Origin of the sequence: Paenibacillus mesotrionivorans, from assembly GCF_046098205.1 — a bacterium.
In the GTDB taxonomy this organism is placed as follows: Bacteria; Bacillota; Bacilli; order Paenibacillales; family NBRC-103111; genus Paenibacillus_AR; species Paenibacillus_AR mesotrionivorans.
In genome coordinates this window covers 1-57,671 of record NZ_JBJURJ010000017.1, presented here as the reverse complement: position 1 = coordinate 57,671, position 57,671 = coordinate 1, and the positions used below count along the sequence as shown (strand labels likewise).

At 54.1% G+C, this 57,671-nt stretch carries 50 protein-coding genes, 1 rRNA gene and 1 pseudogene (1 of these 52 running past the window's edge); 47 read left to right on the top strand and 5 right to left on the bottom strand.

The annotated features are described in order from the left end of the window. The 4 genes from ACI1P1_RS23135 to ACI1P1_RS23120 form a co-directional block, all read left to right on the top strand. On the top strand, positions 1–700 hold the 3' portion of the coding sequence (locus ACI1P1_RS23135; protein WP_416218822.1) for an ATP-binding protein. 143 nt of this gene lie to the left of the window's left edge; only the last 700 of its 843 coding nucleotides appear in the window; its start codon lies beyond the left edge, outside the window; it ends in the stop codon at positions 698–700. A gap of 72 nt (positions 701–772) precedes the next feature. Then, the gene (gene hcp / locus ACI1P1_RS23130) at positions 773–2,425 is read left to right on the top strand and encodes a hydroxylamine reductase (RefSeq protein ID WP_416218821.1); all 1,653 of its coding nucleotides are present in this window, start codon (positions 773–775) and stop codon (positions 2,423–2,425) included. A gap of 142 nt (positions 2,426–2,567) precedes the next feature. Further along, on the top strand, positions 2,568–2,801 hold the full coding sequence (locus tag ACI1P1_RS23125; protein WP_416218820.1) for a ferredoxin: 234 nt from the start codon (positions 2,568–2,570) through the stop codon (positions 2,799–2,801). 189 nt (positions 2,802–2,990) lie between these two features. Continuing rightward, entirely contained in the window at positions 2,991–4,238 is a 1,248-nt protein-coding gene (locus tag ACI1P1_RS23120) for an MFS transporter (protein WP_416218819.1), read from the top strand. A gap of 13 nt (positions 4,239–4,251) precedes the next feature. Here the strand turns inward: ACI1P1_RS23120 and ACI1P1_RS23115 are convergent, their stop codons facing one another. Continuing rightward, on the bottom strand, positions 4,252–4,926 hold the full coding sequence (locus ACI1P1_RS23115; RefSeq protein ID WP_416218818.1) for a 3'-5' exonuclease: 675 nt from the start codon (positions 4,924–4,926) through the stop codon (positions 4,252–4,254). Positions 4,927–5,141: 215 nt separating this feature from the next. On the opposite strand from ACI1P1_RS23115, the gene murI reads away from it, so the two are divergent. The 14 genes and pseudogenes from murI (at position 5,142) to ACI1P1_RS23045 (ending at position 20,290) form a co-directional block, all read left to right on the top strand. Next, the gene (gene murI / locus ACI1P1_RS23110) at positions 5,142–5,933 is read left to right on the top strand and encodes a glutamate racemase (RefSeq protein WP_416218817.1); all 792 of its coding nucleotides are present in this window, start codon (positions 5,142–5,144) and stop codon (positions 5,931–5,933) included. Between the two features lie 30 nt (positions 5,934–5,963). Beyond that, positions 5,964–6,647: a metal-dependent hydrolase gene (locus ACI1P1_RS23105; protein WP_416218816.1), complete on the top strand. Its 684-nt coding sequence runs from the start codon at positions 5,964–5,966 to the stop codon at positions 6,645–6,647. A 324-nt stretch (positions 6,648–6,971) separates the two neighbouring features. Then, a complete protein-coding gene (locus ACI1P1_RS23100; protein WP_416218815.1) occupies positions 6,972–8,726 on the top strand; it encodes an ABC transporter ATP-binding protein in 1,755 nt (584 codons plus the stop codon). Between the two features lie 146 nt (positions 8,727–8,872). Next, the gene (locus ACI1P1_RS23095; RefSeq protein ID WP_416218814.1) at positions 8,873–10,888 is read left to right on the top strand and encodes an ABC transporter ATP-binding protein; all 2,016 of its coding nucleotides are present in this window, start codon (positions 8,873–8,875) and stop codon (positions 10,886–10,888) included. An 18-nt stretch (positions 10,889–10,906) separates the two neighbouring features. After that, positions 10,907–11,485, top strand: a pseudogene (locus ACI1P1_RS23090) (DNA-3-methyladenine glycosylase I). Positions 11,486–11,605: 120 nt separating this feature from the next. After that, positions 11,606–12,367: an NAD-dependent protein deacylase gene (locus ACI1P1_RS23085; RefSeq protein WP_416218813.1), complete on the top strand. Its 762-nt coding sequence runs from the start codon at positions 11,606–11,608 to the stop codon at positions 12,365–12,367. Continuing rightward, the gene (locus ACI1P1_RS23080; protein ID WP_416218812.1) at positions 12,364–15,195 is read left to right on the top strand and encodes an Eco57I restriction-modification methylase domain-containing protein; all 2,832 of its coding nucleotides are present in this window, start codon (positions 12,364–12,366) and stop codon (positions 15,193–15,195) included. Before ACI1P1_RS23085 ends, ACI1P1_RS23080 begins: the two co-directional genes overlap by 4 nt. A 60-nt stretch (positions 15,196–15,255) precedes the next feature. Next, on the top strand, positions 15,256–15,930 hold the full coding sequence (locus ACI1P1_RS23075; protein ID WP_416218811.1) for a uracil-DNA glycosylase: 675 nt from the start codon (positions 15,256–15,258) through the stop codon (positions 15,928–15,930). 18 nt (positions 15,931–15,948) lie between these two features. Next, positions 15,949–16,785, top strand: coding sequence for a VanW family protein (locus ACI1P1_RS23070; protein WP_416218810.1), 837 nt, complete (start codon positions 15,949–15,951; stop codon positions 16,783–16,785). 62 nt (positions 16,786–16,847) lie between these two features. Next, complete coding sequence (locus ACI1P1_RS23065; protein WP_416218809.1) at positions 16,848–17,339, top strand: GNAT family N-acetyltransferase; 492 nt, start codon at positions 16,848–16,850, stop codon at positions 17,337–17,339. 8 nt (positions 17,340–17,347) lie between these two features. Beyond that, positions 17,348–18,016, top strand: coding sequence for a SanA/YdcF family protein (locus ACI1P1_RS23060; RefSeq protein WP_416218808.1), 669 nt, complete (start codon positions 17,348–17,350; stop codon positions 18,014–18,016). 94 nt (positions 18,017–18,110) lie between these two features. After that, positions 18,111–18,839, top strand: a complete 729-nt coding sequence (locus tag ACI1P1_RS23055) for a phosphonate ABC transporter ATP-binding protein (protein WP_416218807.1) — start codon at positions 18,111–18,113, stop codon at positions 18,837–18,839. Between the two features lie 11 nt (positions 18,840–18,850). Next, positions 18,851–19,462, top strand: coding sequence for a uridine kinase (udk, locus tag ACI1P1_RS23050; protein ID WP_416218806.1), 612 nt, complete (start codon positions 18,851–18,853; stop codon positions 19,460–19,462). Positions 19,463–19,501: 39 nt separating this feature from the next. After that, complete coding sequence (locus ACI1P1_RS23045; RefSeq protein ID WP_416218805.1) at positions 19,502–20,290, top strand: TIGR00266 family protein; 789 nt, start codon at positions 19,502–19,504, stop codon at positions 20,288–20,290. Positions 20,291–20,381: 91 nt separating this feature from the next. Here the strand turns inward: ACI1P1_RS23045 and ACI1P1_RS23040 are convergent, their stop codons facing one another. After that, a complete protein-coding gene (locus ACI1P1_RS23040; RefSeq protein WP_416218804.1) occupies positions 20,382–20,651 on the bottom strand; it encodes a DUF2533 family protein in 270 nt (89 codons plus the stop codon). 196 nt (positions 20,652–20,847) lie between these two features. On the opposite strand from ACI1P1_RS23040, the gene motA reads away from it, so the two are divergent. From motA to ACI1P1_RS22975, 13 genes are all read left to right on the top strand, one after another. Next, complete coding sequence (gene motA, locus ACI1P1_RS23035) at positions 20,848–21,666, top strand: flagellar motor stator protein MotA (RefSeq protein ID WP_416218803.1); 819 nt, start codon at positions 20,848–20,850, stop codon at positions 21,664–21,666. Beyond that, positions 21,644–22,522, top strand: coding sequence for a flagellar motor protein MotB (locus ACI1P1_RS23030; protein ID WP_416218802.1), 879 nt, complete (start codon positions 21,644–21,646; stop codon positions 22,520–22,522). Before motA ends, ACI1P1_RS23030 begins: the two co-directional genes overlap by 23 nt. A gap of 154 nt (positions 22,523–22,676) precedes the next feature. Then, on the top strand, positions 22,677–24,470 hold the full coding sequence (locus ACI1P1_RS23025; RefSeq protein WP_416218801.1) for a sensor histidine kinase: 1,794 nt from the start codon (positions 22,677–22,679) through the stop codon (positions 24,468–24,470). After that, positions 24,467–26,098, top strand: coding sequence for a response regulator transcription factor (locus tag ACI1P1_RS23020; RefSeq protein WP_416218800.1), 1,632 nt, complete (start codon positions 24,467–24,469; stop codon positions 26,096–26,098). Before ACI1P1_RS23025 ends, ACI1P1_RS23020 begins: the two co-directional genes overlap by 4 nt. Before the next feature lie 424 nt (positions 26,099–26,522). Continuing rightward, the gene (locus tag ACI1P1_RS23015) at positions 26,523–27,239 is read left to right on the top strand and encodes an ABC transporter ATP-binding protein (protein ID WP_416218799.1); all 717 of its coding nucleotides are present in this window, start codon (positions 26,523–26,525) and stop codon (positions 27,237–27,239) included. Then, complete coding sequence (locus tag ACI1P1_RS23010) at positions 27,223–28,320, top strand: efflux RND transporter periplasmic adaptor subunit (protein ID WP_416218798.1); 1,098 nt, start codon at positions 27,223–27,225, stop codon at positions 28,318–28,320. Before ACI1P1_RS23015 ends, ACI1P1_RS23010 begins: the two co-directional genes overlap by 17 nt. Positions 28,321–28,349: 29 nt before the next feature. Then, complete coding sequence (locus ACI1P1_RS23005; protein ID WP_416218797.1) at positions 28,350–31,223, top strand: ABC transporter permease; 2,874 nt, start codon at positions 28,350–28,352, stop codon at positions 31,221–31,223. A gap of 5 nt (positions 31,224–31,228) precedes the next feature. After that, positions 31,229–32,110: an ATP-binding cassette domain-containing protein gene (locus ACI1P1_RS23000; RefSeq protein WP_416218796.1), complete on the top strand. Its 882-nt coding sequence runs from the start codon at positions 31,229–31,231 to the stop codon at positions 32,108–32,110. Between the two features lie 108 nt (positions 32,111–32,218). Continuing rightward, complete coding sequence (locus ACI1P1_RS22995; protein WP_416218795.1) at positions 32,219–33,100, top strand: transporter substrate-binding domain-containing protein; 882 nt, start codon at positions 32,219–32,221, stop codon at positions 33,098–33,100. Positions 33,101–33,109: 9 nt separating this feature from the next. Beyond that, positions 33,110–33,898 carry an amino acid ABC transporter permease gene (locus ACI1P1_RS22990; protein WP_463605681.1) on the top strand — a complete coding sequence of 263 codons (789 nt, stop codon included), beginning with the start codon at positions 33,110–33,112 and terminating at the stop codon, positions 33,896–33,898. After that, complete coding sequence (locus ACI1P1_RS22985; RefSeq protein WP_416218793.1) at positions 33,895–34,617, top strand: amino acid ABC transporter ATP-binding protein; 723 nt, start codon at positions 33,895–33,897, stop codon at positions 34,615–34,617. Before ACI1P1_RS22990 ends, ACI1P1_RS22985 begins: the two co-directional genes overlap by 4 nt. 138 nt (positions 34,618–34,755) lie before the next feature. Then, positions 34,756–35,259, top strand: a complete 504-nt coding sequence (locus ACI1P1_RS22980) for a metallophosphoesterase family protein (protein ID WP_416218792.1) — start codon at positions 34,756–34,758, stop codon at positions 35,257–35,259. 102 nt (positions 35,260–35,361) lie between these two features. Continuing rightward, positions 35,362–36,207 carry a DegV family protein gene (locus tag ACI1P1_RS22975; protein WP_416218791.1) on the top strand — a complete coding sequence of 282 codons (846 nt, stop codon included), beginning with the start codon at positions 35,362–35,364 and terminating at the stop codon, positions 36,205–36,207. 71 nt (positions 36,208–36,278) lie between these two features. On the opposite strand, the gene ACI1P1_RS22970 is transcribed toward ACI1P1_RS22975, so the two are convergent. Then, positions 36,279–37,277: an alpha/beta hydrolase gene (locus ACI1P1_RS22970; RefSeq protein WP_416218790.1), complete on the bottom strand. Its 999-nt coding sequence runs from the start codon at positions 37,275–37,277 to the stop codon at positions 36,279–36,281. Positions 37,278–37,542: 265 nt separating this feature from the next. Between ACI1P1_RS22970 and ACI1P1_RS22965 the strand changes: the two genes are divergently transcribed. From ACI1P1_RS22965 to ACI1P1_RS22955, 3 genes are all read left to right on the top strand, one after another. Beyond that, entirely contained in the window at positions 37,543–38,319 is a 777-nt protein-coding gene (locus ACI1P1_RS22965; protein ID WP_416218930.1) for a dihydroorotate dehydrogenase electron transfer subunit, read from the top strand. A gap of 5 nt (positions 38,320–38,324) precedes the next feature. Further along, a complete protein-coding gene (locus ACI1P1_RS22960; RefSeq protein WP_416218929.1) occupies positions 38,325–39,263 on the top strand; it encodes a dihydroorotate dehydrogenase in 939 nt (312 codons plus the stop codon). Positions 39,264–39,454: 191 nt separating this feature from the next. After that, positions 39,455–40,216 carry a YheC/YheD family protein gene (locus ACI1P1_RS22955; protein WP_416218789.1) on the top strand — a complete coding sequence of 254 codons (762 nt, stop codon included), beginning with the start codon at positions 39,455–39,457 and terminating at the stop codon, positions 40,214–40,216. On the opposite strand, the gene ACI1P1_RS22950 is transcribed toward ACI1P1_RS22955, so the two are convergent. Continuing rightward, complete coding sequence (locus ACI1P1_RS22950) at positions 40,188–41,375, bottom strand: M20 family metallopeptidase (RefSeq protein WP_416218788.1); 1,188 nt, start codon at positions 41,373–41,375, stop codon at positions 40,188–40,190. The genes ACI1P1_RS22955 and ACI1P1_RS22950 overlap by 29 nt on opposite strands. Before the next feature lie 122 nt (positions 41,376–41,497). On the opposite strand from ACI1P1_RS22950, the gene ACI1P1_RS22945 reads away from it, so the two are divergent. After that, positions 41,498–41,938 (top strand): hypothetical protein, encoded by a 441-nt coding sequence (locus ACI1P1_RS22945; protein ID WP_416218787.1) that lies wholly within the window; start codon positions 41,498–41,500, stop codon positions 41,936–41,938. Positions 41,939–41,946: 8 nt separating this feature from the next. Here the strand turns inward: ACI1P1_RS22945 and ACI1P1_RS22940 are convergent, their stop codons facing one another. Next, positions 41,947–42,750 carry a Cof-type HAD-IIB family hydrolase gene (locus tag ACI1P1_RS22940; RefSeq protein WP_416218786.1) on the bottom strand — a complete coding sequence of 268 codons (804 nt, stop codon included), beginning with the start codon at positions 42,748–42,750 and terminating at the stop codon, positions 41,947–41,949. A 165-nt stretch (positions 42,751–42,915) separates the two neighbouring features. Between ACI1P1_RS22940 and ACI1P1_RS22935 the strand changes: the two genes are divergently transcribed. The 12 genes from ACI1P1_RS22935 to ACI1P1_RS22880 all read left to right on the top strand — a co-directional run. Further along, positions 42,916–43,695: an MBL fold metallo-hydrolase gene (locus ACI1P1_RS22935; protein WP_416218785.1), complete on the top strand. Its 780-nt coding sequence runs from the start codon at positions 42,916–42,918 to the stop codon at positions 43,693–43,695. Between the two features lie 778 nt (positions 43,696–44,473). Further along, positions 44,474–45,484 carry a 2-oxoacid:acceptor oxidoreductase family protein gene (locus ACI1P1_RS22930; RefSeq protein WP_416218784.1) on the top strand — a complete coding sequence of 337 codons (1,011 nt, stop codon included), beginning with the start codon at positions 44,474–44,476 and terminating at the stop codon, positions 45,482–45,484. Positions 45,485–45,487: 3 nt separating this feature from the next. Continuing rightward, positions 45,488–47,776: a thiamine pyrophosphate-dependent enzyme gene (locus tag ACI1P1_RS22925; protein ID WP_416218783.1), complete on the top strand. Its 2,289-nt coding sequence runs from the start codon at positions 45,488–45,490 to the stop codon at positions 47,774–47,776. A 173-nt stretch (positions 47,777–47,949) separates the two neighbouring features. Continuing rightward, on the top strand, positions 47,950–48,444 hold the full coding sequence (nuoE, locus tag ACI1P1_RS22920) for an NADH-quinone oxidoreductase subunit NuoE (RefSeq protein WP_416218782.1): 495 nt from the start codon (positions 47,950–47,952) through the stop codon (positions 48,442–48,444). A gap of 12 nt (positions 48,445–48,456) precedes the next feature. Further along, positions 48,457–50,331 carry an NADH-quinone oxidoreductase subunit NuoF gene (gene nuoF, locus ACI1P1_RS22915; RefSeq protein WP_416218781.1) on the top strand — a complete coding sequence of 625 codons (1,875 nt, stop codon included), beginning with the start codon at positions 48,457–48,459 and terminating at the stop codon, positions 50,329–50,331. A gap of 18 nt (positions 50,332–50,349) precedes the next feature. Then, complete coding sequence (locus ACI1P1_RS22910) at positions 50,350–52,089, top strand: NADH-dependent [FeFe] hydrogenase, group A6 (protein WP_416218780.1); 1,740 nt, start codon at positions 50,350–50,352, stop codon at positions 52,087–52,089. A gap of 103 nt (positions 52,090–52,192) precedes the next feature. Continuing rightward, positions 52,193–52,441: a TM1266 family iron-only hydrogenase system putative regulator gene (locus tag ACI1P1_RS22905; RefSeq protein WP_416218779.1), complete on the top strand. Its 249-nt coding sequence runs from the start codon at positions 52,193–52,195 to the stop codon at positions 52,439–52,441. 128 nt (positions 52,442–52,569) lie between these two features. Then, on the top strand, positions 52,570–54,009 hold the full coding sequence (gene hydG / locus ACI1P1_RS22900) for a [FeFe] hydrogenase H-cluster radical SAM maturase HydG (RefSeq protein WP_416218778.1): 1,440 nt from the start codon (positions 52,570–52,572) through the stop codon (positions 54,007–54,009). A 150-nt stretch (positions 54,010–54,159) separates the two neighbouring features. Then, on the top strand, positions 54,160–55,362 hold the full coding sequence (hydF, locus tag ACI1P1_RS22895; protein WP_416218777.1) for a [FeFe] hydrogenase H-cluster maturation GTPase HydF: 1,203 nt from the start codon (positions 54,160–54,162) through the stop codon (positions 55,360–55,362). A gap of 208 nt (positions 55,363–55,570) precedes the next feature. Further along, entirely contained in the window at positions 55,571–56,401 is an 831-nt protein-coding gene (locus ACI1P1_RS22890) for a YdcF family protein (RefSeq protein ID WP_416218776.1), read from the top strand. After that, positions 56,398–57,240, top strand: a complete 843-nt coding sequence (locus ACI1P1_RS22885; RefSeq protein WP_416218775.1) for a DUF92 domain-containing protein — start codon at positions 56,398–56,400, stop codon at positions 57,238–57,240. The genes ACI1P1_RS22890 and ACI1P1_RS22885 overlap by 4 nt, the downstream gene beginning before the upstream one ends. A gap of 359 nt (positions 57,241–57,599) precedes the next feature. Beyond that, a 16S ribosomal RNA gene (locus tag ACI1P1_RS22880) occupies positions 57,600–57,671 on the top strand; the annotation flags it as partial.

Genomic DNA, 57,671 nt, shown 5'->3' with positions numbered 1-57,671 from the left:
TGCTTGTCTTCCCAACTGTCCGACCGGCGCCATAGAGATTCTCGAGCGGGAAGCGGAGGCCTTCGATGAGGCTGCAGTGGAGGAGCGGATGGCTCAGCTGAAACAGGAGCAGGCGGACAACCGCGGACACGTACATGGCGGCGGCCACCACGAAGATCCGGGACATCATGGTCATCACCATGGTCAACAAAACCACCAAGGACACCAGCACGGGCACCATGGAATGGGCGGCTGCCCGGGATCGATGGCCAGGAAGATCGAACGTCCTGCCATGGCTTCTACTCCGGCACAGGAAACGCCCAAGGCTGCTCCGGCAGATATTGGGGCTCCGGCATCCGAGCTGCAGCAATGGCCGGTGCAAATCACCTTGGTGAACCCGTCCGCGTCCTTCTTCCAGGATGCTCACCTGCTGGTGGCGGCGGACTGCACCGCATTTGCGTATGCCAAGTTCCATCAAGACTTTATCCGCGGCAGAATTACCGTTATCGGCTGTCCCAAGCTGGATGACAATGCCTTCTATGCCGACAAGCTGGCGGTTATTCTCAAGCAGAATAATATCCAAAGCATCACGGTGGTCCGTATGTCTGTTCCTTGCTGTGGCGGCATTGTGCAAGCAGTGAAGCAGGCTATGCTCTCCAGCCAAACGATTGTGCCTTACCGGGAAGTGACCGTGGGTATCGACGGCCAGCTCATTTCGTAAACATCCCCCTGAGGACCTAACAACGGAGCAATTCCAATTCACATATATATAGATTTTGAGAGGAGCAGGAAAATGTCCAATATGTTCTGTTATCAATGCCAGGAAGCTGCGAAGGGAACAGGCTGCACCATTCAAGGCGTGTGCGGCAAACCCAGCGATGTGGCCAATCTCCAGGATCTGCTGTTGTTTGTGCTGAAGGGGATCTCCTATTACAGCGTGAAGGCCCGCAAAGCAGGCGTGAATCTGGAAGCCACGGACAAAGCCATCATGGACGGCCTGTTCGCTACCATCACCAATGCCAACTTTGACCGTGAAGTGTTCATTAACCGCATCCGCAAGGCTCTGGAGCTGCGTGAAGAAGTGAAGCAGGCTGCCGAAGCCGCTGGCGTTATATTCCCGGTTGAACTTCCGGAAGCAGCCGTATGGTCCGCATATGAGGAAGCTGATCTGGATGCCAAGGCTGGCACTGTGGGCGTATTGGCTACCGGCAATGAAGATGTGCGTTCCCTCCGCGAGCTTCTGACCTATGGTCTGAAGGGGATGGCGGCTTATGCCGAGCATGCTTACCAACTGGGTTATACCGATAATGCTGTATTCGCCTTCACCGCGAAGGGTTTGGCGGCAACTCTGGATGACACTCTGGGCGCTGAAGAGCTGATTGCTCTGAACATGGAAGCCGGCCAAGTGGGCGTTTCCGTTATGGCCCTCCTGGACACTGCCAACACCAGCACTTACGGCCATCCCGAAATCACCAAGGTTAATATCGGCGCAGGCACAAATCCGGGCATCCTGATCTCCGGCCATGACCTCCGCGATATGGAAGACCTGCTGAAGCAAACCGAAGGCACCGGCGTGGATGTGTACACCCACAGCGAAATGCTGCCGGCCCACTACTATCCCGCCTTCAAAAAATATAAGCACTTCGTCGGCAACTACGGCAACGCCTGGTGGAAGCAAGACAAGGAATTCGACAGCTTTAACGGCCCGATTCTCATGACCACCAACTGCATCGTTCCTCCGAAGGACAGCTATAAGGACCGGATTTACACCACAGGTCAAGCAGGCTTCCCGGGCGTCAAGCATATTGCGGACCGTGAAGAAGGCGGAGCCAAGGATTTCTCCGCTCTGATCGAGCAAGCCAAAACCTGCCAGCCTCCCGTTGAGATCGAAACCGGCGAAATTGTCGGCGGCTTTGCCCACGAAACCGTGCTGAGCCTGGCTGACACTGTAGTCGGAGCTGTGAAGTCCGGCGCCATCAAGCGTTTCTTCGTAATGGCAGGCTGCGACGGCCGCATGAAGAGCCGCGATTATTACACCGAGTTTGCTTCCGCATTGCCCCAGGATACCGTTATCCTGACTGCAGGCTGCGCCAAGTACAAGTACAACAAGCTGGACCTGGGTGATATCGGAGGCATTCCGCGGGTACTCGATGCCGGCCAATGCAACGATTCTTACTCCCTGGCCGTAATTGCCCTCAAGCTGAAGGAAGTATTCGAGCTGAACGACATCAACGAGCTGCCGATTTCCTACAACATCGCCTGGTATGAGCAAAAAGCAGTGATCGTGCTGCTGGCCCTCCTGTACCTGGGAGTGAAGAACATCCACCTCGGACCGACACTGCCTGCATTCCTGTCGCCCAATGTAGCCAACGTTCTGGTGAACACCTTCGGCATCGCCGGAATCGGAAGTGTTCAAGAAGATTTGGATATGTTCCTGGCTGTTTGATAATCGATTTCAACTATCATAATATATACAGAGCTTGGACACAGTTTAGCCACACTTCCCCCTGTCAAGGGGGAAGTTTTTTTCAATTTTATGATATAAACTTAGGGAGAGGATAACTATTGGAAAAGGGAGTGTTTACAGAATGGCAAAATATACAGTTGTTGAAAAAGGCGAATGCATCGCTTGCGGTTCCTGCGGAGCAACCGCTCCCGAAATTTTTGATTTTGACGCAGAAGGCCTGGCTGAGGTAGTATTGGAAGGCGACAACAACAAGGGTGTAACCGCCATTGAAGGCGATCTGGTTGAAGCACTGGAAGAAGCTGTAGAGAGCTGTCCTACCAGCTGCATCAAGGTTGCAGAGGTTGCCTTCGCGTAAATCACCGTCCTTATCCGTTCAATAAGCCCGTTCGTTCTCCGGCTGCCGGGGAGCGGATGGGCTGTTTTTATGTTCCGGCCTAAAAGGGGAAAAGGGTGTTTTGGCGGATTTCCCTTTTTTCTATCTGACGCAGCATATAAACTGGATGGATATTTGGTTTTTTTGGGAAAGGGCAGGGTAGTCGGTGTAATGAGAGCTTATTTATCGGATATGATGCAGTTTTCCCCCGGCGTCCGCCGGTTTCTGGCAACGGAAACACTGCTGGGGATCGGGCTGGGGATAGCCACGCTGCTGCTCAATCTCCATCTTCTGGCGCTTGGTTTGGCGGAAACCCAGCTTGGCGCTATTTCATCAGTGGGCAATATCTGCATGGGTGTGGTTTCCATTCCCTGCGGCCTCCTGGCGAACCGGTTCGGCAGGAAGAAGCTGCTGGTGCTGGGGCTCAGCCTGATGGGGGCGGGGTATGGAGCGTTTGCCTTTGCAACTGAGCTGTGGTTGTTATTCGCTGCGCAAATCATGCAGTCCGTGGGTATGAGCTTGTTGGTCACCACGGAAATCCAGCTGCTGTACTCATACAGTGTATCCCGTCAGGAGGAAACCCGCGGCTTCAGCATGCTGTTTGCGGTTTTCACTCTGTTTATGGGTATCGGAACCTTGGCAGGCGGTTTTTTGCCCCGGTTTTTGGGCGGAGCCCGGACGGACTACCAATGGTCGCTGCTGGCGGCGGGGTTATGCATTTTGGCCTGCGGGCTGTTCCGTCTGGCGCTGTTCCCCCAGGAGCAGGCACCGCCTGCCGCATCGAAGGAACCGTCCACAGGTTCCGGAACCGGCGGGGTACGCGGCAAGCTGAAGCTTCCGGGTAAGGCGGTTTGGATTTTCTGCACCATGAATTTTCTTTTAGCGTCTTCCATCAACTTTGTGGAACCGTTCCAAAATGTCATCGTCAAGTTCCGGATGGATTGGCCGGATACCATGGTTTCCTTGCTGCTTACCTTAAACGGGCTGGCCCAATTTATCGGATCGTTTCTGATGCCGGTTTGCCTGGAGCGGCTCGGCATCCGTCGCACCTACCGGCTGGTATTTGCGGCTAACCTGCTGGGTACCCTGCTGCTGGCGGCAGCGGTGCCGCCGGCGGCTTTCTCCATTCTGCTGCTGGTGAGAGGAGGAGCTACGGTGGTCTCCAACAACCTGGTGCTCACCCATACCATGTCGGTCACCTCCGAAGAGGAGCGCAATGCATATGCGGGCATCAGGCAGGTAACACGGAGCATCGGCGCCTCCGCGGCGATTTATTCGGCCGGTTTTCTTCTGGCCGGCAAGCATTATACGCTGCCCTTTTTGGGCGGGGGGATTCTGCTGGTCTTGTCGTGGATCTTTTTCCGGCTGTGGGTGGAGCCTTTGATCGAAGCAGGTATGGCCGAAAAAGAAAAGGGTTAAGGAGCTGTGCTCCTTAACCCTTTTTTTCCATGGCCTTCAACAGCTCCGCCAAATTGCCCAAAGGAAGATTTGGCTCTGAATCGCCGGTTTCGTATACAGTGTGGGTGGTGTAGATGGATTCGTCGGCGGCATTATTCTCCGCCAGCTCAAAATCGCTGTAAGCTGCGATAAACACCTTGGCGGTGTTGGCGGCATCGTCCACCGCACGGTGGTGGGAGCCTTCAAAACCGATCTCCAGCATCTCCAGCGCCTTCTTCAAGCCGATCTGGCGGTAGGTGCCTTCGCCGCTCCGTTTTTTCGAAAACTGCTTTTGGATGTCGTTGTGGTTGCGGATCCAGTCCAGCGGGATTTTGTGCTCGTTGCAGCTTTTCACCAGCTGGTATTTGTCATCGGGACCCCAGGCGCACATATAATACGATCCTGTACCGATCCAGCTGCGGAAGGCTTCAATCGCTGCTCCGAGAGCAGGCGCATTCTGGATATCCTGGTAGGTGATGCCCGTAAAGGCGGTGGTGTGCTGGTTGAAGGATGCGTCCCTCAAGGGTTTGACAAAGGTCTGGAAGGAATCCGTTATTTTTAATTGCCCTTCCAATTCCTGGACGCGGACGGCGCCGATCTCGATAATCTCGGCCAGCCATTCCTGCTTGCGGATTACGGTAAACTCCAAATCATAGACAATCACATTCATACTAAAGGACACCTGACTTTCCAAAATTCAGATAAATGATACATGAATACGTGCTAATTGTAATACGAATGCGCGGCGCATACAAGGCAGCGTTCCGCCCCATTCATAGTTTTTTCGGGAAAAACCTGTTACAATGAGGAAAACTGTGGTCAAATCAACAAGCAGCCGCAACGGCAGCAGCTGTTGCGCGGATAGAAGCAAACAGGTGGGATAACATGCGCATCGGTTTTTTTGACTCGGGTGTAGGCGGCGCTACGGTTTTGGCCCGCGCCTTGGCCTCCATGCCCGAAGAGGACTATTTGTATTTTGCCGATACCCTGCATGTCCCCTACGGCGAGAAGCCCAAGGATGAGGTGCAGGGCCATATTTTTGATGCCGTGGAGCAAATGGTGGAGGAAGGCATCAAGGCGCTGGTGATTGCCTGCAACACGGCAACCAGCATCGCCGTGAAGGCGCTGCGGGAGAAATACTCCTTCCCGATTATCGGGATGGAGCCGGCAGTGAAGCCGGCCGTGATGCGGACGGCGGGAAGCGAGAAGCGGGTGCTGGTGTTTGCCACCAGGCTGACGCTGCAGGAGGCTAAATTCCAGCAGCTGGTGTCCGCGGTGGACCAGCATCACATCGTCGATCACCTGGCCCTTCCAGGGCTGGTGGAGCTGGCGGAGCAGGGAATATTCGGCGGTCCGCAGGCGGAGGAGTACCTCCGGCGGGAGCTTGCCCCTTTTGACTTGGGATGTTACGGCACAGCGGTGCTGGGCTGCACCCATTTCCCGTTGTTCCGGCCTGTATTCGCGGAACTGCTGCCCGCCGGCACCCATCTCATCGACGGGGCGGAGGGAACCGTTCGCCACTTGAAGGCAACGCTGGATAAGGCGGGGCTAACCGGAGGCGGAAGCGGCAGGTTGGAGTTTATGTCCTCCGGCCACTCCCCAAAGACTGCAGACATTTTCAATGCGGCGCTGGATGCTGCTTCCGATATGGAGAAGCGGATGCGCCGGCAGGCGTGAGTTTATCATACCAGACGGGAGGAAAAGGACATGAAAATCACCTTTTACGGACATTTCTGCTTTATGGTGGAGCATGGGGGAGTGCGGCTCATCCTTGATCCGTTTCTTTCTGGAAATCCCGCCTCCGGGCTGAAGCCGGACCAGGTTCAGGCGGACGCCGTCATTCTGACCCACGGCCATGACGATCATTTCGGCGACACGCTGGAGATTGCCTCCCGCTGCGGCTGTCCGGTCATAGCCATTCACGAGCTGGCGCATTTCTGCGCAAGCAAGGGAGCAGCCGTCCACGGCATGAATCTGGGAGGCACCTACCGCACGGAGGGTTATTCCGTCAAGCTGACTCCTGCGCGGCACAGCAGCTCCGTATCGGATAACGGCCAGCTTCTTTATGCCGGGGAGCCGGCCGGTGCGCTTATTACCATGGGAGGCAAAACCTTCTACCATTCCGGCGATACCGCACTGTTCGGAGATTTGAAGCTGATCGGCGACCTGCACCGGATCGATGCTGCGGCTCTGCCCATCGGGGACAATTACACCATGGGACCTGAGGAGGCCTTGCTGGCCGCCCAGTGGGTCCGTCCGGGTGTGGTGATTCCGGCCCATTACAACACATTTCCGGGCATCCGGCAGGACCGTTTTGCCTTCGCTTCGGCGTGTGAGGAGGCGGGCATCCGCTGTGCGCCGCTTTTGCCAGGTGAGAGCATTGAGGTGTAAGCAAGGACTATGACAGGCGGGCAGCGAACTCTCCGAAAGGTTATTTTAAAACAAGGCAATCCCGTTGGGCAAAAGCGATTGTTTGCTGGCCTGGCGGGATTTTTCTTTTATGAGAAACCGGGCACCATGCCTTCTCGGAAAAAATGGTTATAGCAAGCTGTTCCGTTGACCCTTTTGCAGCGGGCATGGTAGAGTTCAGTTTGTTCCTGTGGGAAGCACGGATAGGGGATTGCGGATTATCCGGCCTCATGGTAAGATTCTGGAAAGAGAATAAATGTTCGCATTGAACGCGCGGACATGGATGAAACGAGGTGCACATAAGCCATGTTGGCTGTATTGCGCAAACTTGGCTGGTTCTTCCGGCTGGAATGGAAACGGTATACGGTTGCCCTGGTGTTTCTGGCCTTGGCCGGCGTGGTGGAGGTTCTGCCGCCGAGACTCATTGGCCTGTTTATTGACGGCATTCAGCAGGGAAGCTTGACCGGCAACGGATTTATGACCATGACTATCGTGTGGGTTTCCGTCACCGTGATTGGGTATTTGATGAATTACATATGGCATTACAAGTTATTTGGAGGGGCGTTTGTCCTGGAGCGGACGCTGCGGAGCAGGCTGATGGGCCATTTTCTCAAAATGACGCCGACCTTCTATGAACGCAACCGTACCGGAGATCTGATGGCCCGGGCCACCAACGACTTAAAGGCGGTCTCCACTACTGTTGGCTTCGGTATCCTTACCCTGTCGGACTCGACCATTTATATGAGCACCATTCTGGTGATGATGGCCGCCGTTATCAGTTGGAAGCTGACGCTGGCTGCACTTTTGCCGCTGCCGTTTATCGCCTGGGCGATGAAGCATTACGGCAAGCTGATCCATGAACGTTACATGAAGGCCCAGGATGCCTTCGGCGAGCTGAACGACCAGGTGCTGGAATCCGTTTCGGGCGTGCGGGTGGTCCGCGCTTTTGTCCAGGAGGGGGCTGATGTCCGCCGCTTCCGCGACAAAACCGGTGAAGTGCTGGATAAGAACATTGCCGTCGCCAGGATTGACGCCATGTTTGATCCCACGCTGAAAATTTTGGTGGGCTTAAGCTATATCATCGGGATTTGCTACGGCGGGTTCCTGGTATTCAAAACCGAAATCACATTGGGTGAGCTGGTATCCTTTAATGTGTTTCTTGGCATGCTGATTTGGCCGATGTTCGCCATTGGCGAATTGATTAATATTATGCAGCGGGGCAATGCCTCCCTGGACCGGGTTTCGGAGACGCTGGACTATGTTCCGGACGTCCGTGAGGCCGATGCCCCCGCCTCAGTGGAGAAGCCGGACTCCATCGAATTCCGGGAAGTTACCTTCCGGTACCCGACCTCCGCTTCGGATAACCTGCACGACGTAACCTTCACACTGCATCCAGGGGAAACCCTCGGCATTGTCGGCAAAACCGGCAGCGGTAAAACGACACTGCTCAAGCAGCTGCTCCGGGAGTACCCGGTTGGAGACGGGAACATTTCCGTTTCCGGCGTACCGATCCAGCGCATTGGGCTTTCCGCCTTGCTGGGATGGATCGGCTATGTGCCCCAGGAGCCTATTCTCTTCTCCAAAACCATCCGCGAGAATATCCTGTTCGGCGCGGAGCAGGCTTCCGAAGAAACCCTGGAGCGGGCTTTGGCCCGTGCCTCCTTCGCCAAGGACATCCGGTTTCTGCCGCAGGGTTTGGATACGCTGGTGGGAGAAAAGGGAGTGGCATTGTCCGGCGGGCAAAAGCAGCGTGTCAGCATTGCCCGTGCGCTAATCGCCGACCCGGAGATTCTGCTCTTGGATGACGCGCTTTCGGCCGTGGACGGCCGGACCGAAGCCGAGATTATTGAGGGCATCCGTCAGGAGCGCCAAGGGAAAACCACGTTAATCACCACACACCGGCTGTCTGCGGTGCAGCATGCCGACCGCATCCTGGTGCTGGAGGACGGACGTGTGATTGAAGAGGGGACCCATGATCAGCTGGTCCGTTTGGGCGGTTGGTATAAGGAGCAATTTGACCGCCAGAAGCTGGAGGAGGCTCTCGGCGGAGAAGCGGTCTGAGAGCAGCCGGGAAGTTCCTCAATATTTATTTTTATTTAGACTAATCGAAGAAGCGGCTCTCAAATCGGCTTTTCCGATTTCGAGGCTTTCATAACTTATCCAGCCGTTGGCCCGGACCAAGTTATTACGATAAGAGGTGAATCCCCATGCAATCCACAGGCAGGCGTTTGCTCGGCTACGCTTTGCTGTACAAGAAAATGATTATCTTCGCCCTTGTGTTTCTGGCTTTGGCGGTAAGTACGGAAATGGCCGGGCCTATCATTGCCAAACGAATGATCGATACCCATATCATGGGCATAGAGAATACGTGGTATCAGGTGCCCGAAAAGGATGACTATACTGCGGAATACAATGGAGCTTATTACAAACGCATGGACCATGTTGAACCCGGGGCAGCCCAAGGGGCGGCCGGGCAGATATTGCAAATTGGCCGGACCTATTATTGGCTGGACGGTCAGGTGCGTACGGACGGCCGCAAAACCGCTGACGGCGGTACGGTCACCATCGAAGGGGATTGGGGCAGCGCCAGCTATCCGGCGAAGGCGTTGTCCGCAGCGGAGCTGTACCCCTTCTACCGTCCGGAAATTCCCGCGCTGCTTCTGTCTGCGGCAGCCTACTTCGGCCTTCTGGTGGTAGGGGCGGGCTTCACCTACGGCCAGCGGCTGTTCCTGCAGACCAGCGCCAACAAGATCGTCAAGCGGATGCGGGATGATGTGTTTGCCCGCCTTCAACGGCTGCCGGTAAGCTACTTTGACCGCCTGCCAGCAGGTAAAATCGTCTCCCGGGTCACGAATGATACGGAAGCGGTCCGGGAGCTGTTTGTGGCGGTGCTGGCGAACTTCTTTACCGGCATTATTTACATTGCAGCCATTCTCACCGCCTTGTTCCTGCTGAATGTGCGGCTGGCGCTGATCGCCGTGCCCATCGTGCCAATCCTGGTGATTTGGATTGCCCTGTACCGCCGCTATGCGGGCCGGTACAACAAAGCCATCCGTTCGAAAATTTCCGACATCAACGGCATGATCAACGAATCCATTCAAGGGATGCCGATTATTAAAGCCTTCCGGCGGGAGCCCTCCATCAACGGGGAGTTTGAGGCTCATAACGGGGCGCTGTACGGCTACCAAAGCAAGCTCCTGAATCTGAACTCGCTCACCTCGCATAACCTTGTGAACCTGGTCCGGAACGTCCTGTTTCTGGTCCTGATTCTAACCTTCTGGAAGGGCTCATTTGGTACCGGGGTGACTGTCGGTGTGTTGTACGCCTTCATCGATTATATGAACCGGATGTTCCAGCCTATTGTGGGTATTGTGAACCAGCTGACCAACCTGGAATCCGCAAGAGTGTCTGCAGAGCGGGTGTTCCAGCTGCTGGATGAGCAGGGAGATGAGGTGGCGGAAGGGACCATTCCCCGGTATAAGGGAGAGGTAGAGTTCCACAATGTTTTCTTTGCTTATAAAGATGAGGAATGGGTGCTGAAGGATATCCGGTTCCAGGCGGCGCAGGGGGAAACGGTTGCTCTGGTAGGCCATACGGGGTCAGGGAAAAGCTCCATTATGAATCTGCTTTTCCGCTTTTATGACGTCCAGCAGGGAAGCATCACCATCGACGGACGGGATATCCGGGATTTGCCCCGTCAGCATCTCCGGGCCCATATGGGCATCGTGCTCCAGGACCCGTTTATGTTCACCGGCACCATCGCCTCCAATGTCAGTCTGGAGGATCCTTCCATCAGTCGCGAAAGCGTCATTCAGGCGCTGAAGGATGTTGGCGCTTATGATATGTTCATGAAGTTTCCGCGGGGCATTGACGAACCGGTTGTGGAAAAAGGCAGCACCCTCTCGTTAGGGCAGCGCCAGCTGATTTCCTTTGCCCGTGCGTTGGCCTTTAACCCGGCTATTCTTATCCTGGATGAAGCCACAGCAAGCATCGATTCCGAAACGGAGAGCTTGATCCAGAAGGCGCTGGACGTGGTCAAACAAGGCAGAACCACTTTTGTGATTGCCCATCGGCTGTCCACCATCCGGCAAGCGGATCAAATTCTTGTGCTGGATCACGGAAGGATCGCGGAGCGGGGGAACCATGACCAGCTCATGGCTCTGGAGGGCAAATACTTCGGCATGTACCAGCTGCAATCGGGTTTTGCCGCTGCAGTCACATAAAACAATGAATTGGATTGTATGGGAGAAATTACAAATATGGATGTTGTAAGATGTGATTGGGCAAACAAATCCGAATTGGAAAAGCATTACCATGATACCCAATGGGGAAAGCCGGTTCATAATGACAAAGAGCTGTTCAAGATGCTCATTTTGGAGGGGAAGCAAGCGGGTTTAAGCTGGGCTACCATCTTAGCCAAAATGAATACACTTTGTCAGGCATTCGATCATTTCGACCCGGATAAGCTAATCGCATACGATGAGCATCGAATAGAAGAGCTGTTAAGAAATGACGGCATTATAAAAAACCGCTTAAAAGTGAACGCGGTCATCCACAATGCCAGAATGTATTTTCTTTTATGTGAATAATACGGGTCGTTAGACGCTTTTCTTTGGGGTTATGTGGATTATCAACCCATCATCAATCATTGGGAAACAAGATCCGATGTACCTTCAAGCACTTCCTTATCAGATGAAATCAGTAAGCAGTTAAAAAAAGAAGGCTTTAAATTTGTGGGGACAACCACCATTTATGCCCTCATGCAATCCATAGGTATGGTCAATGACCATTTGAAATCCTGCAGTTTTCGCAATGCTTAAACGGGCGTTTAGCCGCACCAAATCAATCAATACCTACAACATCGGGCCAGCATGGTCCGATGTTTTTTGCTATAATAATAGCAATCTTTGGATAAGTGCATTCGAGGGAGGAGAATCGGCATGCCGGAAAAAAAGCAAACGTTGGAGACGCTTCGTGAATGGATCAGTCTAAGCAGCCGGATTGTGTTTTTTGGCGGGGCCGGCACCTCTACGGAAAGCCAGATTCCTGATTTCAGGTCCGCTACAGGACTGTATCAAACGGAAAGCCGGCAAGTCTATTCACCGGAGGAGATGCTGTCCAGAAGCTTTTTCTTCACCCATCCGGAGGATTTCTATACCTTCTACAAAACCAAGATGCTGTATCCCGATGCCAAGCCGAATCTGGCCCATAAAGCACTGGCCGAACTGGAGAGGCGGGGCAAGCTGGAGGCGGTAATCACCCAGAATATTGACGGCCTGCATCAATCGGGCGGCAGCAAACGGGTGTTGGAGCTGCATGGCTCCGTGCACCGGAACGGATGTTTGAGCTGCGGTGCGGGTTACACCTTGGCCGAACTGCTGGCCATTCAAGGAACAGTGCCCCGCTGCAAAAATTGCGGAGGCCTCATTAAACCGGATGTAGTCCTTTATGAGGAGCAGCTGGATTCGGATATTCTCCATCAGTCGGTGAATGCCATCCGGCAGGCGGACATGCTGATTGTCGGCGGCACCTCTCTGACTGTCAATCCAGCCGCCGGACTGGTGCAATATTACCGCGGCAGCCGGCTGGTGCTGATCAACCAAACCGAAACGGCATACGACCGGTTCGCTCAGCTGGTGATCCGTGATCCCATCGGCGAAACCTTGGGCCAGGCCGTGTGGGGAGACGGCGTAAAGCTGTGAAGCGCCAGCTCCACCGCAAGGTGGTCCATGAGCTCCGCAGGTTTTTGGAGGATGGGGAACAGGTATCCCCGGAGCAGGCCACGGACGCCTTTATTCATTTGGTCATGGAGGCTGCTTCAGGAGCAGCTGGGGCTCCGGTTGAAAAGTGGGCCGCCGGGAACAGTCTCCAGCCCCTATTTCCGGCAATGTACCCGGAGGGTTTCAGGGAAAAGGCTCTTCAATTGTTGGGCGGGATTCCGGACCAGGATTGGCGTCTGGACCCGCAGCTGCCGGGTTGGCTGTACCAGTATTGGCTCACACCCGAAAAAGACCGGCTGTTTCGTATGTTTAAAAGTGGTGCAAAAGCCAGTCATGGTGACATTCCTGCCGTCACGCAGCTTTTCACACCGGAATGGATCGCCCGTTATCTGGTGGAAAATACACTGGGACGCTTATGGTCCCGATTTTACCCGGAAAGCGGTCTTATCAGCCGCTGGACATATTTTGACCGGAGTGCTGACATATCCCCAGACGCCCCCGGTGGGCCGGAGGAGTGGACTGTCCTTGATCCGGCATGCGGCTGCGGCCATCTGTTGGCTGCCGCCTTCGATGTTCTGATGGACATGCACCTTGAAGCCGGGATAGAACCGGTGCAGGCTGTGCGTATAATTCTGAACCGCCAGCTGGTTGGTTTGGATATCGATCCCAAGGCGGTGGACATGTGCCGCTTTGTCCTGCTGCAAAAGGCTGCGGCGGTGGCGCCTTCTATCATCTATGAGGAAGTGGAATGGGGTATTGAAGCGATAACCCGGGAAAAGGGATACCGCTTCGGCAGCTTGGACAGAGGAGAATCGAAAGCGGTGTCATTCGGGAGGGCAGGGGCTTCGTATGAAGCAGATCCCGGCAGATTATTAAGCAGAAAGTATCATGCCGTCATCACTAATCCTCCGTATTTGGGCCGTCGGAACATGGATAAGGAGCTTGGGGATTTCCTGGATCGGTCTTATCCCCGGACCTCCGCCGACCTGTTCGCCGCTTTCCTGGAGCGGTGCTTGGATTTCCTGTATCCGTCCGGATATTTCGGAGCCATCACTCCGCAATCGTGGATGTTCCTCTCCGGCTTCGAGGAGCTGCGCACGGGTATTTTGACCCGGGAAACCATTGTGAGCCTGCTGCATTTGGGGGCAAGAGCTTTCGAGGATAACAACGGACAGGTGGTGCAGACGGTAAGCTTTGTCCTGCACAAATCCCCGCCCTCACGGGGTGCTGCGGGCAGCTTTTGGAGGCTGACGGAAGGGCCTTCCTCCCATAAGGCGGAGGTGTATAAGCACAATAACTGGTGGAATACCGATGTATATAAGGCTTCCCAAGCCATGTTCCGCCATATTCCGGGAATGCGGATGGCCTATGCGCTGCCGGAGGATTGGGCGCGGCTATTCGGGCGCTTTCCGCCCTTGGACCGGTACTATGCGGTCAAAAAAGGAATGGATACCGGCTGCAATGACCGGTATGTCCGGTTATGGCATGAGGTGCCGCAGGAGCAGTTAAGCTTCCGCTGCACAGACCCGTCGTTGGCCCATTGGTTTCCGTATGCCAAAGGCGGCGGACCTCAAAAATGGTACGGCAATCATTATTTCGTGGTTTACTGGCGGAATAACGGTGAAGCCATCCGCAGGGACAGCCGCTCCAATCTTCGGAATTACGCTTATTTTGGCCGCCAGGGCATCACCTGGTCTACGGTTTCCACGGGAAAGCCGGGCTTCCGGCTGCTGGAGCGGGGGTTTCTGTTCGACAACGGCGGCTCCTGTCTGTTTCCCGAAGAGGGAAGGGAGGAAACACTTCTTGCGCTGCTGGCTTATCTGAACTCGGAATTCACCGCCATACTGCTGTCCCAGATGAACCCAACCTTGAACATTCAGCCGGGAGACGTTGCACGTCTTCCGCTTGACGAGGCGCTGCTGCTTGATGCCCGGATGAAGGAGCTGGGGGAGGCTTGCCTGCGTCTCGCCAAAGCGGAATGGGATGAATCGGAGCGTTCCTGGGATTATGTTGGGCATCCGGCGGTTCATTCCTGCCGGGAGGATACAGTGGAGGCCAGCCTTCGGCGGAGCTGGGAGATGCGCTGCCGGAGAGCGGTGGAGACGGAGAGACTGGAGCGGGCCATTAACCGGTTGGTGTATAGCCATTATGGACTGCAGCCGCTGTACGGTTATCCGGACGGGGAGCAAGAGGCAGCGGAACTGCCCCTCTTAAAGGAGACGGCTGAGTCCTTCCTGGCTTATGCGGCAGCGTGTTTGCTCGGTACATATCCGCAGGGGATAGACGATCCTGCATTCACCAGCTCTCCTCTGATTCGGGATTCCGAATGGGTTCCCCGTTTAAAGGTTTGGCTGGGCCAACTTTGGAATCCTTGCGACACGGACAGTAATGTGGAGGCTGTCGCCCGTTTATTGGGAATCCGGCCCAAGGAAAGTGTTGAACAGCGTCTCCGCCGGTATTTCTCCCGAGAGTGGTATCCCGCTCATTACCGGGAATTCGGGGGATATCCCCGGTATTTACGGATTTGCTCGGGGCCCCGGCAAGCTCTCCTGGCTTATGTGACTGCCTTACGTCTTACGGAGGAGGCAGTAGACGAGATTTATATATTATGTGTCCAGCGCAGGGAGGAGCTGCGGGGAGCTACACACGAAGCAGATGAGTGGAGGCTGGATATGGAAGAGCTGGACAGTTTCGCACGGCGGTTGAAAGAATATCTGGAGTCGTGCAGAGCAGGCAGGGGAAGCCTTAGCCAGGAGGATGAGGATACACGCGCTTGGATGGATCGGCACCGCTCTGTTTTCGATTGTTAATGCCATTTGCCACCGTTTCATGTAAGATAGAAGGAGCATGAATCAAAGGAGTGCAGGCAAGTGTCTATCTTACATAACGATTGGCTTCCCGTGCTGGAGCAGGAATTTGAAAAGCCTTATTATCTGTCCTTGCGCAAGTTTCTGGCGGAGGAATACCGGCAGACCATTGTGTATCCCGATATGTTCGATATTTATTCCGCCTTTCACTTGACGGATTACAGACAGGTGAAGGCGGTTATTCTCGGTCAGGACCCCTACCACGGACCCGGACAGGCCCATGGGCTCAGCTTTTCAGTCAAGCCGGGCATCGCCGTTCCGCCTTCTCTGCAGAATATCTACAAGGAGCTGCGCGACGACATCGGCTGCCCCATCCCGAACCACGGGCACCTGGCCCATTGGGCCAAGGAAGGGGTATTGATGCTGAATGCCGTCCTCACAGTACGCAAGGACACCCCCAATTCCCACCGGGGCATCGGCTGGGAGGAATTTACGGGCAAGGTGATATCCGTGCTGAATGAACGGGAGCAGCCGGTTGTTTTTATCCTGTGGGGCAAAAATGCCCAGGAGAAGCTACCGCTTATTACCAATTCCCGGCATTTGATTATCCAGTCCGCCCATCCCAGCCCTTTTGCGGCAAACCGGGGCTTTTTCGGCAGCAAACCCTTTTCCCGGACCAATGCCTTCCTAAGCGCCAAAGGAATCGGGGAGATCGACTGGGCCATTCCCAATCTGTAAGTCAAGGAGACGAACCGGATGCAAGGTTGGTTGAAGCAAAGCCTTCGCCGCATCCCCCTAGTCACTCCCCTCCGCGTAAGACAGCTGCAATGGGGGAGAAACATCGCAGATTGGCGCCAGGGTATACGTTTTGCCCGCAAAAGCGAATCGCCCTCATTTTCTCATCAGGTTCTTAAGCATAAGTCTCTGATTTTCCGGCCGTTGGCGGGAACCGACCCGCAATTGCAGCATAACAAGGCGGTTAATCTGGGCATCAGCATCAAGGAGATTGACGGAGTGGTGATCCGGCCCGGGGAAACCTTTTCCCTATGGAAGCTTGTTGGGCGGCCTACCGCCCGGAAGGGGTATCTGGAAGGGTTAACCATATCCGGCGGCCAAGTCGGGTCCGGTACCGGAGGCGGGTTATGCCAGCTGGCGAACCTGATCTTTTGGCTTGGTCTGCATACGCCCTTGGAGGTGGCCGAGCGCCATCACCACAGCTTTGACCTGTTCCCGGACAACCAGCGGACCCTTCCATTTGGCAGCGGGACAACTATTTTTTACAATTATCTGGACCTCCGTTTCTATAACCCGACGGATCTGGAATTTCAAATCCGCCTGTGGCTGTCCGAGAAGTTCCTGGAGGGGGATATCAGGAGCTCCCGGCCCATGGAACGGGAATACCGGATCGAGGAGCGCAACCACCGCTTCGAGCAGGAGGGGCAGATTTGGTACCGGAAGAATGAAATCTGGCGGCTGGTTCTGGACCCCGGCACACATAACGTGCTGGAGGAGCGCCTTCTGATCCGCAACCGCTCGGAGGTGCGCTACAAGCTTCAATTAGCGCAAGAGGCAGAGGCTGCCGTCCGCAGCTGAACGTATAATGTGTACGGGTAATAACAGCAGTTGTTTATCCACGCATAAAAGGAGTACATGTCATGATGATGATTCGCGATGCTGTTCAAGGCGATGTGCCTGAAATTCTGGAGATTTATAACGATGCGGTAAGGAACCTGGCGGCCACCTTCGATCTGGAGGAGAAATCTCTGGAGGAACGGCTGGAATGGTTCGGCCATTACGGCGGCGATTACCCCCTTATCGTTGCGGAGGTTGACGGCAGAGTGGCCGGTTACAGCTCCCTGTCCAAATTCCGGGAGAAGGAAGCTTACAAGTCCACGGTGGAGTTGTCCTTATATATTGCGCCGGATTGCCGCGGCCGCGGTTTGGGCAAGGCGTTAATGGAGGAAATCCTCAAACTGGCCAGACAAAACGGCTTCCATACGGTCATTAGCGGGATCACAGCCGGCAACGAGGTCAGTGTCCGCCTGCATGAGCATTTTTCATTCGATTATATCGGCAATTTCCGCGAGGTAGGCAAGAAATTCGGAGTTTGGCAGGATGTGCTGTTTTATCAGTTGCTGCTGGAGTAGGGGCGGTTATGTTCAAGTGGATCCGCAGAATCGGTATCGCAATTGTTGCAATAGTGGCTGCTGCAGCGGCCATTGTGCTGTTTATTGACAGATTTGTGGTGATCAGCGTGAAATCCAGGATCGTCGAACCCGATGAGGCGCCGGATGCCACAGCCATTCTGGTTCTGGGGGCGTCCGTTTTCGGCAACGGTCAGGTGTCGGATATCTTGAAGGACCGTCTGGATACGGCGCTGGAGCTGTACCGCAATAAAAAAGCCAAGCGGATACTGGTCAGCGGTGACCATGGCAGCGTGGATTATGATGAAGTGGGGACTATGAAGCGGTACCTGACGGACCGGAAGGTTCCCGCCTCCGCCATTTTTATGGATCATGCGGGTTTTTCTACCTACGAAAGCATGTACCGGGCCAAGGCTGTGTTTGATGTGGACCGGGTGATTATCGTGACCCAGCAGTATCATCTGAGCAGAGCCGTTTTTGTGGGCAAAAGCTTGGGTTTGGATGCTTATGGGGTGGCCGCGGATAAACGCTCCTACCGGGATATGGACAAATACAGGCTGCGGGAGGTCCTGGCCCGCAATAAGGACTTCTACCTGTCCCGCATCTGGAAGCCTGAACCGCCGGACCTGGGCGACAAAATCCCGATTACCGGGGATGGCCGGGTGACGGCGAATCCGTAAGGGCTGCTTTTGGGGAAGGTTTTGAATTGTGTTATAATTTGGGGAAGACATTAAGGAGAGGCAAGTTACCGACAGAAAGGTGGAAAAACCGCACATGCTTACCGTTCGCAATCTTTCGAAGAAGTGGAAAGACGGCACGGAAATTTTGAATAAGGTGAGCTTTCAGGTGGATGACGGCGAATTTATCGCGGTGATCGGGGCCAGCGGAAGCGGCAAAACGACACTCCTGAACTGCCTGTCCCTGAGGGAAAAGTGGGATCAGGGCCAATACATCTATAACAGCCGCGACATTAGCGGACTAAACCCCTTCCAGGCCTACTCGCTCCGGCAGGAATGGGGCTTTCTTACGGAAAATCCCGATGTGAATCCGTCCAAGAACGCTTTGAAAAATGTGTTGGACAGCCGTTACCAGCATATGTCCCTGGTTAGACGGGTGTTTCGCAAGGAGTCTCAAGACGAGCATGTCTACGCCATGGATTTCCTGGAGAAGGTGGGGCTGTTGGATAAAGCCCGTGAGCCTGTATCCAAGCTGTCCGGCGGGGAAAAACAGCGGGTTGGGATCGCCAAGGCTTTGATTAAAGGAGCCAAGGTGATTTTTGCCGATGAGCCGCTGAAGGGGCTTCAGCCGGAGGCCCAAAACCGGGTTATGGAGGATTTGCGGAATGTTTGCAAGCGGGATCAGGTTACCGTGATCTGCGCCATCAGCAGCCTGGAGCACGCGGAGCGCTACGCCAGCCGGATCTGGGGGATTTCCGGAGGCAAGATAGTCCTGGATATCGCCGCACGCAAGCTCACACAACGAGAGAAGGATATTGTATTCTGAGGAGGCCAGTCATGCTAGTCATCGGCATTGCAGGAGGCACAGGCTCCGGAAAAACCACCGTAGCCCGTCGCATTCTGAAACGGATCGGCACAGAGCACGTAGCACTACTATCACAGGATTCTTATTACAAACACCAGCCGCATCTGACAAAGGAGGAACGGGCTCAGGTCAATTACGACCATCCCAACTCCTTTGACAATGAACTGTTAATTGAACATCTGCAGGAGCTGCGCCAGGGAAGGCGCATCCAAGTTCCGGTTTATTCCTTCTCTGAGCATATCCGTACGGAGGAGAGCATTCCGCTTGCACCGACGCCGGTTGTGGTGCTGGAAGGCATTCTGGTGTTGGCCGATGAGCTGCTCCGCAAGGAAATGGACATCAAGGTGTTTGTGGATACGGATGCGGATGTGCGGGTACTGCGCCGGATCAACCGGGATATGCGGGAGCGGGGAAGGAGCTTCGATTCTGTATATGCCCAATATCTGAACACAGTCAAGCCCATGCATGAGGCCTTTATTGAACCCTCCAAGCGTTATGCCGATCTGATTGTGCCCGAAGGCGGCGAGAATGAAATCGCCGTCACCCTGCTGGCTTCACGGATTAGACAATCCATTATGACATAGCGGAAGGGCTGTCTTTTTTACCCCAAAAGGAGGTTTGCCATGAACGCCCACGAAATCGATTATCAGATTATCGGCAGTGAAATGCAATTTGTCCAAATTGAATTGGATCCCCAGGAAAGTGTGGTTGCGGAGGCGGGCAGCTTCATGATGATGGATGACGGCATCCAGATGCAGACCATCTTCGGGGACGGGTCCAGCGAGCAGCGCGGCTTTATGGGGAAGCTGATGGGGGCCGGCAAGCGGCTATTGACCGGGGAAAGCCTGTTTATGACGGTATTCACCAATGCCGCTTACGGCAAGAAGCAGGTTTCCTTCGCTTCACCCTACCCGGGCAAGATCATTCCGTTGGACCTGAGTGAGCTGGGGGGCAAAATCATCTGTCAGAAGGATTCCTTCCTGTGTGCGGCCAAAGGGGTGTCTGTGGGCATCGAGTTCCAGCGGAAGCTGGGAACGGGTTTCTTCGGCGGAGAAGGCTTCATCATGCAGAAGGTGGAGGGTGATGGTCTGGCATTCGTTCATGCCGGGGGAATGGTGGTTGAGAAAATCCTTCAGCCAGGCGAGCTGATCCGGCTGGATACCGGCTGTCTGGTGGCCATGACACGGGATGTCCAATACGATATCGAATTCGTAAAAGGGATTAAATCTGCCGTATTCGGCGGGGAAGGGCTGTTCTTTGCCACCCTGCGCGGCCCCGGCAAGGTATGGGTGCAATCCTTGCCCTTCAGCAGACTGGCGGACCGTGTGATTTCCGGAGCAGGAGCGGCAGGACGCAAGGAGGAAGGCAGCATACTGGGCGGACTGGGCAATCTCCTGGATGGGGACAGATAGGACAGCATCCTCGGATTGATCGAAATAACATCAAACAAAGCCCCGCAGGCCAACCTGGCATCTGCGGGGCTTACATGTGATGAGGGGGGAGCTATTGCTTCTCCCTCTTCAGTTGTTCGACATAATCTCTGACCATATCTTCGTTGACAAACTGGCGGAGCGGTGAAATGCCGTTTTTGGCATGCTCGATAATACGTGCCGTAACCTGGTTGATTGCTTCCGTGGAGAATGCTTCTCCTTTCAGACATAACTCAACCGCTTCCTGGATCAGCTCTTCCCTCAGATGGTCCAACTGCTCAAACTCCTGCAGATGCTCATGCTGTTGACGGGAGTGCTGTGAAATGGCCTCATGCACGTTCATTCGAAACAACGCCTCCTGTTTGAACAAATTCTTCTCATTTTTTTAGAAAAATGAGATTCTAAATATGATACTATAGATACGCCGCCGTTACAATGGATTCGACATAAATCGTGATTTTCTCTTTTTAGTCTCAACATTTGTACCGTTTTTTCCGATATACAGAAAAGACAAAGAATACATGCTGGGAGTTGGAACGATGGAAAAGTCAACGCTTTTGGGATTGGTCTCCGCCGTAATCGGTATCGGGGTCGGGATGGTTCTGAAAGGGGTAAGTCCTGTAGCGCTTTGGAATCCTGCCGCGCTGCTGATTATCTTCCTGGGAACCTTCGCTGCGGTAGCAATGGCCTTTCCCATGTCGGACGTGAAGAAGCTGCCCGGACTGTTCAAGCTGATCTTCACGCAGCCCAAGCTCATGGAAAAAGAAGAGCTGATTGTGAAGTTTGTCGAATGGGGCACTATCGCCCGCCGCGAAGGACTTCTTGCTTTGGAAGCAACAGCTGAAACTGTAGAGGACCCTTTCCTCAAAAATGGCATGAAAATGTTGATTGACGGCAGCGACAGCGAATTTGTCCGCGATGTCATGCTAGAGGATATTCATGCCATGGAAGACCGCCACAAGGTGGGGGCTCAGCTGTTTTCCCAAGCGGGCATGTATGCGCCCACTCTGGGTGTTTTGGGCGCCGTTGTGGGCCTGATTGCCGCACTCGGAAATCTGAAGGACATCGACAAGCTGGGGCACTCGGTTGCGGCTGCTTTTGTCGCAACCCTCTTCGGTATTTTCTCCGGATATGTACTGTGGCATCCCATTGCCAATAAGCTGAAGCGGATGTCCAAGAAGGAAGTGGAGATCAAGCTGATGATGGTGGAAGGCCTGATTACCTTCGGTTTGGGAGGCTCTGCCAACTCCATCCGTCAGAAGCTGCTGGTTTTCCTGCCGTCCGGCAGTCGTGATCTGGATGCCAGGGAATCCGCCAAAGGGGAGGTAGCAGCCATTGGCAAAGAAGCAAAGGCATGAGGAGCATGAGGAGCATGCGGACGAGTCTTGGCTAATCCCTTATGCCGATCTTATGACCCTGCTTCTCGCTTTGTTCATCGTGTTGTTCGCCACATCCCAGACCGATCAGAAGAAGCTGGACCAGCTGGCCAAATCCATGTCGGGTGCTTTTAACGGCGGCAAGGGATTCTTGGAATTCTTCGGAGTGGTTCAGCCTTCGCGCAATGCGGATGCCGAGTCCAAGAACACCACCAATGAGGACACCTCCGGTCCCTTCAAAAACCCTGACCGGTCCACGGAAGAGAGTGCCGCTGGAAGTGACAGCAGCAGCCAGGATGCCCAAAAGCAGGCCGAAGAAGCGGCCAAAGCGGAGGAAGCCCTGAAGGAACAGAAGAGCCTCAACGAAATGAAGCAGCAGCTGGACTCCTACATATCTCAAAATAGTCTCAGCACTCAGTTGGACACCACCCTGGGATCCCACTATGTGATGATTACCATCCGCGACCAGGCGCTGTTTGCTTCGGGAAGTGCAGACGTGAAGCCGGAGGCGAAACAGCTGGCCGACGCCATCTCCAATATTTTGACCAATTACCCGGATTACCAGGTAACGGTCTCCGGCCATACGGATAATGTACCCATCACCACCAAAACCTACAGCTCCAACTGGGATTTGAGCACGGCCCGGTCCCTAAGCTTTATGAAGGAGCTGTTCCGTAACACCAAAGTGAATCAGCAGCGGTTTAGTTCTACCGGCTTCGGCGAATTCAAGCCCATCGCCAGCAACGATACGCCGGAAGGACGCTCCCAAAACCGGCGGGTAGAGGTTTCCATCATCAGCCCGGCGGTATTGTCCGGCAGTGAGCTTCCGCTCCGTTAATCCAAACAACCCCCTTTCCGCCAAACGGACAGGGGGTTGTTTGCATGTGGCCAGTGTGAGGAAAGGTCTGGCGCAAATGGGCAGAATTCGGTATAGTACCAAATAGAATTGTGAATGTCCAGGACCAGGTTATTCCCGGAAGGAGGTGTCTCTCATGCACCGCACGAAGCTGACTTCGCAAAGCCTGCTCATCCGCCTGTTTGGCGGGCTGCTTTTGCTGGGGGTGGTGCCCCTTATTGCTGCGCTGTTGTTTACTGTTGTAAAAGCATCCCATCTGACAGAGGGGGCACTCTCCGAACCTTTTGCCCGGGACCATAACCGGATTTTGCAGGAAACCCGCAACCGCTTGGATGAAATGGAGCAATCGGCCCATGCCCTTGCGGCGGATTATGCGGTTCAGCGTTTTTTGGATCCGGCTCATGTCAAAACCCCGCAGGAGGCAAAGGACTACCAGGACTATATGTCGCTTGCTTTAAGGCGGGAGCTGGAGCGTACGGAAGCGGCGGAGGAAATTTGCGTCCGTCAGGAACAGGCAGGCCGCATTTTTTGCTATGGACGCGGAGGTGCCGGAGGAAGTGCAGCGGTAATATCTCCGGCCGGGAGCGGTCAAGCTGTAGACGGAAGCAGTGGTACTTCGGACAGGAGCGGTGGAGAGACGCAAGGGATGTTCCGTGTGCTCCGAGAACCCTTTTCCGTTCCGGCGGCGAGGGGAAAGCTGCAGTATCTCCTACCGGTAAACGGCTTGGCTTCCGTAGTGCCTACCGGCTCCATTACGGTGACTGCAAGTTTGGAGAAGATTGCCGGAGCGGACTCCGATGCTTCCGGGTATGCCGGTTATTCCCTGGAGGATGGAGCGGGAGAGGTGTTGTATGCCTCTGATGGATTGGCAAGCCAGACTATAGAGGCGGCCGGAAGTCATGAGGTATCTCTTTTGCATTTCCGTTACAGGGATTTAGACTGGACATCCCGGATGGTTATGGACGAAACCCGCTTGCAGGCTGTTTCCGGGCCGTTGATCAGATGGGCGGCTTTAGCCGGAGCAGTGGTTCTTATTTTGGCGGCAGCGGTTTCCTTCTGCTTGTCCAGATGGGTTGCTCGGCCTTTTCGGGAGCTGCAATCCTTGATGAAACGGACGGAGAAGGGGGATTTGAAGGCATATTGGACCTCCCGCGGCAGCCAGGAAATGAATGAGCTGGGAGAAAGCTATAACCAGATGCTGAACCGGCTGGAGGATTTAATCCGCCAGGTCAAACGGGAGGAGGCACTGAAGAAGGAAGCAGAAATGGAAGCGCTGCAGTACCAGCTTAATCCCCATTTTCTCTACAATACGCTGAACACCATCAAATGGGTGGCAAAGCTCCACAAAACGCCGCAAATCAGCGAAGCAGTCAGCGCATTGGTCCGGCTTTTGCAGGCCAGCCTGGGCAAAAAAGGAGATTTTATTACTGTAGGGGAAGAAGCGGGGCTGATCACGGACTATATGGCAATCCAAGCGTTCCGGTACGGGGAAAATATCCGGCTGGAGGTGGAGATTGACCCGTCGGCGGATCAGTGTCTGCTTCCCCGGCTCCTGCTGCAGCCTCTGGTGGAGAACGCAGTCATTCACGGTATTGAGCCGTTGCGCAGAGCGGGGGTTATCCAGGTCAGGATTTGGGTGGAGCGTGGGCTGCTGTTTTGTCAGGTAGCGGATAACGGCATCGGGATGGAGGACGAGGTGTGCCGTTCTGTCAGCAGTGATGCTATCCATCATATGGAACGCCGTCCCGGAGCAGCATCTGCCGGTATGCTGAGGGAGCGGATGAGCGGAATCGGTCTCCGCCATATCCGGGACAAAATCCGGCTGTATTACGGGCCGGATTATGCCATGAGTATTGTCGCCAAACCCATGGAGGGTACCTCGGTGCGCCTCTGCCTGCCTGTACACCGGAATGAGGAGGAAGCATCATGAATGTATTGGTTGTGGATGATGAGCCGGTTATCCGCCAGGGGCTGCGCACATTGGTCGAATGGGAGCTTCATGGCTTCCGGCTGGCGGGGGAGGCCGGAGACGGCGAGGAAGCACTGGCCTATATGGCGGACCATCCGGTGGATCTGGTGGTGACGGATCTGCTGATGCCCCGGATGGACGGGCTGGAGCTGATCCGGCGCATCCGCGAGGCCCAAACCAGCGTGGGTATTCTGGTGTTGAGCTGTCTGGATGACTTCGCCTGCGTGAAGGAGGCCATGAAGCTGGGGGCGGCGGATTATCTTCTGAAGCCTACTATGGAACCGGAGCAGCTCCTGGAGGTGCTGGGGCATATGCGGAGGTCGCTGTTACTAAGCCGGCAGGAGCAGGAGCGGCTGCTTCGTTGGCAGCGGGAAAATGAAGAAACCAAGCTGATGCGTTTATCCCGCCGGGCAGGAGCCTTTTTGGCAGGGGGAGCGGCTGAACCGGAGCTGGAGCGGGAGTTGTTCGGGGACGGAGGGCAGTTGGCGGTTGTGATGGTGAAGCTGTATCCCGCCAACGAAACAGCTTCGGCTGTCGTTGAGAACGCAGCGGTAGAGACGGGCTGTGTAGCGGTTTTGCGCCTGCGGGAGCAGCAGCAGCTGGTGCTTTATGGCCTGCAGCGCAGCGCCTCCCGGCAGGAGCAGCATGTCCGGCGGGCTGCGTGTGCGGAGGCACTGGCGAAGCGGCTGCGGGCAGCCCTGGAGGCCGGCTGCCGGGCAGTGGTCAGCTCAGGTCCGGCGGCTGCCGGACTCACGGAGCTGAAGCACTTGGCCAGCTGGCATGAGCAGCGGCTGCACCGGCACTTCTACGCCGGGGAGCTCCGCCCCGGCGCAGGCGCTGCGGGCCCGCGTACGCCGGGCCCGGTAACCGTGCTGGCGGAGGAGGCGGAGCCTCCGCCAGCACCGGTTGGTGCGGGGGCCGCTGCGGTGGCCCCCCTGCCCTATGAGGCGCGCAACGATCTTCTGCGCGCCTTGGCCGGCGGCAACGCCGCCGGGGTACGCCACCAGCTGGAGCGGGTGGCGGCCCACGTGCTGGCGGCGCGTCCGCCGGCAGGGGAGCTCCTGGCCTTTGCGGCGGAGCTCGTGGTCATGGCGGAGGACGCCGTCCGCCAGCACAGCTCACACCCGGGTGCTGCAGGAGACTATTCCCGGCGCCGGGCCGAGCTGATGGCGGCCGCCTCCGCCGCACCCAGTGCCCAAGCGCTGTCCGCCTGGCTGGGGCAGGCAGTGGAAGAACTGCTCTGCCACCCGGCGGCAGGCAGCGTCTGTGGTCAGGCCTCCGCCAATCCCTTCGTGCGGATGGCCCGGCAATTCATGCAGGAGAACTACTCCCGCAATATCAGCACAGCGGAGATTGCGGAGCATGTGAAGCTGAACCGGAGCTATCTCAGTGAGCTGTACAGCCGGGAAACCGGAGAAACCCTGAGCGAGGCTCTGGCCCGGATCCGGATGGAGGCTGCCAAGGAAATGCTGAAGGAAGGCCGCATGAAGGTGTACGAGGTGGCGGCAGCGGCAGGCTACAGCGACTCCAAAATCTTCACCAAGGCTTTTAAGCGGATGACCGGATTCACACCGAAGAAGTTTCAGTAACATGGGGAGAATAGGTAGTGGAAATCCAACAAGGGGCATCTGACCCTGCAGCAGGATAACGTAACGGAATTCATTTTCCGCTAATCCGTTTTGCGAGGGGAAAAATCCAAATTAGCGGAAGAGAATTTCCATTAAGTACTCCTGCCCCTTTAAACAACCTCCAATTTGACGTAATATCGGAAATCCTCTTCCGCTATTACTGCTAATAAGGGCTAAGCAGCAGGTTTAACGGAAAAACGGTTCCGTTATTGCTGGATAATCATAATCGACAAGCCGTCCATTTCAAGAACCCAACAAAAAGACACCTTTTTCCGACAAGGGTGTCTTTTTATTTTTCCGGCAACAGGTTACATTGAAGAGGCCATCCGGGAATGCTCACGGATGAGCCATTACCCTACTACATCATCCAGCAGGAGGAATCATCATGGCCCTGCCTGATCTAAACGTAAGCGCTGTCGCCCGGGAGCCTGTACTGCAGGCCTTCGGCGTAACCCGCACCTTCGGGAGCGGCGCTGCGGCCGTTCATGCCCTGAAAGGGGCAAGCCTGTCCGTGCCCCACGGGCGTCTGGTAGCGCTGAAGGGGCGCTCCGGCTCCGGCAAAACCACCTTGATCAATCTTCTGGGAGCGTTGGACAAACCCTCGGAGGGCTCTATTTACCTGGAAGGAACAGAAATTACAGGGCTCTCCGACAAAGCCCGGACTTTGCTTCGGCGCACCAGATTGGGACTGATTTTCCAATCCTTCGCCCTGGTTCCCCTGATGTCTGCATACGAAAATGTGGAGTTTGGGCTGCGTATCTCCGGCATGCCGTCCTCCATGCGCCGGCAGCGGGCGGAGGAGGTGCTGTCTTTTGTGGGTTTGACTCCCCGTATGGGACACCGTCCCTTCGAATTATCCGGCGGTGAGCAGCAGCGGGTGGCCATTGCCAGAGCCATCGCCCACCGCCCTGTGCTGCTGCTGGCCGACGAACCCACCGCTGAGCTGGATTCCCGCATGGGCCTTCAGGTCATAAAGGTGTTTAAGGATCTGGTGGCGCAGGAGAATATGACCATCGTCATGACCACTCACGATCCCGCCATTATGGAGATTGTCGATCACGTTTACACATTGGAGGATGGACAAATTGTTGATCAAAGGTAACCGCCCGCAAATCCGCCCTGCTGATTATTGCAAGGCCCCGCACAGCCTCCGGCTTTCCGTAACAGCGCTATTGGCTGCAGCGAGTATTACGGTTTTCACCTCCGGCTGCTCCCTCCTGCCCAAGGAGGAGGAGGCGTTGAAGCCGCCTCTGGTCAAGCCGGTGCAGCAGAATATGGAGCTGTATGAGGTGAAGCGTGCCTCCATCGCCCGGCAGCTGAAGGGAAGCGCTGTCTTTACCCCTGCAGAACGTCAGGAGCTCTCCTTCAAGGAATCCGGCGGGCGGCTGAAGGAGCTGCTGGTGAATCTGGGGGATACGGTGAAAGCCGGTGACCCGGTTGCCAAAATCGAAGCTGGTGATCTGGAGATTAAACTCCAGCAGCAGCGCCTTACAGTGGAAAAGGCACGCATTCTCCTTGAGCAGACAATCGAAGAGCAGCCAGGGAATGAGAGGGCCTTCCGGTTGAAAGCCATTGACCTGGAAAGCGCCCAACTGCAGCTGAACAGTCTGGAGGAGCAGCTGAAGCGTACGACACTGGTTTCAACCATAGGAGGCATCGTTACTTTTCTATCCCCGCTTCAAGCAGGGGATTCCGTCCAGGCTTACAGCACGGTTGTGGGCATTTCCAACCCCAAGAAGGTGAATCTGGTCTATGAATCCAGCAGCGGCAATGACCTGGCCGGAGTGGAGGTAGGCATGGAGGTCTCCTTTAACTACAGGGAAAAGGAATATAAGGGCACCGTGCTGCAGACGCCCTCCACAGCGCTTGTAGGCAATGCAGCCGCCGGGAATAAGGCGCTTCAGGAGAAAAACGCCAAGTCCATCTACTTCTCTATCCTGAATCCCCCCGAGGATGCGTCCTTGGGAAGCAGCGTTTACTTCACATTGACCCAAGAGATGAGGGAGAATGTTCTGGTGATTCCGAGAGGCGCTTTGCGCTCTTACGGAGGGCGGAACTATGTCCAGATTCTGGATGGCCAGAGCCGCAAGGAAGCGGATGTGGAGCAGGGCATTGTGACCCAAACGGATGTGGAAATCCGGCAGGGGCTAAAGGAAGGGCAAAAAGTCATCATCAGTAATTGATGGTAATCGGGGACAAAAGGAGGTGCCCTGTGGCGCTGTTCATTATGTTAATGCGCAAAATGGCCAAAAACCGCTGGCTGGAGCTGAGCCTGTTGACAGGCCTTATCATCACGGTAGGGTTGGCCAGCTCGATGCCCATCTATACCGGTTCCATCCTGCAGCGGATGCTTCTGAAGGATCTGGAGGCTTCCCAGACCGTAAACCGTATCTATCCGGGAGCGTATTCCTCTTCGGCTACAATATTGAATTACCGGCCTGAGGATCAGGCTAAACTGGTGAAGGAAGCGGACCGCTACATGGAGGAACAGGTGCTGGCCAAGCTGGGAATGCCGGTTCAAACCTACGCCATCCAGCGGGAAACACTTTCCCTGCCTGTTACCCCGGCAGATCCGCGAAAAGCCGACCCCAATGTCAAGCGTCTGGCCTCCATTGCAGCCTTGTCCGGTTTGGAAAGCTACATCGAACTGGTGGATGGGCGTCTTCCTTCCAAAGAAATAAAGGATGGGGTTTATGAGGCGCTGGTGACGGAGGATGCATTGATCGGCTTAAAAATGGTGCTTGGTACAGAATTTGTGTTCCGGGACCAAAGTATAAAAGGCGAGGTTCGGGTACTGCCTGTAGGCGTAATCCGTTATAAGGATGATCAGGGGCTGTACTGGAATTTTCAGGAGAATACCTTTGAACAGCATTTTCTCATTCCCTATGAGCTGTTCGAGGAGAAATTTACCCAAGAAGGCGTTATGAGGGTGCAGTTTCTGATCTGGCGGGCCAATCTGGATTACGCGGGGCTGACGATTAAGCATACAGAGGCTCCTTTAGAGATCAGAGTCAACCATTCCAAGTTCTTGTCCGGCACCTTCGGAACCAGCTATGTGTCCATGGCTGCCGAACCGGTTTTGAAGACCTACAGCGGCAAGGAAAGCAAGCTGCGCCTGATGCTCTGGTCCTTGAATGTACCGGTTTTGATCATGCTGGGCTTCTATCTGCTGCTGGTGGCTAATTTGACGGTAGGACGTCAAAAGAATGAGATCGCCGTTCTCCGCAGCCGCGGGGCGGGGCGAATACAGCTTATGGGTGTTTATGCAGCGGAGGCAGTGCTATTAGGGGCGGTCGCCATGGGAATCGGTCCATTCCTGGGATTGTTTATTGCCAAAGCCCTGGGGGCGTCCAACGGGTTCCTGGAGTTTGTCCAGCGGGCCAAGCTGGAGGCTGTGCTGACTGCCGAAGCGTACCGGTACGCGGGCATTGCTGCGGTTTGCTCGGTGCTGATGCTGCTGGTGCCGGTATTTTTGGCCACACGGTCCACCATTGTCAGCCATAAGGTTCAATTGGCCCGGGTGAGGACTCTCAGCTTGGCCCATAAATTCGGGTTGGATGCTATTCTGCTGGGCATTTCCGCTTACGGGATCTTTTCCTTCCGCAGAAGAACTGCCGATTTGCAGGCTCTTGGTTTAAATTCCATGGACTTCAAGGTAGATCCGCTGTTGTTTGCGGTTCCTGCGATTTTTATCCTTGGCTTCAGCCTGCTCTTGCTTCGTGTATATCCGTTGGCCATTCGGCTGCTGTACCGGATCGGGCGCAAGTGGTGGTCGCCGCCGGCATATTCCGCCTTGATCCAGGTGGGACGCTCTGCAACAGGCTACCAGTTTATTATGCTGTTTCTGGCCATGACTATGGCGACCGGCTTGTTCGGGGCCAGTGCCGCACGGACCATCAACCAGAATGCGGAGGATCAGATCCGTTACAGGAACGGAGCCGACCTGGTGCTGATGGCCAAATGGGAGAATGATGCGCCGCCCCAATCCGATGGAGAAGAAAAATCCGTTGAAGTAAATACCTCAAAGCGGGTCCAGTACAGCGAGCCGCCATTTATTCCCTTCACGGAGCTTCCTGGTATCGAAGGTATTGCCAGGGTATTCAGCCGGAAAGGAGATCTGGTCGAAAAATCCTCCAATGCCGAAGTGACCATAATGGGCATCGAAACCGATGACTTCGGCCGGACGTCCTGGATGAGGGACCGGTTGATGGACCATCACTTTTACGATTATCTGAATCTGATTGCACAGGATCCGGCGGCAGTTCTCATTTCCCGCTCCGTCGCCGACGAATTCAAGGTGCGGCCGGGAGACAGCCTGTCCATCCGGTGGGACGGAACGGCCTATGCTACCGTCCAGGTATACGGAGTTGTGGACTATTGGCCAACCTGGAATCCAAACCCCCGGCAAGCCGCAGGCCAAACCCAGACACCGCAGGCAGGAAACGTGAATAAGCCGGTAAAACCCAAGCTGGTGGTGGGGAATCTATCCTACTTGGAAAGTTCCCTTGCCATGGAGCCGTACAACGTGTGGCTGAAGCTGAAGCCGGAGGCATCCCTGCAGGAGATTTATAAGAGTATCGAGGAGAAAAAGATACCTTTGGTTTCTGTGGTCAACACCGCACAGGATGTGAGCGACTCCAGAAAGGATCCATTCCGGCTAGCCTTAAATGGAGCAATGACCTTGGGCTTTATGATTTCTGCGGGAGTATGCCTGATCGGCTTCCTGCTGTACTGGCTCCTGTCCTTCTCTGGCAGAACCCTGCAATACGGCATATACAGGGCGATGGGCATCACCCTTCCCCAATTGGTAGGCATGATTGCCTTGGAGCTTTTGCTGACCTCCGGGGCGGCAGTTTTGATCGGCGGTTTTACCGGTGCGGTAACAGGCAAGCTGTTCGTGCCATTCTTCCAGCTCTCCTTTAACTTCTCCGATCAGGCGCTGCCGTTCCAGGTGATTTTCAGGGCGATTGATGAATTGAGGCTGTACGCGGTGGTGTCGGCCATGGTCGCCTTTGGTTTGGCTGTTCTGGGATTTATGCTCTCCCGTCTCCGGATTCATCAGGCCGTTAAATTGGGGGAGGACTGAACAACATGATTCATTGCGACAATCTGGTTAAAATATACAAGGCGGCGGAGCTGGAGGTCATCGCTCTCCAGGGTCTGGATTTGCATGTGGCGGAGGGAGAGCTGATGGCCATTATCGGCAACAGCGGCAGCGGCAAATCCACTCTGCTGAATATGTTGGGCGGGCTGGACCGTCCATCCGCAGGCAAGCTTGTTGTGGACGGAACGGATCTCCTGCAGCTCACAGAGCGGGAGCTGGTCCGTTACAAGCGGGAAACGGTGGGTTTTGTCTGGCAGAATAATGCGCGCAATCTGGTTCCGTATCTGACCGCTCTGGAGAATGTGGAGCTGCCTATGCTTCTCCGCGGCAGGCGGAGACGGGAGAAGGCATTAATGCTGCTTGAGGCAGTGGGGCTGGCAGACCGAAAGCACAACCGTCTCCAGCAGCTGTCTGGCGGTGAGCAGCAGAGAGTTGCCATCGCAATTGCCTTGGCGAATGATCCCCGGCTATTGCTGGCTGATGAGCCAACCGGTTCGGTGGACTCGAAGATGACCACCCAAATCCTGGATCTGTTCCGGCAATTAAACCGCGACCTGGGGTTGACTGTTGTCATCGTCACCCATGACCCGCTGTTGGCCCGTAAGGTTGACCGGGTGGTGGCCATCCGCGACGGAAAAACCTCATCGGAGATCCTCCGGCGCAAATCCTACTCCGAGGAGCTGGAGGAGCTGGAGGCTGGGGATGCGGCAGAAGAGGAATCCCATGTGGAATATGCTGTTCTGGATAAGGCGGGAAGGCTGCAAATCCCCTCCGGGTATCTGGAGTCGCTGGGGTTAAGCAGCACAGCCGGAAACAAGGTAAGGGTTTCGGTAGAGGAAGGCAGGATTGTCCTCGAGCCGCCGGAATAGGCGATTTCCATAAAAGTGTCACGTTTAACCGGTTGTCAATTCTTCTAATACCTCTTATACTATACAAGTCGCGTTATGAATGAATATACAGAAGAGGTGCATATCGAAATGAAGAAATTGACAATTCTCCTGGCGGCGGTTATGATGCTGACCATGCTGGCCGCCTGCGGCGAGAAAAACAAGGAATCAGACAAAACCCAAGGGGCTTCCACTCCGGCAGCCGCTACCACAGCCGCTTCCACTGCCCCGGCATCCCCGGCGGCAGGTGCAGCCGACAAGCTTGCCGACATCAAAAAAGCCGGGACCATCATCATGGGCACCAGCGCTGATTACGCTCCTTATGAGTTCCACAAGAACATCGACGGCAAGGACACCATCGTGGGCTTCGATGTAGAAATCGCCAAAGCCATCGCAAAGGATCTGGGTGTGAAGCTGGAGATCAAGGATATCGGTTTTGACGGTCTGCTGCCTGCACTGAACGCCGGCAAGGTTGACTTCGTTATTTCCGGCATGACTCCTAATGAAGAACGTTTGAAGAGTGTTGACTTCTCCAAGATCTACTACACCGCTCAACAGGTAATCATGATCCGTGCAGACGACAAGGACAAGTTCAAGTCCATGGATGATCTGAAGAAGGTTTCCGTCGGTGTACAAACCGCTTCCATCCAAGAAGATATCGCCAAGGAGCAGCTGCAAGGCGCGAAGATCAAGTCCATCGCCAAGATTACCGATCTGGCACTGGAATTGAAGAACAAAAAGATTGATGCCATCATTATGGAATCTCCTGTAGCCAACGGCTATGTTAATAAGAACAAGGATCTGGTTATCAGCAGCGTGAAGCCCAAGGCTGAGGAAGCCGGCTCCGCCATTGCCATCAAGAAGGGCAACGACACCCTGACTGCCGAAATCAACAAGTCCCTTGACAAGATGATCAAGGACAAGACCATTGACAAACTGGTGGATGAAGCTTTCCAATTGTCTGAGAAATAATGCAATTGCATGGCAACGGGGGAAAACGGCGGCTGTTGTTCCGCTGTTTTCCCCTTCGGCATGCCACCAGGGAGGATATGGAGGGATAAGATGAACACTGCATTTTTGGCAATGGATTTTTCTTTTATGAACGAATATGGAAGCTATTATCTGACAGGTGCCTGGACCACTATTAAGCTGGCCTTTTTCACCGTTATTTGCGGCGGTATCCTGGGGATGTTTATAGCCCTGATGCGTTTGTCCGCCAACCGGTTTGTCCGTTTTTTGGCATCCGCTTACATCGAAATCATCCGCGGCACCCCGCTTCTGGTGCAGCTGCTTATCGTATATTACAGCCTTCCCAACGGTGTGGAATGGCTTTTGGTTAAGGCAGGCCTTCCGGGCGATGCTCTGGCCCTGCCGGATTTTGCATATTGTGTCATTGCATTAACCATCAACAGCGCCGCTTATGTGGCGGAGATTTTCCGTGCGGGCATTCAAGCGGTGGACAAGGGTCAGATGGAAGCAGCCCGTTCCTTGGGGATGCCCAAGCGAATGGCTATGACCCATATTATCTTGCCGCAGGCCATCCGTAACATTCTGCCGGCTCTCGGCAATGAGTTTGTCGTGATTATCAAGGAATCGTCCCAGGTCATGGTTATCGGTATGGCCGAGCTTATGTACAGCGCCAACCTGATCCGCGGCGCCACTTATCTTTCCATGGAGCCTCTTCTGGTAGCCGCCGTTATCTACTTTACCTTGACCTTCCCGCTCTCCAAGATCCTCAGTCTGGTTGAAAGGAGGATGTCCGCCCAATGATTAAGGTTAATCAGCTGCACAAAAGCTTCGGCAAGAACCATGTGCTCAATGATGTAAACATCCATATTGCCAAAGGCGAGGTTGTGGTGGTCATCGGCCCTTCAGGCTCGGGCAAAAGTACCTTTTTGCGCTGCCTGAATCTCCTGGAGATGCCGTCCAGCGGCGAGGTTATTTTTGAAGGCGTGAATATAACCGACAGGAAGACAGATATCAATGTCCTCCGGCGGAAGATGGGGATGGTGTTTCAGCAGTTCAATTTGTTCCCGCATCTGACTGTTCTGAAGAATATTACCATGGCCCCGCGGAAGCTGAAGGGGATGAACCAGCAGGATGCGGATAAGCTGGCCATGGAGCTGCTTAAGACTGTCGGCCTGGAGGATAAGGCCAACAGCTACCCGGCCCAGCTCTCCGGCGGCCAGAAGCAGCGGATTGCCATCGCCCGGGCCTTGGCTATGCAGCCTGACGTGCTTCTGTTCGATGAACCCACCTCCGCCCTCGACCCGGAAATGGTCGGTGAGGTATTGGATGTTATGAAGCGCTTGGCTGCCGAAGGTATGACGATGGTAGTGGTAACCCACGAGATGGGTTTTGCCCGAGAGGTGGGAAGCCGGCTTATTTTTATGGATAAAGGAACTATTGCCGAAGAGGGTTTGCCTGCTGAGATTTTTGCAGAGCCCAAACATCCCCGCACCCGTGAATTCCTCAGCAAGGTGCTGTAAATCGATTGATGAAGCCCGTCCCGGGATGGACGGGCTTTTCCGTCTTTTGACAGCCGGAGCCTCCATCTTCAGAAGCTTGAAATTGCCTGTCGGATCTATCATAATTATATATACAACACATATGTATGGGGTGATGGTTTGAGGATCGGGATTGTTTCGGATACCCACCTGTCGGACCGCAGGGAAATCCGGCTTCCGGGAGAACTGCTGAAGGGATTGTCGGGAGTGGACCTGATCCTCCATGCGGGAGACTGGGTTTCCCCCAGGGTAGCGGAGGAGCTGGAGAAGCTTGCTCCGGTTGAAGGGATAGCCGGAAACAATGACGGAACGGACATTATCAACCACTTCGGTTACAAAAAGATCGTGGAGGCCGCGGGAATCCGCATAGGGCTCATTCACGGTGACGGTTACGGTAAAACTACAGAACGCCGTGCCTTTGACGCATTTGAAGGGCAGAATGTCCAGGCGATTGTTTTTGGTCATTCCCATATTCCTTATCTGGAGCACAAAGCAGGCATTCTTTTGTTCAATCCCGGTTCACCCACGGATAAACGCCGGCAGCCTCTCTATTCCTACGGAATGATGGACATTGGGGAAGGCGGGATAACTGCGGAGCATTATTATTATGCATCCCGAGATTAATTTGCCGTATTCCTGTATATTTCGACAAATTCCTTCTATTTTCACCGATTTTCCGTTATACTAAAGCTATTCCTTGCATCTTTCGTAGAAATGAGTGAATACATGGCCATTAGAATTTTTACCGACGGAAGCTCAGATTTGCCTAAACGCATTCTGGAGCAATTGGGCATCGTACAGATCCCCTTGCCGGTTCATTTTGAGGATGAGCATTTCGACTCTGACATGGATTTGGAGCTCTTTTACAATAAACTCGGTTCCGCTAGTGTGCTTCCCAAAACCTGCAGTCCATCGCCAAGTACCTTCTTCAACAAATTTATGAGCGTGGACGCCAACGAGCAAATTCTTTGCATTGCCTTGTCCTCGGGACTTAGCAGCACCTATCATCACGCCGTAATGGGCAAAACGATGGTGGAGGAGGAGCATCCCCAGCGTCTCCCAATTGAGGTGTTGGACAGCAAGAATGCTTCTCTAGGCTTAGGTGTTCTGGTTTATAAGGCGGCGCGTATGGCGAAGGAAGGGCACAGCATGCATGATCTGATGCAGACCATGAAGCGAAGCATCGCCGAGGTTAAGAACTATTTTGTGCTGGACACCCTGGAGAATGTGATTAAAGGCGGAAGGCTGGACCGGGTTCGCGGCGCCATTGCTTCCGTTCTGAATATCAAACTCCTGATGTGTGCCAGTGAGGAAGGCACTCTGGAGGTGCTGGAAAAGGTCCGCGGCACCCAGAACGCCATCAAGAAAATGATTGACCGGATCGGCGAGGCCGGCCATGATTTCGAGAAGAAGGTTCTTGCCATTGGCCACAGCAATTGTGAGGAACGGGCACATGAAGTGATGGAAATGATCCTGAAGCGCTACCCCTTTAAAGATGTGATTGTGGCAGAGATGGGGCCGGTTATCGGCACTTATGCAGGCAAGGGCGGTATTTTGGTCTCCTTCGCGTAAAATAACCCATTGAAAGAGCAAATACAAAAAGAGCGTACGGCGGAAGTTTCCGCTGTACGCTTTTATTTTTGTTATTTTTTGACCGGAGGGATACGGGTTCGGGACACCTGCTCCAGGAAGGAAAGGGTCTTTTGCAGGTACTCGCGTTTGTTCACGCTGTAAATCAGCTCATGATGTCCTTTGGGCAAAAGCCAAAGCTTGGATAGCGGCTGCTGGGCAGTCTGATTATCCATAATGATTTGTGCCTGCTCATAGGGCGCTTTTTCGTCCAGCATGCCATGGATCATGAACATAGGGATTTTATAGGTGTTTTGCAGGATTTTTTCGTAGGGAATCTGGTTCATATTCACTCCGTTCATCACCGGGAAGAACATCCGGATCAGGGACAGGGAAGGGAAACGGGGCAAATCGGCGTGCTGCCGGATATTGTGGTAGAGCGTATCGGGTGACAGGATGAAGGCACTGTCCAGGATCATGCCGGTAATGTCCTCGCTCTGCAGGGCGGCGCCCAATGCGGTTCCGGCTCCCATGGAGAAGCCCCAGATGAAAATTTGCTTGGCGTTCTTCTGCTTGATGAAATCAATGGCACCCAACAGCTCGAAGGTTTCCTGAACCCCGCCGGTGGCGACCTGCTCCGGGTGGACAAAGCCGTAATCGAACATCAGGACATTGAAGTTCTGCATATGGGCAGCCTTGGCCAAGTCATACATCGGCACCCAGCTTTCCTCCCGGTTGGCGCCGTAGCCATGTGAGAAGATTACTGTGCGTGTGGCTCCTTCCGCAGGCAGGTACCAACCGTCCAGCTTGGAGGTCTGATTGATGCTGGGGAAGGTAACTTCTTCATACGGGACACCGATGGCTTCAAGCGGATTGGAGGAGAGTGGTGCAACGATCGGCCGGGCGAGGAGCCAGGCGATGTAGGCATGAAAGGCAACCGTCAAAGCGAGCACGGAAGTCGTCAGCGACAGGAGGAGAGCCAGCCAGAAGCGGGGACGGGCAAGGATGCTCCGTTTCTTTATGGGAACGCTTACAATACCTCTTGCTGTGTGAACGGATGACATGACCCTCATATGAGTTCCCTCCCTTAGCTGTCTGGAATAACCTGGTCTACCGGGACTTTGGTTACCTATATTTATAGTATGAATCCGAAGGTCTAACTGCGTCAATCTCCGTCGCAAAATGTAAACACGTTGTAATCTGTCTGTAATGAAGGAGTGGCGGAACTGCGTCTAAATCTTGGGAAAATGCCGTCTTCTATATGGACTCTCCTTGTATGCAGGTGCTATAATGTTCAGGATATCTTGGGCATATGCCTACGGGAAGGCGGAAGAGACAATGGGCAAGGAAATGATGCGCGTCGTCAGCCAGCGGCAGTTGGCGCGCCATGTATACGAGCTGGTGCTGGAGGGCGGACTGGCCCGGAATATGGCCGAGCCCGGGCGGTTCGTACACGTGAAGGCGGAGATCGGCAATGATCCTCTCCTGCGGCGGCCAATTAGCATCTGTGAGGCGGATGTGGAGAAGGGCCGGTTTACCATGATTTACAGAGCGGAAGGGAAAGGAACACTTCAACTGGCCGCCAAACAAACCGGGCAGGTTGTTGATATTGTAGGCCCATTGGGCCATGGGTTTCCTGTTGATGAGGCCAACCCCGGCGATACGGCCCTTCTGGTAGGGGGCGGAATCGGCGTGCCGCCGCTTTATTATCTGTCCAAGCAGCTTCTGGCCAAAGGAGTGCGGGTCATTCATGTACTGGGCTTTGCCTCTGCGGCGGATGTATTCTATAAGGAAGAGTTCGAGGCACTGGGCGAAACCTATCTGGCGACAGCAGACGGAAGCGCCGGAGAACAGGGCTTTGTCACAGACGTGATTCTCCGCCATGGCTTGTCCTTTCAGGTGCTTTATGCCTGCGGGCCAACTCCCATGCTGAAGGCGCTGGATACGGCCTACCGGGACCACAAGGGTTTTCTGTCGCTGGAGGAGCGTATGGGCTGCGGCATCGGTGCATGTTATGCCTGCGTCTGCAAGGTGCAGGGGGACGAAACCGGCACGAAGTATCATAAAATCTGCAGCGACGGACCTGTCTTTCCTATCGGGGAGGTGGTCCTGTGAGCGTGATGGCCAATCTTGAAGCGGCAAACGATCCCCGGCTGTCCATAGAGCTGCCCGGGTTGAAGCTGAAGAATCCGATCATTCCCGCATCCGGCTGCTTTGGCTTCGGGCAAGAATTCGCCGGTTATTTCGATCTGAATCTGTTGGGCTCCATCGCCATTAAGGCGGCTACAGGGGAACCACGCTATGGCAACCCTACCCCCCGGGTAGCGGAAACACCGGCGGGCATGCTGAATGCCATCGGCCTGCAAAATCCGGGTGTGGACGGGATTCTGCGAAATGAGCTGGCGTGGCTGGAGCAATTTGACCTGCCGATTATTGCCAATGTAGCAGGCTCCACTACCGAGGAATATGTGGAGGTGGCGCAGAAGATTTCCGGAGCTCCGAATGTGAAGGCGGTTGAGCTGAACATTTCCTGCCCCAATGTGAAGTGCGGCGGCATTGCCTTCGGCACCGTTCCGGAAACAGCCGCTGAGCTGACCCGCAAGGTGAAGGCGGCCTCCTCCGTTCCTGTGTATGTGAAGCTGTCCCCCAATGTAACCGACATTGTGGAAATGGCCAAGGCCGTAGAGCAGGCCGGGGCTGACGGCATTACCATGATCAATACGCTTCTGGGTATGCGCATCGATCTCAAAACCGGCAAACCGGTACTGGCCAACAAAACAGGAGGGTTATCGGGCCCTGCAGTTAAGCCTGTGGCCATCCGGATGGTCTACCAGGTAAGCCAGGCAGTGAACATACCCATCATCGGCATGGGGGGCATTATGAGCGCGGAGGACGTTATCGAATTTTATATGGCCGGTGCTGATGCCGTGATGGTTGGGACTGCCAATTTCGTGGACCCTTACGCCTGTCCCACCATTATCGGCGGTTTGGGCGAATGGCTGGACAAGCTTCGTGTGGGCCATATTTCAGAACTGACCGACCGGAGCTGGAAATCGTAGCATAACAGAACTCCTTTACGCCGCAGATGCCTGAAGCCTATTGGCTGCCAGGATAATCTGCGGTTTTTTGCGCACATGAAGCATGCTGTCATCCATCCCAGGGGCCACGGGACAGGTGACCATACCACCTGTTAGGTGAACGCATACTATGAACCAGGCGGTAGGTCACACTTGAAATGGAGGCAGCATCCATGAGTTTATTGTCACGGAAATACCCTTGGAGCAAATGGCAAAAGCATCTAGTGCTGGCCCGCGACCCTGCTCTACGGGAGTTTTTGCCTGACACTGCAGTCTTGAAGGAAGAGACTCTGCTTGATTTTTTAAACCGCTATCCTGTTGTTTTCGTGAAGCCCAGCTGTGGCGGTGGAGGCAGAGGAGTGGTCAAAATATCGGTTTTGGAGGAAGGGCAAACGGAAATCCAGACAACCGAAACCCGTACGGTTGCGGAACTCCCGCAGGTCTACCATACAGTCAAGGGATATCTCGGGCAGAAGGAATATATCGTGCAGCAGGGAGTTTCCCTGATCCGGATTGATGACAGGCCCATCGACTTCCGGACTTTATTGCTCAGGCCGGGCAAGACCTGGCGTTATATGGGCGTGATGGGGAAGCTGGCGGTCCGGGATCAAATTGTAACCAACCACTGCCGCGGGGGCAGCTCACTTACGTTTTCCGGAGCTATGAAGGAAAGCAAGGAATTGCAGGAGGAGGGCATTCAGGAGCTGGAGAAGAGGCTGGAGCAGCTTTCCCGGCAAATTGCCGCTGCCATGCAGAGGAGATTTCCCTTGGTCGCTGAATTGGGGCTGGATATCGGCATCGACGAGAACCTGAAGCTGTGGCTCATCGAAGCCAATACCCGCCCCCAATACAAGCTGTTCCGCGACCATGAGGATCCGATGCTTTATAACCGCATCGGCGCAATCATTAAGACGATCCGTCTGCCTCTTTCCTGACGGAGGCCCGGAAGCTTTGGCGGATGCTGTCCGAGAGACCAGGAACCGTCAACACGTCATAGGCGGTGGCGGCCAGGGCTTTGGCACCGAACAGCATCCCTTCCAGGGCTCTGTCCTCCAAAGCAAGATCACGGAATTCCACCGTATGCAGCAGGTGCTTCTCATCAATGACCTTCACATAAGGATGGATAGCAGGGCAGCGGCGGGAAACATTCCCTAAATCAAGGGAACCATGATCCTTGCCTGTTTCGATTGCTCCGGGATCGATGCCTAATGCTGTGAGATTCCTGGTGTAGGTCTCAGACAGCTCTTTGTTGGTCAACAGTTCATCATACGAAAACTCATAATTGGTAACCTTGAGCTTGGCTCCCGTCTGGAGAGCAGCCCCTTCGGCGCACCGGATGACCTTGCGGACGGTTTCATCGGTATAGGGCCGGTTACCCGCCCGGACATAAAATTGGGCGACGGCATATTCGGGAATGATGTTTGCCGCCGTTCCGCCTTCCGTGATGATGCCATGGATACGGACATGGCTCTCCAGCTGCTGGCGCAGCGCATTGATGGAGTTGAACAGCAGAAGAACGGCATCCAGTGCATTGATACCCTCGTAAGGATTAGCGGCAGCATGGGCGGTTTTGCCGAAATATTCGAATTGCACCGCATCCATGGCCAAGGAGGTGCCGGAATGCTCATAGGTGTGGTAAGGGTGAGCCATCAGCGCAGCATCCACATCATCGAACAATCCGGCCTTGGACATGGGCACCTTGGCCCCTTTGGTCTCCTCCGCGGGGGTACCGTACACCCGGATTTCCCCACCGGTTTCATCAATAACCGCTTTGAGCCCGGCGGCGGCCGCGATGGCCATGGTGCAGATCAGATGGTGGCCGCAGGCGTGGCCGATATCCGGCAGGGCATCGTATTCCGCCAGGAAGGCAATCACAGGTCCCGGCTTCGGTGAGGTATACCGGGCGATAAAGGAGGTGGGGATATCCAGCACTCCGCGCTCCACATCAAACCCCAGCTCACCCAAAAGCGCAGTAAGCTTCTCCGCTGCCTGGAATTCCTCGTGACCCAGCTCCGGATGATTCCCGATAAATAAGGAGGTTTCCTTCAAAACGGGAGACATGCGGTCAATGGTGTCAAAAATGTGTTTCTTCATAAACAAAATCACTCCTTAGTCCCCAAAAATGTTGAATCTTCCGGCGCTTGCGCTTGATTCTGGCTTATGTACCCCTTATGCTATAAACGGATGATGTCATACTTTTGATCGGAAGGTGCAATATGAGCTTTTTGGAAAATATATGGGAGCATATACGGCGCGGCTCCATTCAGAATGCCCCGTATCCGGTGGCGCTGAACGTAAACCTCGCTTATACCGTCATGCTCCCGGACAAGGAAAATCACCTGTTCTGGCTGCCCTATGAGTACACGGGCCTATGCTACCGCGACCATGGCACATATGTGAATATTCTGCCATACTATAAAGGCTTCATTCTTGAGAATGCTGAACTTTCTCACGGAACCGACCTGTACAAGCCCAGGACTGAAGAGGACTTCCTGAAGCAGCTGTACAAACTGTCCTGGGATCTGGAGCAGTCCATAGATGAGCTGGTCCGGCCTTATGACCTGTCGGCCTGTGCCGCGGACTACATTCTGAAGATGTACCATTTTATCGACTGGCTCCGGTATTACAATTCCGCTACAGACGGAAGGCTGAAATAAGCCACCAGTTAATTTTGGTCTTCCAGCACGAACTTTTCGATAACATGGCGTACGCCTTCGTCATTATTGCTCCGCGTCACATAGTCTGCCACCTGCTTTAATGAGTCAACAGCATTTTCCATCGCCACACCCAACCCGGCTTGCTCCACCAGCTCATGATCGTTCCAGCTGTCGCCGATCCCGATGGTTTCCTCCTGCTTGATGCCGTAGTGCTCCGCCAAACGGGTCAACGCATGGCCCTTGGTTCCTTCCGGATGCATGATCTCCAGAAAGTGGGGTTTGGACTTGGTGATATGCGCCTTGTCGCCGACGGCCGCCTTCAGCTCCACCAGCACGCGGTCCAGAACCTCCGGTTCATCGATCATCAATAGCTTGGGGGCGGTTTTTTCGGCCAGCCGGTCGAAGTCAGGTTCGATTTCATACGCAATATTGTTCAGCTTGGCGTAGCCTTTCAACCGTTCATTTTCTTCCTTGGCCAACAAGGTATCGTTGTGATAAGCCTGAAGATGAAGGCCGTTCTTCGCAGCGTACTCGAATACATAACGGACGACCTCGGGCGGAACGTTCCGCTCATAGATGACCGTTCCGTCGGAGGCATGCTTCACCAGGGCTCCCTGATAAGTAATCAGCGGCACCTCCAGCCCCAGCTTGGCGGCAATCTTGCGGGCGGAGGCGAACATCCGTCCTGTAGCAATGGTAAACACAGCGCCCCGCTCCATGGCGGCATAGATGGCGCTGCGGGTTCCTTCCGTAATATCCAATTGATCGTTCAATAAAGTATCATCCAAATCAACAGCAATCAGCTTGTACATGGGAAAACACTCCTTAGCAGGTTTCTCTGACTCTCTGGTCTACCGATTCATTATAACGTAAACACAACTGTTCGTCAGCCTGCGAACGCCTTCATTGGCTTCGTTGCCATTGTGGCATGGACTGGCTGACGGTTGCGGACGTTTGCCATCCTTGGAGGTTGCATCATGCACAATGTCAAAACATCCATTCGGTTTTTGGGTACGGGGGATTCCATGGGAGTGCCTCGGGTCTATTGCAGCTGTGGGGTTTGCAGTGAGGCTCGGACCACCGGCCATAATAGAAGATTGCGTTCCTCTATTCTGTTGCGGAGAGGGTCAGAGGAGCTGTTGGTGGACTGCGGTCCCGATTGGCGGGGGCAGATGGAGGCACGTGGCCAGCGGATGGTAGGCAATGTTCTGATCACCCATGCCCACTTCGATCATATCGGAGGACTTCCGGAGCTGGCGGATTTATGCCGGTGGACAGACGTGCAGCCTGACCTGTATGCACCGCAAGAGGTGTTGGCCATCATCAGACGCCAGTTCCCCTGGGTGGAGGGCAGGCTCCGTTTTGTGGAGGTGGAATCCGGGATGGAGATGTTAGGGTGGAGCGTTACTCCGTTTAGGGTCAACCACGGTAAAAACGGCTATTCCTATGCCTATCGGTTCCAGCAGGGGGATATCGCCTGGGTGTATTGTCCCGACTCCATAGCATTAGGAGAGGCCGAGAAGCGGCATATGCAGGAGTTGCAGCTGCTGATTCTGGGCACCAGCTTTTATAAGGAAGAAGCGGAGTTCCATACCCGGTCGGTTTACGATATGGAAGAGGCCTGCGAGCTGGTGGCAGAGCTGGCGCCGGAGGAAACCTGGTTCACCCATATGTCTCATGATATTGATTTGAACAACCTGCCGGAGCTGCCGGAGGGAATCAGGCTTGCTTGGAGCGGCCTTGAGCTTTTCTTGTAGGAAAAGAGGCTGCGTCTTACGTAAAGTTGAACCGGAAGAGTCGGCCTGCAGGTGCGGTTGACCCACCCGGTTACCCAAGCGGGACCCAGGATCCGTTAATTAGCGCTAAAACACTGCTTTTTTAGCTGGACGGACCCAGGATCCGTTATACACCGGAAAAAAGCCAGTTGGGACGGGATGGCGGGGAAATAACGTACCGTGTGTCCGCGAAATCATCAGAAGTGCGTATTTTCGCAAAATAACGGCTCCTCAGTCCGAATAACATCGGCGCCTAAAGGAACTCCAATCTGGAGTTCTTTTTTGTTATCCGGAAAAACGAAATTATGAATTTGTGTCTAGTTTATGTCCAAAAATGAATGCGTTATCATTGAGAATCATTATCCGGATTCATAAAGTATTCAATTATAACTGAGAACGATTCTCTAAATCCATATATTTTTCACCAATATAACAGGTTTTTGGGGCAGTTCAACAGATTGTCAAATTTCTTGTGAAATGATTCACTATTGGATCTTATAATAGGAATTGAAAACAGGAATGTGGAAGATTTGTGTAGACTTTTTGTCGAAATGATGATGTTTTGACCGATGTTCAAGCCTCTCACCGCTAAAGGTTGTGTACTTAATGCCCTTATGAAAGCGGTATTACAGCTATTCGGAATAATGAAACAGTGCATGCCGCAGCAACGCATTCCAATACCAGCGGACGGACGATCTCATTCAAGCCTTTTTTACATCCGGGTCTTGTCGGCTGTTATTAATAAATAGGAGGGAACCAGATGTCTACCTTACCTAAGAAAAATGAGCTTGGATTTTTTGAGATCCGTCTCGAATCCATCGGCGGCCTTGGCGCCAACCTTGCAGGCAAGATGCTCGCCGAAGCCGGAGTACTGGGAATGGGCCTTAACGGCTCCAACTTTTCCTCGTACGGTTCCGAGAAGAAGGGTTCGCCCATCAAAACCTTCGTCCGTTTTACGGAACCGGAAGTGGAGATTCGGGACCATAGCCCCATTGAGGTGCCGCATGTTATCGGTATTTTCCATGAGGAGCTCTACAAAACCGTCAACGTCGTAAGCGGTCTGCCTGCCGACGGCATCGTGCTGGTGAACTCCACACGTGATTTTGACGAAGTTCGCAAGGATCTGAAGCTGGAATACGGCACACTGGCTGTTGTTGACGCCATGGGCATTGCCGTAGAAGAGAAGACCAAGGTCAATACGTCCATGCTGGGCGCCTTGTACCGGATTTGCGACTTCCTCGATCCGGAGGACATGCGCAATACCATCCGCAGTACGTTCGGCAAGAAGTACCCCCATCTGGTGGAGCCGAACATCCGCACCTTCGACCGCGGTTACAATGAAGTGAAGTTCAAGACCTATGAGGTTCCGGCAGATGCGGTAGGCAAAGCCTTCAAGCGGGCCGTCACCGTGTACGGTTATGAGTCCCAGCCTCTGGGCGGTGTGATTCTGGCTCAAGCCAATACTGTTCTGAAAGACATGAGCGGCTCCCGGCAAGGCTTTATCCCCGAGTTTAATGCCGAGAAGTGCATCAGCTGCGCCCAATGTGATGTCGTGTGCGGCGACATGTGCTTCGTTTGGGAGGAAGAGCCCAACAAACGCGGCATTATGCAAATGGTTCTGAAGGGAATCGATTACCAATATTGCAAGGGCTGTCTGAAATGTGTGGATGCTTGCCCGACAGGTGCTCTGCAGGATCTCCGTGAAGAAGTAGGCTATGCCGAAGCGCACCGTGTGCCATCCCGTTTTAATTTCGTACTGGGAGGAGCTTGAGTAATGGCTATTCTGGAGAATGAACTGAAGCATTCTGCCGCCGAGCAGATTACCACCTTTGAGTCCGGCAACGAAATGGCGGCCACTGCCGCCGCACAAATCAATTATCATATTATGGGATATTTCCCGATTACGCCTTCCACTGAAGTTGCCCAATATCTGGATCAAATGAAAACCCGCGGAGAGCATGACATCCAGCTCATCGCAGGTGACGGCGAGCATGGCGCAGCCGGTATCTGCTACGGCGCTGCTGTAGCCGGAGCACGGGTTCTGAACGCAACCAGCTCCCAAGGTCTTCTTTACATGCTGGAGCAGCTGCCGAACCAAGCCGGTACCCGCTTCCCCATGGTGCTGAACCTGGTGTGCCGTGCCGTCAGCGGACCGCTGGATATCCGCGGCGACCACTCCGACTTGTACTACACCCTGAACACAGGCTGGATCGTTCTGACTGCCTCCACACCTCAGGCTGTATACGATATGAACATCATGGCGCTGCGCCTGGCTGAGCACTCCGAAGTCCGCCTGCCGGTAATTGTGGCTTATGACGGCTTCTTCACCTCTCACCAAAAGAAAAAGGTCAGTCTCTTCAAGGACCGCAAGGTGGTTCAGGCTTATGTAGGGGAACGCCCAACTCAATTCGCTGATGTAAGCGATCCGCGCAACCCGGTTTCCATCGGCGCGCATATGAACGGCGACGACCTCATTAATAACCACTTCCAGCAATCCGAGGCACTATATAAGGCTGGCGAGGTATACGAACAGCTGCAAACCGAATATGCCGCATTATCCGGCCGCGAGTATCCGACTCTTGACATGTACGGTATGGAGGATGCCGAGGTGGCATTGTTCCTGCTCAATTCCGCCGGCGAAGCTGCCAAGGATGTAGTGGATAAACTCCGTGCTCAAGGCATCAAGGCAGGGGTAATTCGTCCCAACATCATCCGTCCGTTCCCGGCTGAGCAGCTCCGCAAGGCTTTGAAGAATGTGAAGGCCCTCCTGGTTGGCGAACGCGCTGACTCTTATGGAGCTCAAGGCGGCAATATGACTCACGAGGTCCGTTCCGCCTTGCAAATTGACCCCGACAACAAGACCATCATCCTGAGCCGGGTTTTCGGCCTGGGCGGCAAGGACTTCTATGGTGAGGATGCAGAAGAATTCTTCAAGCTTGCCATCGACGCCGCCAATAAAGGATATGCCGAGAAACCCTTCGATTATTTCGGTCATAACCCGGGTGTCAAAGGCCACGCTGCCGAGCAAATCGTCATCGAGCCTTTGCACGGAGAGTCCTACAATACCGGCCTGATTTCGGTTACGGTAGATGAAGCCACCGGTAAGGTGAAGGCTAAGGTTCCGCCTCTGCGCAGCCTGACCAAGAAGCCGAAGCGGTTTGCACCTGGACACGGTGCATGCCCCGGCTGCGGCGTACTGCCTGCATTGGAGCTGTTCTTCAAGGGCATCGAGGGCGATATCGTAGCCCTGTTCCAAACCGGTTGTGCCTATGTAGTGACCACATCGTATCCGTACACTTCCCATAAGCAATCCTTCGTGCACAATCTGTTCCAAAATGGCGGTGCTACCGTTGCCGGTATGGTGGAAGGCTTCCTGGAGCTGAAGCGCCGCGGCGAAGTGAACATCTCCGACGACATTACCTTTGTTATGGTGACCGGCGACGGCGGCATGGACATCGGTATGGGCGCCGCCATCGGTGCAGCACTGCGGAATCACAAGATGATTATGCTGGAGTATGACAACGAAGGCTACATGAACACCGGCTCCCAATTGTCCTATTCCACACCGCTGGGCCATATGACCTCCACCTCCGGTGTAGGCAAGGCGCAGAAGGGCAAGGGCTACCACCATAAGGATACTCCGCAGATCATGGCCGCTTGTAACATTCCGTACGTCTTCACCGGCTCCGAGGCTTACCCGATGGATCTGATCCAGAAGGCTGCCAAGGCTCACTGGTACGCTCAGAATGTGGGCTGCGCCTACGGCAAGATTCTGATCACTTGCCCGCTGAACTGGAAGACAGAAGACCGCCTGGGACAAAAGATCGTCAAAACTGCAGTGGACTCCTGCTTCTTCCCGCTGTATGAGATCGAAAACGGCGTAACCAACATTACCTATGATCCCGAAGCCAAGGGAAGCAAGGTGCCGGTGTTGGAGTGGCTGAAGTCCATGGGCAAGTCCAAGCATCTGGCCAAGGAAGAGGAATTGCTGGCTGAGTTCGAAACTGAAGTGGAGCGCAGATGGCAGCGCCTGAAGGCGAAGCACGAAAATCCGCTCTTGTAAAACAATTCCCCCCAACCAGGGACCGGCAGCAAGAGATTGCCGCGGCCGGTCCCTGTGGGGTTTTCATTGCAACAGGCGGGAAGAGGGCCGCTTTACCACAGGCTTATCTATACGCTTACAATAACAAAACTAGGGTTGACTTACTTAGAAGATAACATTTAGGAGGATCGACTATGGAGGATAAATGCTGTTGCGGCGGTGCTGCGGTTGCCGACGAGCGGTTAGAGAAAATCAGGCAGACGATTGAAACCTTCAAGCCTATGAAGGGCGCTTTGATCCCGGTGCTGCATGAGGTGCAGGATTCCTACGGTTACCTGCCGGAGCATGTTCTGGAGATTGTATCCGAGGAATTGAATATTCCGCTTTCCGAAATTTTCGGAGTTGCTTCCTTTTACCACTTTTTCTCGCTGGAGCCGAAGGGTGAGCACATTATCCGCATCTGCATGGGGACTGCCTGCTACATTAAGGGTGCCCAAGCCATCGTGGATACCTTCGCCAAGGAGCTCAAGGTGGAGGTTAACAAAACCACTGAAGACGGCAAGTTCACTCTGGAGGCTACCCGCTGTCTGGGGGCTTGCGGCCTTGCCCCTGTTTTGACCATCGGTGAAAAGGTATACGGCAAGGTTTCCGCTGTTGACGTCCCAAAAATTCTCAAGGATTACAAATAAGGAGGGAATCGTATGAAATCCATTCAAGAACTGGAGCTTATCCGTGACAATACGATCGCCCGGGTCGTCCAGCGTCAGGAAAACGGCGGTTCCAGCGTTACCCGTAAGAGCGTTATGATCTGCGGCGGCACAGGCTGTACCTCTTCCGACTCCATGCCGATTCTGCATGCGATTGAGCAGGAATTGAAGAACCACGGCATTGAGAATGAAATCGAAATCGTCCGTACCGGCTGCTTCGGCCTCTGTGAGCTGGGCCCGGTTGTGATCGTATATCCCGAAGGCGCCTTCTACGCCCGTGTGGAAACCAAGGATGTTCCCGAGCTGGTGGAGGAGCATCTGCTGAAGGGCAACGTGCTGAAGCGTCTGGTGTATAAGGAAGCTCTGGAGAAGGACGGCAGCATCAAGCCGCTGAACGACGTCAACTTCTTCAAAAAGCAAATGCGGATCGCACTTCGCAACTGCGGTGTTATTGATCCCGAGAAGATTGAGGAATATATTGCCCGTGACGGTTATAAAGCGCTGCACAAGGTGCTGGCAACGATGACGCCTGAGGAAGTTATTGCCACCATGAAGCAATCCGGCCTGCGTGGCCGTGGGGGCGGCGGCTTCTCCACCGGGATGAAATGGGAATTTGCAGCCAAGCAGGTCAACGAACAAAAGTATATGATCTGTAACGCCGACGAAGGCGACCCTGGCGCATTTATGGACCGCTCCATTCTGGAGGGTGACCCCCACAGCGTGCTGGAGGCTATGGCTATCGGCGGTTACGCCATCGGCGCCAACCAAGGCTTTATCTATGTTCGTGCCGAATATCCCATTGCTGTACAACGCCTGTTCGTAGCGATTCATGAAGCACGGAAGCACGGCTTGCTCGGCAAGGATTTGTTTGGAACCGGCTTTGACTTTGACATTGAAGTCCGTCTTGGCGCAGGCGCATTCGTGTGCGGTGAAGAAACGGCCCTGATGAACTCCATCGAAGGCAAACGCGGCATGCCCAATCCGAAGCCTCCGTTCCCGGCGGTAGAGGGTCTGTGGAAGAAACCTTCCGTTATCAATAACGTGGAAACCTACGCCAACATCCCGATGATTATTCTGAAGGGCGCCGAATGGTATTCCAGTATCGGCACCGAAAAGTCCAAGGGCACCAAGGTATTCGCTCTGGGCGGCAAAATTGTCAACACCGGTCTTGTTGAGGTTCCTATGGGCATCACCCTGCGCGAGGTTATCTTCGAAATCGGCGGCGGCATTCCCAACGGCAAAAAATTCAAGGCAGTCCAAACCGGCGGACCTTCGGGCGGATGTTTGACCGAAGAGCATCTGGATTGCAGCATTGACTTTGATAATCTGAACAGTTTGGGTTCCATGATGGGCTCCGGCGGCATGATTATCATGGACGAAGACAACTGTATGGTGGACGTGGCCCGCTTCTATCTGGACTTTACCCGGGATGAATCCTGCGGCAAGTGTACCCCCTGCCGTGTAGGCACCAAACGTCTGCTGGAAATTCTGGAGAACATCACACAAGGTAAAGGCACAGCCGATGATCTGGAAATTCTTGAGGACCTCTCCGAGAATATCAAGAACGCATCCTTGTGCGCTTTAGGCGGCACCGCTCCTAACCCGGTTATTTCCACATTGAAGTTCTTCCGCAATGAGTATCTGGCTCACGTAGTGGATCACAAGTGTCCTTCCGGCGTCTGCAAGGATCTTTTGACTTACTCCATCGATCCCGACCTGTGCAAAGGCTGCAGCCTCTGTGCCAGAAAATGTCCGGTGAATGCCATTTCCGGCAAGGTGAAGGAGCCGTATCTGCTGGATGCATCCGTATGTATCAAGTGCGGATTGTGCTTCGATTCCTGTAAGTTCAAAGCCATCTTGAGAGGATAAGGAAGGGAAGAGGTGACTATGGTGGAAAAAGTTAAACTTACAATAGACGGCATCGAGATGGAAGTGGACAAAGGCACAACCGTGCTGGAAGCAGCGCGTGATGTGGGAATTGAAATTCCGACCCTTTGCCACTTGAAGGGCGTTTGCGAATCCTCCAGCTGCCGCGTTTGCGTAGTGGAGGTGGGTCCCCGCCTGATCGCGTCCTGTACACTGAAGGCTGAGCCCAACATGAAAATCCAAACCAATACCAAGAAGGTACGGGACGCCCGCAGAACCGTTGTGGAGCTCCTGCTCTCCGACCACAACCGGGAGTGTACCACTTGCAACCGCAGTGAATCCTGTGAACTGCAATCCGTTTCCAAGGATTTGAACGTCCGTACGATCCGCTTCCAGGGAGCCAAGTCCAAAACCGGCATCGACCATTCCTCTGCATCCATCGTACGGGATTCCGAGAAGTGTATCCTCTGCGGACGCTGTATCGGTGCCTGCAGCAATATCCAAACCGTCCATGCCATTGGCTTTGCACACCGCGGTTTTGAAACCAAGGTGACTACTGCATATGACCGCCCCATCGGGGAAACCAGCTGTGTCAATTGCGGACAATGTATCTCCGCCTGTCCGGTAGGTGCGCTGACCGAACGCGATAACACCCATGATGTGTGGAAGGCTCTGTCCGACCCGACCAAATATGTGGTGGTGCAGGCTGCTCCTGCCATCCGTGTAGCCTTGGGCGAGGAGTTCGGCTATCCTATGGGTACCCGTGTCACCGGCAAAATGGTAGCTGCTCTGCGCAAGCTGGGCTTCGACAAGGTGTTCGACACCAACTTCGCCGCCGACCTGACCATCATGGAAGAAGGAACCGAGCTGATCTCCCGGCTGACCTCCGGCGAAAATCTGCCTTTGATGACCTCCTGCTGTCCGGGCTGGGTGAAATTCATGGAGCATAATTTCCCGGATATGCTGGATAATCTCTCCACCTGCAAATCCCCCCACCAAATGGAAGGGGCGATGATCAAGTCCTACTTTGCCCAAAAGGAAGGCGTTGATCCCAAGTCGATCGTCAACGTATCCATCATGCCTTGTACCGCCAAGAAGTTCGAAGGCGAACGCGAGGAGCTGTCCAATGAGGGTCTCCAGGATGTGGACTATGTCCTCACCACCCGGGAGCTGGCCCAAATGATCAAGGAAGCGGGCATCGACTTCCGCAATCTGACCGGGGATACCTTCGATAACCCGTTGGGTCTCGGCTCCGGCGCAGGCGCTATTTTCGGAGCAACCGGCGGTGTGGCGGAAGCGGCTCTGCGGACGGTATATGAAGTTCTGGCCGGCAAGGACCTGGACGCCATAGAATATTCCGCAGTCCGCGGTCTGGACGGTATTAAGGAGAATGAGCTGGAGCTGCCCAACGGCAAGAAGATCAAAACCGCGGTTATCCACGGCTTGGGCAATGCCCGCCAGGTCATGGAGCTGATCCAATCCGGCGAGAAGCATTATGACTTCATCGAGGTGATGGCTTGCCCCGGCGGATGTGTCACCGGCGGCGGACAGCCTATCGTGAATGCCAAGACCCAAACAGCTGTTAATGTAAAACAAGAGCGGGCCAAGGCAATCTATGAAGAGGATCAATCCCTGCAATTCCGCAAGTCCCATAAGAATCCGTATATCCAAATGCTGTACTCCGAATTCCTGGGCAAACCCAATGGACATCTTGCCCATGAGCTGCTGCACACGCATTATGTGAAGCGGGCTAAGCATTAAGATAATGAACTAACCATCGGCCGGTCCTGGAGTGTTCCGGGGCCGGCGGATAAGTCTATACCTAATTGCAAGGATGAGTCTAAGCATGAGGGGGAAATCTTGCATGAGCAAGAGAATCGGTGTCATAAATATCATTGTTCAGGAATTTGATGGGGTTGCCAAGGTCAATGCTATTCTGCATGACAGCATGGACGTCATTATCGGCAGAATGGGCCTTCCCTATAAAGAACGCGGTATTTCCGCCGTCATCACCCTTGTTGTGGATGCGACATCAGACGAAATCAGTTCATTAACCGGCAAGCTGGGCAAAATTGAAGGCATCAATGTCAAGTCGGTTATGAATAAGCGTTAGGCCGTGTTAGCAAACACGCTCTAGCACATTGTCCACCGTCACATTGTTTTCGCAGGGCGTTTGCGGGAGAAAAGCCCATATTATTTCAGGGCAGCGGAGTGTTTCTTTATAGACGGGAGGGGTTTACCATGGAAGAGGTAAAAACGGAAGAATTGCGGATTTTTCATGCGGATGAGGTAATCCGGGATCATGAGATTGTGGATGCTATCGAGATGGGGAAGGCACTGGCAGCCGACAGCACCTACATTAACGGACTGTTGGACAAAGCGAGGAGCTGTAGGGGATTAACCCACCAGGAAGCGGCTGTACTGCTGCATGTGAGGGATGAAGGGATCTGGAGCCGTATTTTTGCGGCAGCCAAGGAAATCAAAGAAAAAATTTACGGCAAGCGCATTGTTATTTTTGCACCATTGTATGTAAGCAATTATTGTGTCAATAACTGTGATTATTGCGGCTATAAGCATTCCAACACCGACTTCAAACGGCGCAAGTTGACCATGGAGGAATTGGAGAAGGAAGTAGAGGTACTCCAGTCGCTGGGTCATAAGCGGATTGCCCTGGAAGTAGGGGAGGACCCAAAAAACTGCTCCATGGAGTACATCCTGGAGTGTATCCGCAAAATCTATTCCGTGAAGGTCAACAATGGAAGCATCCGCAGAATCAATGTGAATATTGCCGCCACTACAGTGGAGGATTACGAGAAGCTGCGGGATGCCGAGATTGGCACCTATATTCTATTTCAGGAATCGTACCATAAACCAACCTACGAAAAACACCATCCCCAAGGACCTAAGCATGACTACAACTGGCATACTACCGCTATGCACCGTGCGATGCAGGGCGGGATTGATGATGTGGGTGTAGGTGTTCTGTACGGGCTGTATGACTATAAATTTGAAACCATCGCCATGCTGATGCATGCCGAACACTTGGAGGAATCCTTCGGTGTGGGGCCGCATACCGTATCAGTGCCAAGAATGCGGGCAGCGGAAGGGGTCAATCTGGATACGTATCCCCATCTGGTGTCCGACGAGGAGTTTAAGCAGGTTGTTGCTGTTCTCCGGCTTGCTGTACCTTACGCAGGTATGATTCTTTCCACAAGAGAGGAAGCGGGCTTCCGTGACGAGGTACTGGCTTTGGGCGTGTCCCAGATCAGTGCCGGCTCCTGTACGGGAGTGGGCGGTTATGTGGAGGAATACCGGCTGCATAACCAGGACGAGAAACCGCAGTTCGAAATCGGCGATCACCGTTCGCCTATGGAAATTGTCAAGAGCCTCTGTGAAGGCGGCTATCTGCCCAGCTATTGCACAGCTTGCTACAGAGAAGGGCGGACAGGTGACCGGTTTATGCGTTTGGCCAAATCCGGCCAGATCCAGAACGTCTGTGAGCCGAATGCCTTGTTGACCTTTAAGGAGTTCCTGCTGGATTACGGTGATGAAGAAGCCAAGGAACTGGGCAATCGTGTTATTGAAGAAAGCCTGAAGGGCATCCCCAAGGAAGCGGCCAGAAAAGCGGCTGTGTCCCGGATGGAGCGCATTGAGGCGGGAGAACGGGATTTGAGATTTTAGGATAACTGGAAATGGTATACGGGGCGGTTGGCTGCATACGCAATGGCCCCGTTTACAATAAACCTCAGATTTTTGCACTCCTGAATGTGAAAACATTCACGAAATCTGTCGTAGCTATGCTTATTTTATCCCAGTGGAGGAGTGAGAGTGATGAGTAAAACGACCTCAGGCAATCGGCTGCATGTTGCCCTGTTTGGCCGGAAGAATATCGGCAAGTCCACATTATTGAATGCGCTTGCAGGAGCGAGTGCTTCTGCAGTTGCCGATTCTCCGGGCACGACCCAGGAACCTTTGTTTTATCCGATGGAGCTTGACCCTGTAGGTCCCGTTGTACTCATCGATACTGCCGGCTTCGAGGACAATGAACATACCGAGCTGGGAGGAATCCGCAGCCGGAAGCTGCTGGAGGTTATGGACCAGACAGATCTGGCCCTCCTGATGTTTATGGATACCAATGAAGATTACACGCTTGAGAAACGGTGGTACAAGGAATTGGCCAACCGTCATATTCCTGTATTGGGCATCATCAACCGGATTGATGACCGCTATGTGGATGCCGAGCCGATCCGGGTGCAATTCGATGAGATACCACTGGTGAAAATCAGCGCCTCCAATCGGGTGAATATTAACAGGGTCAGGCAATCCATCCGGCGGACGGCTCCTTTTGAGTTTGAACGGAATACCATCGTAGGTGATTTGGTTAAGCCGCGGGATCTGGTGCTGCTGGTAACTGAGGATGAGATGAAGGCTCCGCGTTTCAGGCTGCCGAATATTCACAGCCAGATTATCCGGGATATCCTTGATCAAGGCGCCGCTTCCCTCAGTGTGACGGAGACGGAGCTGGTTCCCACACTTGGCTATCTGAACAAGGCGCCGGAGCTCATTATTACCGACCCTGAGCTGCTTGAGGCCGTCTGCGCGGCTGCGCCGCCCTCCAGTACGGTGACAACCTTCTCCCTTTTGCTGGCCAGACAGAAGGGGAATCTGCAGTTGCTCATCGACGGAGCCAAGGCTGTAGACTCGCTGAAGCCCGGGGACCGGGTTCTGATTGCCGAGGCCTGCAAAGTCCATGAAACTCAAGGGGAGACTTCGCGAAGCCTGCTGCCGGAGCAGCTGCACCGTAAGGCGGGAGGGGCACTATTGATTGATGTGGTTTCGGGGCTGGATTTTCCCGCTGACTTGACTCCGTACAAAATGGTTCTCCACTGCAACGCCTGCTCCTTCAGCCGCAAGCAGTTGATGGCACGGATGGCTAAATCCGAGGCCCAGCGTGTACCGTTTACCAATTACGGGCTTGTCAGCGCTTATCTGAAGGGATTGTTGGACCGGACCTGCCCGGAGGTTGTATATTAAGAGTGTTTTGACGTCAAAAAGGATGTGCAGCTGTTTTGTGGCTGCCGTCCTTTTTTTCTGATGGACTAGGATCCGGTTGCCTAGTCCGCCAGGTTTTTCTATACTGGTTAGGTCAGGACATGAACAGGAAAGACGGATCTTATTTTATGGGATTAAGGATTAATTACATTAAAAATCTAACGCATTTCAAAATGGGGGATCCTTTGTTATGAAGTTCGAAAACCGCAGAGCCGTTGTTCTTGGCGTTTTCGGTTTGCTCGTTATTATTGCGGGCTTATCTCATAGTCTCTACTACCTGACCGGATTCACCAGGGGCTGGGAACGGGACATTTGGAACATGCTTCAGGTTATTGCCGGACTCCTTATGGCAGGTGTGGGATATTGGATTTTCCGTTGGCGGAACCGCAAGCTCACAGGCAAAGCCCTGATCCTCCTGCGGGTTGTCCAATCTGCTGTGGTAATAGGCGGGTTAGCCTGCGTTGTTTTACTTATAGCCATTTGGAGCACCGGGCGGAACAGCGAACCGCAAAAGTCGGACTACCTGCTTATTTTGGGTGCCCGTGTCAAAGGAGAAACCGTTTCGTTGTCCCTCAAGAACCGTCTGGACCGTGGCTTGGACTATCTGAACCGGTATCCGGAAGCCCGTGCCGTCTTATCGGGCGGTCAAGGTCCTGGAGAAGATTTATCTGAGGCGGAGGCCATGAAGCGTTATCTGGTAGCCCGCGGCATACCGGAAAGCCGTCTTATTCTCGAGGCTCGCTCCACGGATACAGCCGAAAATATGCGGTTCAGCAAGGTGGCTCTGAAGCAGCTGGGAGTGGATCCGGCTACAGCTTCTATTACAGTCGTGACGAATGATTTTCACATGCTCCGTGCCAAAATGCTGGCTAAACGCGCAGGCTTGCAGGTAACGGGCTATTCCTCCCGGACGCCGGAATATACAATTCCCAAAGCATATACACGGGAATTAGCTGCATACATCAATAGCTTTCTTTTCGACAGGCAATTAGAAAATAAGCTGGAAGGCAATCCGTCATGAATTGGCTCTTGGGATTGGCGGGCAGCATGCTGATAACGTCGGCAGCTTATTGGAAAAGATCCCTGTCGCTTACCGGTGCTGCTGCAGCTATAGGAGTCGGTACACTGCTGTATGCCCTAGGAAGTTTGCCTTGGTTCGGACTGATGATCGGCTTCTTTATATCCTCATCGGCCTTGACCAAGTGGAAAAAGCACAAGAAGGAGCAAGCGGAGCGAAAGTATGAAAAATCCGGCCGGCGCGATGCGGGGCAGGTGTTTGCCAACGGGGGGCTTGGGGCATTTCTATGCTTACTGTCCGCTTGGAGACCGGATATGTGGGTATGGTCGGCAGCTTATCTCGGTGTGATGTCCGCCGTAACCGCCGATACATGGGCTACCGAAATCGGGGGGTTAAGCAGGCGGCTTCCCCGTTCCATTTTAACCGGCAAGCAGGTGAGCAAAGGCACCTCCGGAGCAGTCACCTGGTTAGGCTGGGGAGCTTCCCTGGCGGGCGGGCTGTTCATTGGTGCGTTGGGTATGCTATTGGCTGGTTTATCCTCCACAACAGTCCCATGGGGGCCTGGTGGGGAAGCATATAGCTGGGGGATTATACCTGCCGCGATGGTTGCAGGCTGGTTAGCCTCCAATGCGGATTCACTGCTTGGTGCAAGTGTTCAGGCCCTTTACCGTTGCCCGGAGTGCGGTCTTGAAGTGGAGGGGCACAGCCACTGCTCCCGCCGGACTGTTCTGATCCGAGGGTGGAGATGGATGAACAACGATGCTGTGAATATCATCAGCTCAGCCGCCGGCGGGGGTATAATGGTATTGCTTCTTTATCTGGTACATATTATCGGGAAATGAACCAATCATTCATTTCCCGGGCGAGCGCATAACTCGATGAATAACGACTGCGCTTGCGAACGCTGGCGAAATGGCAGTTGGATGAGTAAAACGCCGTCACAGAATAGACACTTTTGCTCTCTTGTTTTCTTGTGTAAAACATGATAAATTAGATTTCGCCGCCAAAACAGACGGCAGCATCGACAAAAAGCTGCAAGGATCGAAAAAATAGTTCTTGCATTAATAGAGTCGATGTGATAAAGTTTTAGAGCACTGGACAAGAGCTCCTTGAAAACTGAACAACGAGCAGCAAAACAATGAAGCCAAACGTTTGAACAATTGAGCAATCAGCTCTAACATAACGGTCCTTCGGGGCCACTTTTATGGAGAGTTTGATCCTGGCTCAGGACGAACGCTGGCGGCGTGCCTAATACATGCAAGTCGAGCGGGTT

Coding starts and splice junctions, on each gene's coding strand:
- hcp (WP_416218821.1), top strand. CDS start 773: ATGTCCAATATGTTCTGTTATCAATGCCAGGAAGCTGCGAAGGGAACA.
- ACI1P1_RS23125 (WP_416218820.1), top strand. CDS start 2,568: ATGGCAAAATATACAGTTGTTGAAAAAGGCGAATGCATCGCTTGCGGT.
- ACI1P1_RS23120 (WP_416218819.1), top strand. CDS start 2,991: ATGAGAGCTTATTTATCGGATATGATGCAGTTTTCCCCCGGCGTCCGC.
- ACI1P1_RS23115 (WP_416218818.1), bottom strand. CDS start 4,926: ATGAATGTGATTGTCTATGATTTGGAGTTTACCGTAATCCGCAAGCAG.
- murI (WP_416218817.1), top strand. CDS start 5,142: ATGCGCATCGGTTTTTTTGACTCGGGTGTAGGCGGCGCTACGGTTTTG.
- ACI1P1_RS23105 (WP_416218816.1), top strand. CDS start 5,964: ATGAAAATCACCTTTTACGGACATTTCTGCTTTATGGTGGAGCATGGG.
- ACI1P1_RS23100 (WP_416218815.1), top strand. CDS start 6,972: ATGTTGGCTGTATTGCGCAAACTTGGCTGGTTCTTCCGGCTGGAATGG.
- ACI1P1_RS23095 (WP_416218814.1), top strand. CDS start 8,873: ATGCAATCCACAGGCAGGCGTTTGCTCGGCTACGCTTTGCTGTACAAG.
- ACI1P1_RS23085 (WP_416218813.1), top strand. CDS start 11,606: ATGCCGGAAAAAAAGCAAACGTTGGAGACGCTTCGTGAATGGATCAGT.
- ACI1P1_RS23070 (WP_416218810.1), top strand. CDS start 15,949: ATGCAAGGTTGGTTGAAGCAAAGCCTTCGCCGCATCCCCCTAGTCACT.
- ACI1P1_RS23065 (WP_416218809.1), top strand. CDS start 16,848: ATGATGATGATTCGCGATGCTGTTCAAGGCGATGTGCCTGAAATTCTG.
- ACI1P1_RS23060 (WP_416218808.1), top strand. CDS start 17,348: ATGTTCAAGTGGATCCGCAGAATCGGTATCGCAATTGTTGCAATAGTG.
- ACI1P1_RS23055 (WP_416218807.1), top strand. CDS start 18,111: ATGCTTACCGTTCGCAATCTTTCGAAGAAGTGGAAAGACGGCACGGAA.
- udk (WP_416218806.1), top strand. CDS start 18,851: ATGCTAGTCATCGGCATTGCAGGAGGCACAGGCTCCGGAAAAACCACC.
- ACI1P1_RS23045 (WP_416218805.1), top strand. CDS start 19,502: ATGAACGCCCACGAAATCGATTATCAGATTATCGGCAGTGAAATGCAA.
- ACI1P1_RS23040 (WP_416218804.1), bottom strand. CDS start 20,651: ATGAACGTGCATGAGGCCATTTCACAGCACTCCCGTCAACAGCATGAG.
- motA (WP_416218803.1), top strand. CDS start 20,848: ATGGAAAAGTCAACGCTTTTGGGATTGGTCTCCGCCGTAATCGGTATC.
- ACI1P1_RS23025 (WP_416218801.1), top strand. CDS start 22,677: ATGCACCGCACGAAGCTGACTTCGCAAAGCCTGCTCATCCGCCTGTTT.
- ACI1P1_RS23020 (WP_416218800.1), top strand. CDS start 24,467: ATGAATGTATTGGTTGTGGATGATGAGCCGGTTATCCGCCAGGGGCTG.
- ACI1P1_RS23015 (WP_416218799.1), top strand. CDS start 26,523: ATGGCCCTGCCTGATCTAAACGTAAGCGCTGTCGCCCGGGAGCCTGTA.
- ACI1P1_RS23000 (WP_416218796.1), top strand. CDS start 31,229: ATGATTCATTGCGACAATCTGGTTAAAATATACAAGGCGGCGGAGCTG.
- ACI1P1_RS22995 (WP_416218795.1), top strand. CDS start 32,219: ATGAAGAAATTGACAATTCTCCTGGCGGCGGTTATGATGCTGACCATG.
- ACI1P1_RS22990 (WP_463605681.1), top strand. CDS start 33,110: ATGGCAACGGGGGAAAACGGCGGCTGTTGTTCCGCTGTTTTCCCCTTC.
- ACI1P1_RS22985 (WP_416218793.1), top strand. CDS start 33,895: ATGATTAAGGTTAATCAGCTGCACAAAAGCTTCGGCAAGAACCATGTG.
- ACI1P1_RS22975 (WP_416218791.1), top strand. CDS start 35,362: ATGGCCATTAGAATTTTTACCGACGGAAGCTCAGATTTGCCTAAACGC.
- ACI1P1_RS22970 (WP_416218790.1), bottom strand. CDS start 37,277: ATGAGGGTCATGTCATCCGTTCACACAGCAAGAGGTATTGTAAGCGTT.
- ACI1P1_RS22965 (WP_416218930.1), top strand. CDS start 37,543: ATGGGCAAGGAAATGATGCGCGTCGTCAGCCAGCGGCAGTTGGCGCGC.
- ACI1P1_RS22960 (WP_416218929.1), top strand. CDS start 38,325: ATGGCCAATCTTGAAGCGGCAAACGATCCCCGGCTGTCCATAGAGCTG.
- ACI1P1_RS22955 (WP_416218789.1), top strand. CDS start 39,455: ATGAGTTTATTGTCACGGAAATACCCTTGGAGCAAATGGCAAAAGCAT.
- ACI1P1_RS22950 (WP_416218788.1), bottom strand. CDS start 41,375: ATGAAGAAACACATTTTTGACACCATTGACCGCATGTCTCCCGTTTTG.
- ACI1P1_RS22945 (WP_416218787.1), top strand. CDS start 41,498: ATGAGCTTTTTGGAAAATATATGGGAGCATATACGGCGCGGCTCCATT.
- ACI1P1_RS22940 (WP_416218786.1), bottom strand. CDS start 42,750: ATGTACAAGCTGATTGCTGTTGATTTGGATGATACTTTATTGAACGAT.
- ACI1P1_RS22935 (WP_416218785.1), top strand. CDS start 42,916: ATGCACAATGTCAAAACATCCATTCGGTTTTTGGGTACGGGGGATTCC.
- ACI1P1_RS22930 (WP_416218784.1), top strand. CDS start 44,474: ATGTCTACCTTACCTAAGAAAAATGAGCTTGGATTTTTTGAGATCCGT.
- ACI1P1_RS22925 (WP_416218783.1), top strand. CDS start 45,488: ATGGCTATTCTGGAGAATGAACTGAAGCATTCTGCCGCCGAGCAGATT.
- nuoE (WP_416218782.1), top strand. CDS start 47,950: ATGGAGGATAAATGCTGTTGCGGCGGTGCTGCGGTTGCCGACGAGCGG.
- nuoF (WP_416218781.1), top strand. CDS start 48,457: ATGAAATCCATTCAAGAACTGGAGCTTATCCGTGACAATACGATCGCC.
- ACI1P1_RS22910 (WP_416218780.1), top strand. CDS start 50,350: ATGGTGGAAAAAGTTAAACTTACAATAGACGGCATCGAGATGGAAGTG.
- ACI1P1_RS22905 (WP_416218779.1), top strand. CDS start 52,193: ATGAGCAAGAGAATCGGTGTCATAAATATCATTGTTCAGGAATTTGAT.
- hydG (WP_416218778.1), top strand. CDS start 52,570: ATGGAAGAGGTAAAAACGGAAGAATTGCGGATTTTTCATGCGGATGAG.
- hydF (WP_416218777.1), top strand. CDS start 54,160: ATGAGTAAAACGACCTCAGGCAATCGGCTGCATGTTGCCCTGTTTGGC.
- ACI1P1_RS22890 (WP_416218776.1), top strand. CDS start 55,571: ATGAAGTTCGAAAACCGCAGAGCCGTTGTTCTTGGCGTTTTCGGTTTG.
- ACI1P1_RS22885 (WP_416218775.1), top strand. CDS start 56,398: ATGAATTGGCTCTTGGGATTGGCGGGCAGCATGCTGATAACGTCGGCA.